At 69.9% G+C, this 56,434-nt stretch carries 50 protein-coding genes and 1 pseudogene (2 of these 51 running past the window's edge); 22 read left to right on the top strand and 29 right to left on the bottom strand.

Annotated elements, in window-relative coordinates; all coding sequences use genetic code 11:
• Together NGK70_RS13310 and NGK70_RS13305 are read right to left on the bottom strand one after the other, a co-directional pair.
• On the bottom strand, positions 1-224 hold the 5' portion of the coding sequence (locus NGK70_RS13310; RefSeq protein ID WP_251969026.1) for a type II toxin-antitoxin system VapC family toxin. The gene continues 214 nt to the left of window position 1, outside the view; 224 of the gene's 438 nt are visible here — the first part of the coding sequence; the start codon lies at positions 222-224; its stop codon lies beyond the left edge, outside the window.
• Positions 224-457: an antitoxin gene (locus NGK70_RS13305; RefSeq protein ID WP_251969025.1), complete on the bottom strand. Its 234-nt coding sequence runs from the start codon at positions 455-457 to the stop codon at positions 224-226. Before NGK70_RS13305 ends, NGK70_RS13310 begins: the two co-directional genes overlap by 1 nt.
• Before the next feature lie 405 nt (positions 458-862).
• Here NGK70_RS13305 and NGK70_RS13300 point away from each other — a divergent pair, with 405 nt between their 5' ends.
• Together NGK70_RS13300 and NGK70_RS13295 are read left to right on the top strand one after the other, a co-directional pair.
• Positions 863-1,060, top strand: coding sequence for a hypothetical protein (locus NGK70_RS13300; protein WP_251969024.1), 198 nt, complete (start codon positions 863-865; stop codon positions 1,058-1,060).
• Between the two features lie 10 nt (positions 1,061-1,070).
• Positions 1,071-2,150: a ComEC/Rec2 family competence protein gene (locus NGK70_RS13295; protein WP_251969023.1), complete on the top strand. Its 1,080-nt coding sequence runs from the start codon at positions 1,071-1,073 to the stop codon at positions 2,148-2,150.
• 657 nt (positions 2,151-2,807) lie between these two features.
• Here NGK70_RS13295 and exaC read toward each other — a convergent pair.
• On the bottom strand, positions 2,808-4,328 hold the full coding sequence (gene exaC / locus NGK70_RS13290) for an acetaldehyde dehydrogenase ExaC (RefSeq protein ID WP_251969022.1): 1,521 nt from the start codon (positions 4,326-4,328) through the stop codon (positions 2,808-2,810).
• Positions 4,329-4,663: 335 nt separating this feature from the next.
• Here exaC and NGK70_RS13285 point away from each other — a divergent pair, with 335 nt between their 5' ends.
• A complete protein-coding gene (locus tag NGK70_RS13285) occupies positions 4,664-6,763 on the top strand; it encodes a sigma-54-dependent Fis family transcriptional regulator (protein ID WP_251969021.1) in 2,100 nt (699 codons plus the stop codon).
• On the opposite strand, the gene NGK70_RS13280 is transcribed toward NGK70_RS13285, so the two are convergent.
• The 4 genes from NGK70_RS13280 to purL all read right to left on the bottom strand — a co-directional run bounded on the left by NGK70_RS13280 (position 6,757) and on the right by purL (position 14,022).
• Positions 6,757-7,431, bottom strand: coding sequence for a hypothetical protein (locus tag NGK70_RS13280; protein WP_251969020.1), 675 nt, complete (start codon positions 7,429-7,431; stop codon positions 6,757-6,759). The two genes, NGK70_RS13285 and NGK70_RS13280, sit on opposite strands and share 7 nt — an antisense overlap.
• Before the next feature lie 129 nt (positions 7,432-7,560).
• The gene (chrA, locus tag NGK70_RS13275) at positions 7,561-8,964 is read right to left on the bottom strand and encodes a chromate efflux transporter (RefSeq protein ID WP_428985516.1); all 1,404 of its coding nucleotides are present in this window, start codon (positions 8,962-8,964) and stop codon (positions 7,561-7,563) included.
• Positions 8,961-9,905: a chromate resistance protein ChrB domain-containing protein gene (locus NGK70_RS13270; protein ID WP_251969019.1), complete on the bottom strand. Its 945-nt coding sequence runs from the start codon at positions 9,903-9,905 to the stop codon at positions 8,961-8,963. The genes chrA and NGK70_RS13270 overlap by 4 nt, the downstream gene beginning before the upstream one ends.
• 94 nt (positions 9,906-9,999) lie before the next feature.
• On the bottom strand, positions 10,000-14,022 hold the full coding sequence (gene purL / locus NGK70_RS13265; protein WP_251973774.1) for a phosphoribosylformylglycinamidine synthase: 4,023 nt from the start codon (positions 14,020-14,022) through the stop codon (positions 10,000-10,002).
• A gap of 146 nt (positions 14,023-14,168) precedes the next feature.
• Here purL and map point away from each other — a divergent pair, with 146 nt between their 5' ends.
• From map to NGK70_RS13240, 5 genes are all read left to right on the top strand, one after another.
• On the top strand, positions 14,169-14,978 hold the full coding sequence (gene map / locus NGK70_RS13260; protein WP_251969018.1) for a type I methionyl aminopeptidase: 810 nt from the start codon (positions 14,169-14,171) through the stop codon (positions 14,976-14,978).
• 51 nt (positions 14,979-15,029) lie between these two features.
• On the top strand, positions 15,030-17,648 hold the full coding sequence (locus NGK70_RS13255) for a [protein-PII] uridylyltransferase (RefSeq protein ID WP_251969017.1): 2,619 nt from the start codon (positions 15,030-15,032) through the stop codon (positions 17,646-17,648).
• Between the two features lie 81 nt (positions 17,649-17,729).
• Positions 17,730-18,641: a phosphate/phosphite/phosphonate ABC transporter substrate-binding protein gene (locus tag NGK70_RS13250; RefSeq protein WP_251969016.1), complete on the top strand. Its 912-nt coding sequence runs from the start codon at positions 17,730-17,732 to the stop codon at positions 18,639-18,641.
• A 31-nt stretch (positions 18,642-18,672) separates the two neighbouring features.
• Positions 18,673-22,164 carry a response regulator gene (locus NGK70_RS13245; RefSeq protein ID WP_251969015.1) on the top strand — a complete coding sequence of 1,164 codons (3,492 nt, stop codon included), beginning with the start codon at positions 18,673-18,675 and terminating at the stop codon, positions 22,162-22,164.
• Positions 22,161-24,356 (top strand): putative bifunctional diguanylate cyclase/phosphodiesterase, encoded by a 2,196-nt coding sequence (locus tag NGK70_RS13240; protein ID WP_251969014.1) that lies wholly within the window; start codon positions 22,161-22,163, stop codon positions 24,354-24,356. The genes NGK70_RS13245 and NGK70_RS13240 overlap by 4 nt, the downstream gene beginning before the upstream one ends.
• Before the next feature lie 18 nt (positions 24,357-24,374).
• On the opposite strand, the gene NGK70_RS13235 is transcribed toward NGK70_RS13240, so the two are convergent.
• Both NGK70_RS13235 and NGK70_RS13230 read right to left on the bottom strand, forming a co-directional pair.
• Positions 24,375-25,295, bottom strand: coding sequence for a diguanylate cyclase domain-containing protein (locus NGK70_RS13235; RefSeq protein ID WP_251969013.1), 921 nt, complete (start codon positions 25,293-25,295; stop codon positions 24,375-24,377).
• A gap of 198 nt (positions 25,296-25,493) precedes the next feature.
• The gene (locus NGK70_RS13230; protein WP_251969012.1) at positions 25,494-26,387 is read right to left on the bottom strand and encodes a LysR family transcriptional regulator; all 894 of its coding nucleotides are present in this window, start codon (positions 26,385-26,387) and stop codon (positions 25,494-25,496) included.
• A gap of 110 nt (positions 26,388-26,497) precedes the next feature.
• On the opposite strand from NGK70_RS13230, the gene NGK70_RS13225 reads away from it, so the two are divergent.
• The 4 genes and pseudogenes from NGK70_RS13225 to NGK70_RS13210 form a co-directional block, all read left to right on the top strand.
• Positions 26,498-27,556, top strand: coding sequence for an alkene reductase (locus tag NGK70_RS13225; protein WP_251969011.1), 1,059 nt, complete (start codon positions 26,498-26,500; stop codon positions 27,554-27,556).
• Between the two features lie 55 nt (positions 27,557-27,611).
• Positions 27,612-28,436: a pirin family protein gene (locus NGK70_RS13220; protein WP_251969010.1), complete on the top strand. Its 825-nt coding sequence runs from the start codon at positions 27,612-27,614 to the stop codon at positions 28,434-28,436.
• Between the two features lie 37 nt (positions 28,437-28,473).
• Positions 28,474-29,079: an isochorismatase family protein gene (locus NGK70_RS13215; protein ID WP_251969009.1), complete on the top strand. Its 606-nt coding sequence runs from the start codon at positions 28,474-28,476 to the stop codon at positions 29,077-29,079.
• Between the two features lie 22 nt (positions 29,080-29,101).
• Positions 29,102-29,356, top strand: a pseudogene (locus tag NGK70_RS13210) (TauD/TfdA dioxygenase family protein); the annotation flags it as partial.
• 115 nt (positions 29,357-29,471) lie between these two features.
• Here the strand turns inward: NGK70_RS13210 and guaA are convergent.
• The 3 genes from guaA to guaB form a co-directional block, all read right to left on the bottom strand.
• Complete coding sequence (gene guaA / locus NGK70_RS13205; RefSeq protein WP_251969008.1) at positions 29,472-31,082, bottom strand: glutamine-hydrolyzing GMP synthase; 1,611 nt, start codon at positions 31,080-31,082, stop codon at positions 29,472-29,474.
• Between the two features lie 26 nt (positions 31,083-31,108).
• Positions 31,109-32,320, bottom strand: a complete 1,212-nt coding sequence (locus tag NGK70_RS13200) for an MFS transporter (RefSeq protein WP_251969007.1) — start codon at positions 32,318-32,320, stop codon at positions 31,109-31,111.
• Positions 32,321-32,439: 119 nt separating this feature from the next.
• Positions 32,440-33,912, bottom strand: coding sequence for an IMP dehydrogenase (gene guaB, locus NGK70_RS13195; protein ID WP_251969006.1), 1,473 nt, complete (start codon positions 33,910-33,912; stop codon positions 32,440-32,442).
• A gap of 119 nt (positions 33,913-34,031) precedes the next feature.
• Between guaB and NGK70_RS13190 the strand changes: the two genes are divergently transcribed.
• A complete protein-coding gene (locus NGK70_RS13190; protein WP_251969005.1) occupies positions 34,032-34,577 on the top strand; it encodes a DUF4124 domain-containing protein in 546 nt (181 codons plus the stop codon).
• A 12-nt stretch (positions 34,578-34,589) separates the two neighbouring features.
• Here NGK70_RS13190 and NGK70_RS13185 read toward each other — a convergent pair whose 3' ends face one another.
• Positions 34,590-35,006: an RnfH family protein gene (locus NGK70_RS13185; RefSeq protein ID WP_251969004.1), complete on the bottom strand. Its 417-nt coding sequence runs from the start codon at positions 35,004-35,006 to the stop codon at positions 34,590-34,592.
• The gene (locus tag NGK70_RS13180) at positions 34,993-35,460 is read right to left on the bottom strand and encodes a type II toxin-antitoxin system RatA family toxin (protein ID WP_251969003.1); all 468 of its coding nucleotides are present in this window, start codon (positions 35,458-35,460) and stop codon (positions 34,993-34,995) included. Before NGK70_RS13180 ends, NGK70_RS13185 begins: the two co-directional genes overlap by 14 nt.
• Positions 35,461-35,516: 56 nt before the next feature.
• Here NGK70_RS13180 and smpB point away from each other — a divergent pair, with 56 nt between their 5' ends.
• Complete coding sequence (gene smpB, locus NGK70_RS13175; protein WP_251969002.1) at positions 35,517-35,984, top strand: SsrA-binding protein SmpB; 468 nt, start codon at positions 35,517-35,519, stop codon at positions 35,982-35,984.
• Positions 35,985-36,107: 123 nt separating this feature from the next.
• On the opposite strand, the gene NGK70_RS13170 is transcribed toward smpB, so the two are convergent.
• The 7 genes from NGK70_RS13170 to NGK70_RS13140 all read right to left on the bottom strand — a co-directional run bounded on the left by NGK70_RS13170 (position 36,108) and on the right by NGK70_RS13140 (position 42,218).
• Positions 36,108-37,337, bottom strand: a complete 1,230-nt coding sequence (locus NGK70_RS13170) for a PLP-dependent transferase (RefSeq protein WP_251969001.1) — start codon at positions 37,335-37,337, stop codon at positions 36,108-36,110.
• Between the two features lie 11 nt (positions 37,338-37,348).
• Positions 37,349-38,758 (bottom strand): 30S ribosomal protein S12 methylthiotransferase RimO, encoded by a 1,410-nt coding sequence (gene rimO, locus NGK70_RS13165; RefSeq protein WP_251969000.1) that lies wholly within the window; start codon positions 38,756-38,758, stop codon positions 37,349-37,351.
• Positions 38,759-38,913: 155 nt separating this feature from the next.
• Complete coding sequence (locus tag NGK70_RS13160) at positions 38,914-39,777, bottom strand: EamA family transporter (protein ID WP_251973772.1); 864 nt, start codon at positions 39,775-39,777, stop codon at positions 38,914-38,916.
• A gap of 54 nt (positions 39,778-39,831) precedes the next feature.
• Positions 39,832-40,332 (bottom strand): RES family NAD+ phosphorylase, encoded by a 501-nt coding sequence (locus NGK70_RS13155; RefSeq protein WP_251968999.1) that lies wholly within the window; start codon positions 40,330-40,332, stop codon positions 39,832-39,834.
• Entirely contained in the window at positions 40,329-40,790 is a 462-nt protein-coding gene (parS, locus tag NGK70_RS13150) for a type II RES/Xre toxin-antitoxin system antitoxin (protein WP_251968998.1), read from the bottom strand. Before parS ends, NGK70_RS13155 begins: the two co-directional genes overlap by 4 nt.
• 91 nt (positions 40,791-40,881) lie before the next feature.
• Positions 40,882-41,361 (bottom strand): PaaI family thioesterase, encoded by a 480-nt coding sequence (locus tag NGK70_RS13145; RefSeq protein ID WP_251968997.1) that lies wholly within the window; start codon positions 41,359-41,361, stop codon positions 40,882-40,884.
• A 101-nt stretch (positions 41,362-41,462) separates the two neighbouring features.
• On the bottom strand, positions 41,463-42,218 hold the full coding sequence (locus NGK70_RS13140) for an IclR family transcriptional regulator (protein ID WP_251968996.1): 756 nt from the start codon (positions 42,216-42,218) through the stop codon (positions 41,463-41,465).
• Positions 42,219-42,379: 161 nt separating this feature from the next.
• On the opposite strand from NGK70_RS13140, the gene NGK70_RS13135 reads away from it, so the two are divergent.
• Entirely contained in the window at positions 42,380-43,234 is an 855-nt protein-coding gene (locus NGK70_RS13135; RefSeq protein ID WP_251968995.1) for a fumarylacetoacetate hydrolase family protein, read from the top strand.
• Positions 43,235-43,263: 29 nt separating this feature from the next.
• Here NGK70_RS13135 and NGK70_RS13130 read toward each other — a convergent pair whose 3' ends face one another.
• Entirely contained in the window at positions 43,264-43,992 is a 729-nt protein-coding gene (locus NGK70_RS13130; RefSeq protein WP_251968994.1) for an aspartate/glutamate racemase family protein, read from the bottom strand.
• 52 nt (positions 43,993-44,044) lie between these two features.
• Here NGK70_RS13130 and mhpA point away from each other — a divergent pair, with 52 nt between their 5' ends.
• Positions 44,045-45,613 (top strand): bifunctional 3-(3-hydroxy-phenyl)propionate/3-hydroxycinnamic acid hydroxylase MhpA, encoded by a 1,569-nt coding sequence (gene mhpA, locus NGK70_RS13125; protein ID WP_251968993.1) that lies wholly within the window; start codon positions 44,045-44,047, stop codon positions 45,611-45,613.
• A 39-nt stretch (positions 45,614-45,652) separates the two neighbouring features.
• On the opposite strand, the gene NGK70_RS13120 is transcribed toward mhpA, so the two are convergent.
• The 6 genes from NGK70_RS13120 to NGK70_RS13095 all read right to left on the bottom strand — a co-directional run bounded on the left by NGK70_RS13120 (position 45,653) and on the right by NGK70_RS13095 (position 50,652).
• Positions 45,653-46,642, bottom strand: coding sequence for a Bug family tripartite tricarboxylate transporter substrate binding protein (locus NGK70_RS13120; RefSeq protein WP_251968992.1), 990 nt, complete (start codon positions 46,640-46,642; stop codon positions 45,653-45,655).
• A gap of 146 nt (positions 46,643-46,788) precedes the next feature.
• Positions 46,789-47,808 (bottom strand): DODA-type extradiol aromatic ring-opening family dioxygenase, encoded by a 1,020-nt coding sequence (locus NGK70_RS13115; protein WP_251968991.1) that lies wholly within the window; start codon positions 47,806-47,808, stop codon positions 46,789-46,791.
• Positions 47,809-47,824: 16 nt separating this feature from the next.
• A complete protein-coding gene (locus NGK70_RS13110; RefSeq protein WP_251968990.1) occupies positions 47,825-48,313 on the bottom strand; it encodes a nuclear transport factor 2 family protein in 489 nt (162 codons plus the stop codon).
• The gene (locus NGK70_RS13105) at positions 48,310-49,161 is read right to left on the bottom strand and encodes a cupin domain-containing protein (protein WP_251968989.1); all 852 of its coding nucleotides are present in this window, start codon (positions 49,159-49,161) and stop codon (positions 48,310-48,312) included. The genes NGK70_RS13110 and NGK70_RS13105 overlap by 4 nt, the downstream gene beginning before the upstream one ends.
• 32 nt (positions 49,162-49,193) lie before the next feature.
• Positions 49,194-49,955 carry an HpcH/HpaI aldolase family protein gene (locus NGK70_RS13100; RefSeq protein WP_251968988.1) on the bottom strand — a complete coding sequence of 254 codons (762 nt, stop codon included), beginning with the start codon at positions 49,953-49,955 and terminating at the stop codon, positions 49,194-49,196.
• Positions 49,956-50,058: 103 nt separating this feature from the next.
• On the bottom strand, positions 50,059-50,652 hold the full coding sequence (locus NGK70_RS13095) for a helix-turn-helix domain-containing protein (RefSeq protein WP_251968987.1): 594 nt from the start codon (positions 50,650-50,652) through the stop codon (positions 50,059-50,061).
• A 318-nt stretch (positions 50,653-50,970) separates the two neighbouring features.
• Between NGK70_RS13095 and NGK70_RS13090 the strand changes: the two genes are divergently transcribed.
• The gene (locus tag NGK70_RS13090; protein WP_251968986.1) at positions 50,971-51,198 is read left to right on the top strand and encodes a hypothetical protein; all 228 of its coding nucleotides are present in this window, start codon (positions 50,971-50,973) and stop codon (positions 51,196-51,198) included.
• A 248-nt stretch (positions 51,199-51,446) separates the two neighbouring features.
• Positions 51,447-52,088, top strand: coding sequence for a c-type cytochrome (locus NGK70_RS13085; protein WP_251973628.1), 642 nt, complete (start codon positions 51,447-51,449; stop codon positions 52,086-52,088).
• On the opposite strand, the gene NGK70_RS13080 is transcribed toward NGK70_RS13085, so the two are convergent.
• Positions 52,070-52,621 carry an IclR family transcriptional regulator domain-containing protein gene (locus tag NGK70_RS13080; RefSeq protein ID WP_251973627.1) on the bottom strand — a complete coding sequence of 184 codons (552 nt, stop codon included), beginning with the start codon at positions 52,619-52,621 and terminating at the stop codon, positions 52,070-52,072. The genes NGK70_RS13085 and NGK70_RS13080 overlap by 19 nt on opposite strands.
• Before the next feature lie 455 nt (positions 52,622-53,076).
• On the opposite strand from NGK70_RS13080, the gene NGK70_RS13075 reads away from it, so the two are divergent.
• The 4 genes from NGK70_RS13075 to NGK70_RS13060 form a co-directional block, all read left to right on the top strand.
• Complete coding sequence (locus NGK70_RS13075) at positions 53,077-53,661, top strand: TRAP transporter small permease (protein ID WP_251973626.1); 585 nt, start codon at positions 53,077-53,079, stop codon at positions 53,659-53,661.
• Between the two features lie 19 nt (positions 53,662-53,680).
• Positions 53,681-54,961 (top strand): TRAP transporter large permease subunit, encoded by a 1,281-nt coding sequence (locus NGK70_RS13070; protein WP_251973625.1) that lies wholly within the window; start codon positions 53,681-53,683, stop codon positions 54,959-54,961.
• Between the two features lie 173 nt (positions 54,962-55,134).
• Positions 55,135-56,130 carry a TRAP transporter substrate-binding protein gene (locus tag NGK70_RS13065; RefSeq protein WP_251973624.1) on the top strand — a complete coding sequence of 332 codons (996 nt, stop codon included), beginning with the start codon at positions 55,135-55,137 and terminating at the stop codon, positions 56,128-56,130.
• Between the two features lie 114 nt (positions 56,131-56,244).
• Positions 56,245-56,434: the 5' end (the start) of a shikimate dehydrogenase gene (locus NGK70_RS13060; RefSeq protein WP_251973623.1), read on the top strand. Its footprint extends 716 nt past the window's final position; the window shows 190 of its 906 coding nt (coding positions 1-190); it begins with the start codon at positions 56,245-56,247; the stop codon falls past the right edge of the window.

The following is a 56,434-nucleotide window of genomic DNA, read 5'->3' as shown; positions in this document are numbered from 1 at the left end:
GCCCGCAACAACTGATCCACCCGCTGCGTGAGCGGTGCCGAGGCCTTGCGCTCTGCGCCAAAGCGAAGTTCACACGCCGCGACGATGCTGGTGCAAACAGTATCGGGCTCAAGCGTGTTCAGTTTCTGGGCCAGGGGGCCGTGAGGGTTGCGAACTAGCTCGTAGAGCGCATTCGTATCGAGCATGTAGAGCCGCGCGCGCGGCTGCGGTTGAGTAGCAGCCATCACAGGCCCCCCCTGGACTGTGGCGGTAGGTCTTCCAGCTCGGGCAGAGCGCCATCCATCGGGGTCCACGACGCAAGCAGGTCGCGCAGCTTGTGCTTGCGGATGGGGGTCAGGATAAGGCTGTCGCCCTCCTTGCGAATCAGCACCTCGGAACCTTCCATCTCCAGTTCTCGCGGAATCCGGACCGCCTGGTTGCGGCCGTTGCGAAACAACGCGGCGTGGCGCTCGGTCACTTGGGCCTCCGAGAATTGGATTGGCATATGTTAAAACATATGTCGAACTGCACGTTACCGCGAAGCAGTCGGGGCATGGCTGCGTCGCTTACGTGTCGGTCCAAAGGCGAAGAGGTCCGTCCGGACGTGGCCGACCCTTGCAAGAGTCCGCGAGCATGAACGCCAGCTTGCGGCTCACGCCGGCGCTCGACGAGCTGTCACAGAGCGACAGCGCCCAGTCTGGAGCGACTCTTCCCCCAGCGCCTGCGCGCAGCCGCTCGTAGCCGGGTGATGTGTGTCGAAATCCGCTCCTCAACAACAGACAGCCCAGCGCCGCCGACGTCATGGCGCATGCGCAGTGGCCGCTGCTCCTCCGACAGGTCAGACCCAGTCTGCTCGAAGATCTCCAGCTGTACACGCTCGTGCGTGCAGGCCGCTGCCGACGCTGCGCAGGGCTGTTGGCTGCCGGAACAGCCACAGCCAACGCGCAGCGAACTGCGCATCACGCCCTGCGGACACCGGCCGGTGGTCTGGCCGGACGGCGTCACGGCCGCGATGAACCGGGCCGAAGGGTACGAGGTGGTGGCCTGCCCCGCTGCCCGTGCGAGCATCGGCACCACGTAGCATCGCCAGAATGAGCCAGACGACCCCCCGCCGACTGCCCGCGATCACACTGGAAGCCCTGCCGGCGAGCTACGGTGACGCGCTGTTGGTGACCTGCCGCACCGGCCGCAAGGCCTGGCGGATGCTGATCGACACCGGCCCGGACGAGGTCTACCCGCAGTTGCGCCAGCGCCTGCTGGCCCTGCCGATGGGGCGCGATGGGCGGCGCTGGCTGGACCTGTTGGTGATCTCGCACATCGACCACGACCACATCGGCGGCGCCCGGCAGCTGCTCGCCGACGAGGCGCTGAAGCTGGACTTTGGCGATGTGTGGTTCAACGCGCCGCGGCCCGCAGCGCGCGGCGTGGCCGAAGGGCAGGACATGGCCGACGTGCTGGGCAGTGGCCGTCCGGGGCTGCCGTGGAACCGCTCGATGGGCGGCCAGCACCTGGTGACGCCGGCCACGGGTGGTGGTGTGCAGCTGGGTGCGAGCGGTGCGCCCACGCTGACCCTGCTGTCACCGGATCCGGCGCGGCTGAAGGCGCTGTGGAAGGTCTGGGACCGCACGCTCGCGCAGTTGCAGGCGCCGGCCGTGCCGAAGGGCGGGCGTCTCCAGCCCAAGGCGCTGCCGGCGGATCTGGCCAGCGTGGCCGGGCGCAGCATGCCGGACCGGGCGGTGGCCAATGCGTCGAGCATCGCCTTCTTGCTGGAGCACGGGGGCGCGTCGGTGCTGCTGTGTGCCGACGCGGTGCCGGGCGTGCTGCTGCCCGCGCTCAAGGGGCTGGCCGCCCGGCGGGGCGTGCAGCGCCTGGCCGTGGATGCGATCAAGCTCGCCCACCACGGCAGCAGCGGGAAAGTGACCGGGGAGCTGCTCGACCTGGTCGATGCCCGGCAGGTCATCGTCAGCACCGACGGGAAGATCTTCGGGCATCCGGATGACGAGGCGCTGGCCCGGGTGGTGCGGGCGCGGCAGGGCCGCGGGCTGACGCTGTGCTTCAACCACGACAACGCGCGCAACCGGCGCTGGGATGAGGCGGGGTTGAAGGGGCGGTATGGCTACGAGGTGCGGTTTCCGGCGGCCGAGGGGCAAGGGTTGCTTGTCACGCTGTGACGGCCTGGGAGACGAGACCCGCCCCACTGCCGGGGGCAGGTACGGGCTGGGGCCTCAGGCCTGAACTGCAGCCTTGCTGGACGGCGCTGCAGCAGCCCGGCAGCGCCGCCCGCCCTGCCTAGCGCAGCCAGCTGCCGGAACAGATACCGCCGACGGGCTGCAGGCTGGGCGTCACACCCTGCAGACGCCGGCCGACGGCCTGCCAGGACGTCGTCACGGCCTCGCAGGACCGGCCTGATGGGCGCGCGGCAGCGGCATGCTGCGGTGCAGGTCGGGCTTGTGTGGCCCGCGGAGGGGTCATGCAGCGCTGCAGGCCGCTGCCTGCAGGGTGTGGACGCGGGCCTGCAAGCATGCGGGGAGCTGCCAGCTGGCTTGCGGGGAGGTCTTGTTGAGCTGCGGACCGGTCTTGTTGCGCCGTCGGGCCGGCCTGATGAGCTGCAGGAAGGGGCCTGTGGCGGGTGGTGGCACCTCATTTGGCACCGCGGAACCTGCCGCGCCCGGTGCGGCCGCTGTCGGGCGGCCCGTTGCTAGTGGTGACGAGCTGCGGGCCCCTGCAGCGCGGCCCGGGGCAGCCCGTGGCAACGTCGACTCCTTTCCAACACGACAAGAGGGGCGGTTGCCCGCCCCTTGTGGTGACTCCGACAGACCGAGGGTCGATCAGAAGAAGCCCAGCTTGTTCTCGCTGTAGCTGACCAGCAGGTTCTTGGTCTGCTGGTAGTGGTCGAGCATGACCTTGTGGGTTTCGCGGCCGATGCCCGATTCCTTGTAGCCACCGAAGGCGGCGTGCGCCGGGTAGGCGTGGTAGCAGTTGGTCCACACGCGGCCGGCCTTGATCGCGCGGCCCATGCGGTAGGCCACGTTGCCGTTGCGGCTCCACACGCCGGCGCCGAGGCCATAGGGCGTGTCGTTGGCGATTTCCAGCGCCTCGGCCTCGTCCTTGAAGGTGGTCACGGCCAGCACCGGGCCGAAGATTTCTTCCTGGAAGATGCGCATCTTGTTGTGACCCTTGAACAGCGTGGGCTGCACGTAGTAGCCGCCGGCCAGGTCACCGCCGAGGTGGGCGCGCTCGCCACCGATCAGCACCTGCGCACCTTCCTGCTTGCCCAGTTCCAGGTAGGCGCTGATCTTGTCGATCTGCATCTGCGAGGCCTGTGCGCCGATCATGGTGTCGGTATCGAGCGGGCTGCCCTGCGCGATGGCGGCCACGCGCTTCAGCGCCCGCGCCATGAAGCGGTCGTAGATCGATTCCTGGATCAGCGCCCGGCTCGGGCAGGTGCAGACCTCGCCCTGGTTGAAGGCGAACAGCACCAGGCCTTCGATCGCCTTGTCCAGGAAGCTGTCGTCGGCGGCCATCACATCCTCGAAGAAGATGTTGGGCGACTTGCCGCCGAGTTCCAGCGTGGCCGGGATCAGGTTGTTGGCCGCGGCCTGGGCAATGACCCGGCCGGTGGCGGTGGAGCCGGTGAAGGCGATCTTGGCGATGCGCTTGCTGGTGGCCAGCGGCATGCCGGCTTCGCGGCCGAAACCGTTGACGATGTTCAGCACGCCCGGGGGCAGGATGTCGGCGATCAGCTCGGCCAGGATCAGGATGCTGATCGGGGTCGACTCGGCCGGCTTCAGGACCACGCAGTTGCCGGCGCCCAGGGCGGGTGCCAGCTTCCAGGCGGCCATCAGGATCGGGAAGTTCCAGGGAATGATCTGACCCACCACGCCCAGCGGCTCGTGGATGTGGTACGCCATCGTGTTCTCGTCGATTTCCGAGATGCCGCCTTCCTGCGAGCGCAGGCAGCCGGCGAAGTATCTGAAATGGTCGACGGCCAGCGGGATGTCGGCGTTCAGCGTTTCGCGGATCGGCTTGCCGTTGTCCACCGTTTCGGCGTAGGCCAGCAGCTCCAGGTTCTGCTCCAGGCGATCGGCGATCTTCAGCAGGATGTTGGAGCGCGTGGCGGCATCGGTGCGGCCCCACTTGTCGGCCGCGGCGTGGGCCGCGTCCAGCGCCAGCTCGATGTCCTCGGCGGTGGAGCGGGCGCACAGGGTGTAGGCCTGGCCCGTGATCGGGGTGATCACGTTGAAGTACTCGCCCTTGACCGGGGGCACGAACTGGCCGTTGATGAAGTTGTCGTACTGGGCCTTGTAGGCGACCTTGGCGCCGGCGGTATTGGGCAGTGCGTACAGCATGGGATGTCTCCTTCGGGGTCAAACAAAAGCGGCTGACGAGGGGGTCGACAGGGCCGGCTGCGGCTTGCGCCGTGGCGGACCTGCTTGGGTCGATGCATTGCAGCGGGCGTGCCAGCCCCCCGGTTCGAGCGGGAAAGGGCCGAAATCCGCACAAAGCTGGCCCGGAACCTGCGCACCCACTTCCTCGAAAGCGCCCTGCCCCGGTTCAGCTGTCACGCAGCGTGACAACCGCTCCGGCCAAGGGGGTCATCACCCGGAAACGGGACCTCGCTCCGACCATTAGGAATGACTGTGCATAGGTGTGCCAGCCTGGAGCGTGCACCGCAGGAGGACACATGGGAGCCCCGATCGACACTCGTTCTTCCCTGGCACCGCGTGGCCGGCCAACCTCGGCCCAGCTGCGCGAGGCACGCCGCACCGTGCTCGACTCGGGTGGCCGCGTCGATGTGCCGCTGCAGCAGCTCGATCCGCGCCTGGCGCGCTCCTGGCTGCGCAGCAGCCGCAGCGGGCTCACGCCCGAGGGGCGCAGCAGCGGCACCCCGCATGCGTCGGCGACCCAGCTCGCACGGGCGCTGGACCTGCACCGCGAGTTCGTGGCTCATGCAGGGCCGGTGATGGAATATCTGTTTGAACAGACGCGCGACAGCGGCTCGATGGTGATCCTGGCCGATGCGCGCGGCATGCTGCTGCACGCGCTGGGGGACCTGCCCTTCATGGACCGCGCCGAGCGGGTGGCGTTGCGACCCGGTGCGAACTGGCATGAGCAGGTGCGCGGCACCAACGCCATCGGCACCGCGCTGGCCGACCGCAGCGCCACCGTGGTCCGCGGTGCAGAGCACTATCTGGAGCGCAATGCCTTCCTGGCCTGTGCGGCGGCCCCCATCCTCGACCCGGCAGGCCAGCTGCTGGGCGTGCTGGACATCTCCGGCGAGCACCGCAGCGCCCACCCACACACGCTCGGGCTCGCCCGTGCGGGCGCCCGGATGATCGAGCAGCGCCTGTTCGACAACCGCCACCACGCCGCGCTGCGCCTACGCTTCCACCGCCACGCCGAGGGCATCGCCACGCTGACCGAAGGCCAGTTGGCCGTGTCCACCGACGGCTGGGTGATGGGGGCCAACGCGGTGGCGCTCGACTGGCTGGGCCTGCGCTGCGACCAGATCAACGGCGTGCAGCTGGACGCGGTGTTCGACCTGGGCCGCGCCGAGTGGACCCAGTGGCTGCACAGCGGCGAGCGCGAACCGCGCCGCCTGGCCAGCCGCCACCACGGCTTCGTCTGGGCCCGGGTGGACAGCGCGCCACAGGCGGTGGAGAGCGAGGCGACCCGGTTGCACCCGCTGTCGCCGCTGGCAGCGCTGTCGACAACGGCCCCGGTGGTGCCGCGCCCAGCAGGTCCGGGCGATCAGGCTGCCCCGACCGGCCCCCTGGCAACCCCGCCTGACGCCACCCAGCCGCACGACGCCCTCGCCACCCTCGACCTTGGCGACGCGGCCATGCAGCGGGCCGTCGAGCGGGCCCGCCGCCTGCGCGACAGCGGCATCCCGCTGCTGCTGCAGGGGGAGAGCGGTGCGGGCAAGGAGACGTTCGCGCGGGCCTGGCACGCCAGTGGCGAACGCCGCGCCGCCCGTTTCGTGGTGCAACGCTGCGCCGGCCACGTGCCAGGCAGCTTCGCTGCGGCCCTCCGGGCGGCCCTGGCGCTGGCAGAGGGTGGCACGCTCTTCCTGGACGAGGTGGGCGAGCTCGATGCGGCCGACCAGTGGCTGCTACAGCGCTGCCTGACGGAGGACGGGTCGGCGAACGGGTCCGCCCACGAATCCGCCCACTCGCCGGGCGACGCCCTGCCTGCGGGGACCGCGCTGGTCTGCAGCACGCGGCGGCGCCTGGCCGCCGAGGTGAGCGCCGGGCGCTTCCGCGAGGATCTCTACTACCGCCTCAACGGCCTGCTGCTGCAACTGCCGCCCCTGCGCGAGCGCCAGGACCTGCCCGCGCTGGCCCGGCACCTGCTGCGGGAGCTGGCGCCGCAGCGCTCCCTGCAGCTGGTCGCCGAGGTACTGGCCGCGCTGCCGCAGGGCCGCTGGGTGGGCAACCTGCGCCAGCTCGCCAACGCGCTACGCACCGCGGTGCACCTGCTGGAGGGCCACGAGACGCTGATCGGCTGGCAGCACCTGCCCGACGACCTGGTCGAGGAGCTGCAACCGCCCTGTGGCGGCGGCGCGGCAACCGCCCGCAATGCCTCACCCGCTGCCCGGGTGGACGCCCCTGGCGCTGGCGGGAACGGACTGGACGCGCTTGACGCGGTCGCAGCCCAGACCATCGAGCGGGTGATCGCGCAGACCGGCGGAAACCTCTCCGAGGCGGCACGGCGCCTGGGTATCAGCCGCAACACGCTGTACCGCCACCTGCGGCTGCTGCGCGGCGGTCAGCAGGGTCAGTAGCCGATGCCGTACCAACCCATGCCCACCGTCCAGACGGTCGAGCCCGGTGCGCCGGCGGTGCGCCCGCCGGTCACGTCCAGCCCCAGCGTGTCGGCCAGCAGCCAGTGACGCAGGCCGAGGGTCTGCTGCGCGCCGCCCGTGCCACGCACCGCCTGGGCCTCGCCGAACAGCAGCCAGGCGGGCGCGGGCTGCCAGGCCAGCGCCGCCTGCGCCACAGCGCGGTGGCGGCGCGCGTCACGGTCGTACTCGTCACCCAGGTTGACGTGCAGCGTGAACTGCTGCGGCAGGCCGATGCTCGCCAGACCCAGCAGCCCGCGCCCGCCTGCCGCCCAGCCTCCGGCCAGCTGGCGCGCCGTACCGCCGTGGGCCTTGAGGCCGAACTGGACCTCGCCGAGCTTCCACCCGGGGTCGACCCACTTGAGCGCCACCCCCAGGCTGTGACGTTCGCCCGCCACGACGCCAGGGCTGGGTCGGCTGAACTCCAGGCCCAGTTCCACGGCGTCCCCCAACCCGCAGGCGGGTGACACGGTCCATGCCCGCAGGTCCTGGCTGCTCTCGAACCAGGTTTCCACCTGGCAAGTCCGGGCTCCGGCCGTACCGGCATCGTCGGTGCCCAGGGGCCGACCAGCCTGGACGGGCAGGGCCCACAGGACGCTCGGCAGGAGCACGAGGCAGAGCCGGGACAACCGTGAAGAATCCGGGAGGGAACAGCGCATGGTGACTTCGTCCGATGACGGGATAAGGCAGGGGCGGCGAGGTTACCTTGCCCACGCCGCCCACCCGAGGCGGCGCCCGCCTCAGGTCCACCAGGACGTGAACAAAGGCGTGATCGACTTCACCGCCCACCCGATCAACGCGCAGGCGCCCAGCAGCGGCATCACGCCGACCTTGAAGCGGAACAGCGCCAGCGTCGCGGCCAGCGTGATCGCGGCGGCCACCGCGTCAAAGGCACCGCCGAAGCCCTTCGGCCACCACACATGCCAGGCAAAGAACAGCGCCAGGTTCAGGATCACCCCGACCACCGCCGCGGTGATGGCCGACAGCGGCGCCGTGAAGCCGAGCTTGCCGTGCGTGGCCTCGACCAACGGCCCGCCGGCCAGGATGAAGACGAAGCTCGGCAGGAAGGTGAAGAAGGTCACCACGCTGGCAGCCAGCGCGCCGCCGAGGAAGAGCGCGTCCGGCCCCAGCACCGCCTTCAGCCGGCCGCCAACGAAGCCGACGAAGGCCACCACCATGATCAGCGGCCCGGGCGTGGTCTCGCCCAGCGCCAGGCCGTCGATCATCTGCGCGCCGCTGAGCCACTGGTGGGTCTCGACCGCGCCCTGGTAGACGTAGGGCAGCACCGCGTAGGCGCCGCCAAAGGTGAGCAGCGCCGCCTTGGTGAAGAACCAGCCCATCTGCGTCAGGCTGCCGTGCAGGCCGCTGGTCGCGGCCAGCGCCGCCATGGCCAGCCCCCACAGGCCGATGCCAGCCCCCAGCACCCCGGCCAAGTGCCGGCGCGAGAAGCGCGCGTGTGCGGGCGTCGGTGTGTGGTCGTCGATCAGCGCCGGGCCGTAGCCGGCCTTGGCCGCGCCATGGCCCCCACCCAGCGCGAACACCGCCGGCCAGCGCCGCGAGCCCCACCAGCCGATCAATCCGGCCGCGGCGACGATGGCGGGGAACGGGGTATCGAAGGCAAAGATGGCGATGAAGGACGCCGCCGCGATACCCCACATCCAGCGGTTTTTCAACGCCCGGCTGCCGATGCGCTGCGCCGCATGCAACACCAACGCCGTCACCGCCGGCTTGATGCCGTAAAACAGGCCCGCCACCACCGGCACATCGCCAAAGCGCAGGTAGATCCACGACAGCGCGATCAGGATCGCCAGCGACGGCAGCACGAACAGCGCGCCGGCCACGATGCCACCCCAGGTCCGGTGCATCAGCCAGCCGATGTAGGTGGCCAGCTGCTGCGCCTCCGGGCCGGGCAGCAGCATGCAGTAGTTCAGTGCATGCAGGAAGCGGTTCTCGCTGATCCAGCGGCGCTCCTCCACCAGCTCGCGGTGCATCAGGGCGATCTGCCCGGCCGGCCCGCCGAAGCTGATGAAGCCGAGCTTGAGCCAGAAGCGCAGGGCTTCGGCAAAGCCGACGGCAGCGGGGGCTGTGACGGGAGTGTCCAGGATCTCGGCTGGTGAGGGCGTCGGGGGTACGGGGGGCGTCACGCGAGGGCTCCAGGTGCGGCGTGGAGTGCGTCGAACACCGCCGCCGCTGCCATCACCAGTGAATCGTCGTCGGTGTGGACCACCCGCAGCCCGGCCAGCACCGCTTCCAGCCCCGGCGCCTCGGGCATTGGGATGCCACCGACGTCGAGCAGGTGCACGGCGCGGGCGATGCGCTGCAACGCCGGGTCTGCCTCCAGGCCGAAGCGGATCGCCAGGACCTCGAAGGTCACCAAAGGCCCGACGTGGGTGAACTCCGCGCCGTCGTAGTCGTAGCCCAGCGCGCCGGCAGGGGGCGGCGTCCGCTCGGCCGGGTCGTCGAGCCACAGCAGGCGGGCCTGCGGGTCGATGAAGCGGCGGATCAGCCAGGCGCAGGCCAGCCGGTCCACCCAGGGCCGGGTACGGGTGACCCAGGTCCGCCCGAGAAAATCACTCGCATGCAACCGCGCCAGCCCGACCAGCGGTGCCGCGCGGGGCTCACCGCGGCTGTGGCAGGCGTCCACCGCCTCACGCACGCCCTGCAGCTCGGCCTCGGCCTGCTCGGCCGCAGGACCGGGGAAGTAGTCGATGTCGCGCAGCGCCTGCAGCGCCTGCGCCAGTGTCCGCAGCCGGCGGCGGGCGTCCGTCTCGCCCAGCACCTCCAGCTCCACCACCAACGCCTGATGTTGCTCGCGCCAGGCGGCATAGGCCTCGCCGCGGTCGAACAGCGCCAGCAATTCGGCCTGCTGTGCGTCGCTGCGCGCAGTGACATGCCACAGGCTGGCGGAACCCCCGTGAGCACGAACTTCTTCGGCCGGGGCCTCGAACCGCGCCACCTGCGCCGAGGGCAGCAGGTAGACGCCGTCACGCAGAGCCGCGCTGCCCAGGGCCTTCAGGGCACGCCACACCCGAAGGCGCACAGCATTCGGTTGGGTCGGCAGGGTGAGCAGCAGCATCGTCCACATGGACGAATAATATGCTGCAATTCAAGAAATACCTATTTCAATTGGTCAATGTCATGGACCCATTGCCAGCACTGCAAGCCCGCAGCGCCACGCCTCACCCCACCCAGCGCCGCGCGTTGCGGAACATGCGCTGCCAGGGGCTGGCAGCTGCGATGTCACCGTTCGTCCAGCTCATCTGCACATTGCGGAACACCCGCTCCGGGTGCGGCATCAGCACGGTGAAGCGGCCGTCCGCGGTGGTCACCGAGGTCAGGCCGTCGGGGCTGCCGTTCGGGTTGAAGGGGTAGACCTCGGTGGGCTGGCCATGGTGGTCGATGAAGCGCATCGCACGCTGCACCTTCGCGGCATCACCGCGCTGCGAGAAGTCCGCAAAGCCCTCGCCGTGCGCCACGGCGATCGGCGCTCGGCTGCCGGCCATGCCGGTGAAGAAGATCGACGGGCTGTCCAGCACCTCGACCAGGCTCAGGCGGGCCTCGAACTGCTCGCTCTTGTTGCGGGTGAACTTCGGCCAGGCCTCGGCACCCGGGATGATCGGCGCCAGCGCCGCCATCATCTGGCAGCCGTTGCACACGCCCAGCGCGAAGGTGTCCGGCCGCGCGAAGAAGGCCTGAAACTGATCGGCCAGCTTCGGATTGAACATCACCGAGCGGGCCCAGCCCTCGCCAGCACCCAGCGTGTCGCCGTAGCTGAAGCCGCCGCAGGCGACGAAGCCCTGGAACTGCGACAGGTCGGCACGGCCGCTCTGCAGGTCGGTCATGTGCACATCGTGCGCCTCGAAGCCGGCCTGGGCCATCGCGTAGCTCATCTCGACGTGCGAGTTCACGCCCTGCTCGCGCAGGATGGCCATCTTCGGGCGAGCCTTGCCGATGAAAGGCGCGCAGATGTCCTCGGCGGGATCAAAGGACAGGCTGACTTGCAGGCCCGGATCGTCCTGGACGCCCGCCGCGGCGTGCTCGCTGTCGGCGCAGGCGGGGTTGTCGCGCAGCGCGGCGATGCGCCAGCTCACCTCGTCCCAGGCCTGGTGCAGCTCGCGCAGCGGTGCGGCGAACACGCTCCTGGCGTCGCGCCAGACTTCCATCGCGGCGCGGTCGTTGGTCTTGCCGACCACGTGGCTGTGCTTGGACAGGCCATGCGCGCGCAGCGTGGCCATCACGTCGTTGCGGTCGGCGGTGGCGACTTGGATCAGCACGCCCAGCTCCTCGCTGAACAGCGCACGGAGCGTCAGCTCGTTGCGACGGGTGCTGACCTGGGTGGCCCAGTTCTTCGAGTCGCCGTACTCGGCGCGGCTGTCAGTGATGCCGTCGCCCTCGGTGACCAGCAGGTCCACGTTCAGGCTGACGCCCACATGCCCGGCAAAGGCCATCTCGCAGGCCGCCGCCCAGAGGCCGCCATCGCTGCGGTCGTGGTAGGCCAGCAGCTTGCCCTGGCCGCGCAGCTCGTTGACCGCGGCCACCAGCGCCTTGAGGCGGGCCGGGTCGTCCACGTCGGGCACCCCATCCTTCACATGACAACCGAACTGGCCGACCACCTGCGCCAGGATCGAGCCGGCCATGCGGTTGCGGCCTTGGCCGAGGTCGACCAGGATCAGCGTGGTGTCGAGCTTGGCCGCGGTGTCCGTGCGCAGCTGCGGGGTGAGGGTGCCGCGCACGTCGTCCAGCGTCGCAAACGCCGTGACGATCAGCGAGACCGGCGCGACCACCTGCTTGGCGCCGTCCGAGTCGCTCCACTTGGTGCGCATCGACAGGCTGTCCTTGCCCACCGGGATGCCCACGCCGAGTGCCGGGCAGAGTTCCATGCCGACGGCCTTGACGGTGTCGTACAGCGCGGCGTCCTCGCCGGCCTCGCCGCAGGCGGCCATCCAGTTGGCGCTGAGCTTGACACGGCTGAGCTCGATCGGCGCGGCCAGCAGGTTGGTGATGGCTTCGGCCACCGCCATGCGGCCCGACGCCGGTGCGTCCAGCGCGGCCAGCGGGCTGCGCTCGCCCATCGCCATCGCCTCGCCGCGCAGGCCGGCGTAGTCGGCCAGCGTGACTGCGCAGTCCGCCACCGGCACCTGCCAGGGGCCGACCATCTGGTCGCGGTGATTCAGGCCACCCACGGTGCGGTCACCAATGGTGATCAGGAAGCGCTTGGAGGCCACCGTCGGGTGGCGCAGCACGGCCAGCGCCACCTCGTCGAGCTTCACGTCACTGAGGTCGAGCGGCTGCTCGCTGCGCACCACGCGCTGCACCTGGCGGTGCATCTTGGGCGGCTTGCCCAGCAGCACGTCCATCGGCATGTCGATGGGGCGCTGTCTTTTCCCATCAGCGCCCGGGCCCTCCTCCAGGACCAGCTCGCGCTCGTCCGTGGCGACACCGATCACCGCGTAGGGCGCTCGCTCACGGCGGGCCATCTCGTCGAACAGGGCCAGGCTGTCCGGCGCGATCGCCAGCACGTAGCGCTCCTGGCTCTCGTTGCACCAGATCTCCTTGGGCGCCAGGCCGGTCTCTTCCAGCGGCACCTTGCGGATGTCGAAGGTCGCGCCGCGCCCGGCCCCGTCCACCAGCTCCGGGAAGGCGTTGGAAATGCCGCCCGCGCCCACGTCGTGGATCGCCAGGATGGGGTTGTCCGCGCCCATCGCCCAGCAGTGGTTGATGACCTCCTGCGCGCGGCGCTGGATCTCCGGGTTGCCGCGCTGCACGCTGTCGAAGTCCAGCGCGGCGGTGTTGCTGCCAGCCGCCATCGAGCTGGCGGCGCCGCCGCCCATGCCGATGCGCATGCCCGGGCCGCCCAACTGGATCAGCAGCGTGCCGGCCCCGAAGGGCAGCTTGGCGGTCTGGCTGTCACTGATCGTGCCCAGGCCGCCCGCGATCATGATGGGCTTGTGGTAACCGCGCTGCACGCCCGCCACGTCCTGTTCGAAGACGCGGAAGTAGCCCGCGAGGTTGGGTCGGCCGAATTCGTTGTTGAAGGCCGCGCCCCCCAGCGGGCCGTCGATCATGATCTGCAGCGCGCTGGCGATGTGCTCGGGACGGCCGATGTGCTCGCGCTCCCAGGGCTCCTTCGTGCCCGGCAGGCGCAGGTTGGAGACGGTGAAGCCGGTCAGGCCCGCCTTGGGCTTGGAGCCGCGGCCGGTGGCACCCTCGTCGCGGATCTCGCCGCCCGAGCCGGTGGAGGCGCCGGGGAAGGGCGAGATCGCCGTCGGGTGGTTGTGCGTTTCCACCTTCATCAGCACGTGGGCGGTCTCGGCGCGGGCGGCGTAGGCCGACGCGGCGGTCTGGCTCTGCGGCATCCAGCGCTCGATCGGGCCGCCTTCCATCACCGCCGAGTTGTCGCTGTAGGCGATCACCGAGTGTTGGCCATTGAGCTTCTCGGTGTTGCGGATCATGCCGAACATGGACAGCGGCTGGCGCTCACCGTCGATGGTGAAGTCGGCGTTGAAGATCTTGTGCCGGCAGTGCTCCGAGTTGGCCTGCGCGAACATCATCAGCTCGACGTCGCTGGGGTTGCGCTTCAGGTCGGTGAAGGCGGCCACCAGGTAATCGATCTCGTCGTCCGACAGCGCCAGGCCGAACTCCTTGTTGGCCGCTTCCAGCGCCGGCCGGCCGGCGCCGAGCACGTCCACGTGCGCCAGCGGCTCGGCCGGCTGCGCGTCGAACAGGTGGCGCGCCGCCTCACGCTCCCAGGCCACCGATTCGGTCATGCGGTCGTGCAGCAGCAGGGCGCAGGCCTGCCGCTCGGCCTCGCTCAGGCCCTTGTTCGACTTGAAGGCGTCCAGCAGGCCGCTCTTGAGCTGCAGGCGGAACTCGGTGACGCGCTCGACGCGGTGCACCGCCGCGTTGCCCAGGCCGCAGTTGTGGGCGATGTCGGTGGCCTTGGAGGCCCAGGGCGAGACCGTGCCCAGGCGCGGCATCACCACGACCAGCTCGGCCTCGCCTTGCGGCGCGGCATAGGGCTCGCCGTAGGTCAGCAGCGCGGCGAGCTTGGCCTGGACGGCCTCGTCCAGCGCGGCATCGCTCCAGACCCAGTGCACGTGCCGCGCACTGACACCGGTGATGCGGGCGTTGACGGCCTGCAGGCGCGGCAGCAGCGCCTGGGCGCGGAAGGCGGAAAGGGCGTTGCCGCCCTCGAAGTGCATCAGGTGCTTGGAGGGCTGGGCAGAGGTGGAAGACACGCGTGGGGTTCCCGTGAGCCGGCGGCAGGCAAAACGGTAATTTTAGGCGAGCGGCCCCAGGCAGGCCCCAGACCGGCTCTGAATAGGGGTGGGTGTGATAATCCGACCCCATGTCGATCACGATCAAAACCGAAGCGGACATCGCCGCGATGCGCGTGGCCTGCCGCCTGGCGGCCGAGGTGCTGGACGTCCTGGCTGCCCATGTCAAGCCTGGCGTCACCACCAATGAACTGGACCGCATTGCCCACGATCACATGGTGAACGTGCAGGGCTGCATCCCTGCTCCGCTCGACTACGCACCGCCGGGCTACCAGCCCTACCCGAAGTCGATCTGCACCTCGATCAACCACCAGGTCTGCCACGGCATCCCGAACGACAAGCCGCTCAAGAACGGCGACATCGTCAACTGCGACATCACCACCATCAAGGACGGCTGGCACGGCGACACCAGCCGCATGTTCGTGGTTGGCGAGGGCTCGATCGCCGCCAAGCGGCTGTGCCAGCTCACCTACGACGCCATGTGGAAGGGCATCGTGAAGGTGCGCCCGGGCGCGCGCCTGGGCGACATCGGCCATGCGATCCAGACCTTCGCGGAGAACCAGGGCCTGTCGGTGGTGCGCGAGTTCTGCGGCCACGGCATCGGCCGCAAGTTCCACGAGGAACCGCAGGTGCTGCACTACGGCCGCCCAGGCACGCTGGACGTGCTGCAGCCGGGCATGGTCTTCACGATCGAGCCAATGATCAACGCCGGCCGGCGCGAGATCAAGGAAGCCGGTGACGGCTGGACCATCGTCACCAAGGACCGCTCGCTGTCGGCGCAGTGGGAGCACACCGTGCTGGTCACCGCGACGGGCTACGAGGTGCTGACGGTGTCGCCCGGCATGCCGCCGATCCCGGCCTTTGTCAACGCGGGCGCCTGAGCGTGCCGGCGGGCGCGCACGGCCACCGTCCTGGTCACGGGGAAGGTCCTGATGCTTGATCTCACGGCACTGCGCAACGAGTTGCGCGAGCACCGCCGGGCGCTGATCGAGGGCTTCAGCAGCGCGCGCCCGACGGTGGAGGCCGCCGTGCGGCTGATCCGCCAGCTCAGCCGCGAGGTGGACGGCACGCTCCATCGGCTCTGGGAGGGCTCGACCCTGCCGCGTGGCGCGGCCCTGGTGGCGGTGGGCGGCTACGGGCGCGGTGAGCTGTTCCCCTATTCCGACGTCGATGTGCTGCTGCTGCTGCCGGGCGAATTGGAGACGGCTGCGGGCGCCAACGCAGGCGCAGCCGCGGCCGCGGCCGACGAGGCCCAGCGCGAATCTCAGCGCGAGTCGATCTCCGCCTTCATCACCGCCTGCTGGGACATCGGCCTGGAGATCGGCTCCAGCGTGCGCAGCGTGGCCGACTGCGTGCGCGAGGCGCGCAGCGACGTCACCGTGCAGACGGCGATGATGGAGGCGCGCTTCCTGGCCGGCTCACGCCGCCTGTACGACGAGTTCCGCCGTGCCACGCAGGCCGTGCTGGAGCCGGCGGTGTTCCTGCGCGCCAAGGCGCTGGAGATGGAGCAACGCCACGTCAAATATGAAAACACGCCCTACGCGCTGGAGCCCAACTGCAAGGAAAGCCCCGGCGGGCTGCGCGACCTGCAGGTGCTGCGCTGGGTGGCGCTGGCCGCCGGGCTGGGGCACTCCTGGCGTGACATGGCCACCAAGGGGCTGATCACGCCCTTCGAGGTGCGCCAGCTGCAGCGCAACGAGGGCTTCCTGAAGCTGGTCCGTACCCGGCTGCACGTGGTGGCGGGACGGCGCGAGGACCGCCTGATCTTCGACCTGCAGACCGCCGTGGCGGAGAGCTTCGGCCACACCCACACCGCCGAGCGGCGCGCCAGCGAGGCGCTGATGCGCCGCTACTACTGGGCGGCCAAGGCAGTGGCGCAGCTCAACCAGATCCTGATGCTCAACATCGAGGAGCGCGTCAACGGCTCGCAGGACGCGCCGATGCGGCCGATCAACGAGCGCTTCTTCGACCGCGGCGGCATGCTGGAAGTGGCCAGCGACGACCTGTACCAGCGCGACCCGCACGCCATCCTCGACACCTTCCTGACCTACCAGCAGGCGCCGGGCATCCAGGGCCTGTCGGTGCGCACACTGCGCGCGCTCTACAACGCCCGCGAGTACATGGACGCTGCCTTCCGGGCCGACCCGGAGAACCGCCGGCTGTTCCTGGAGATCCTCAAGCAGCCACACGGCCAGACCCACGTGCTGCGGCTGATGAACAGCAGCTCGGTGCTGGGGCGCTATCTCTGGGTGTTCCGCCGCATCGTCGGGCAGATGCAGCACGACCTGTTCCACGTGTACACCGTGGACCAGCACATCCTGATGGTCGTGCGCAACATGCGCCGCTTCTTCATACCGGAGCACACGCACGAGTACCCCTTCTGCTCGCAGCTGGCCGCGCACTGGGACAAGCCCTGGGTGCTGTACGTGGCCGCGCTCTTCCACGACGTGGCCAAGGGCCGGGGCGGCGACCATTCCGAGCTCGGCGCCGTCGAGGTGCGGCGCTTCTGCCGCGACCACGGCATCGAGCGCGAGGACGCCCGGCTGATCGAGTTTGTGGTCAAGGAGCACCTGACCATGTCGCGGGTGGCGCAGAAGGAGGACCTGTCGGACCCCGACGTCATCGAGGCCTTTGCCCGCCACGTCAGGGACCCGCGCCGGCTGACCGCGCTGTACCTGCTCACCGTGGCCGACATCCGCGGCACCAGCCCCAAGGTCTGGAACGCCTGGAAGGGCAAGCTGCTGGAGGATCTGTTCCGCGCCACGCTGCGCGCCCTTGGCGGTGCCAAGCCCAACATGGACGCCGAGATCGACCAGCGCCAGCAGGAGGCGCGCCAGATGCTCGCGCTGCACTCCATGCTGCCCGGTGCGGAGGAGGCGCTGTGGAAGACGCTGGACCTGAACTACTTCGCCCGCCACGACAGCGGCGAGATCGCCTGGCACGCCCGCGCCCTGAACCGCCGGGTCGACACCCCGACGCCGCTCGTCAGCGCCCGCCTCTCTCCGGTGGGCGAAGGGCTGCAGGTGCTGGTCTACGCGCCGGACCGGGCCGATCTGTTCGCCCGCATCTGCGGCTACTTCGATGCCGCGCGCTTCAGCATCCTGGATGCGCGCATCCACACCACCCGGGCCGGCTACGCGCTCGACACCTTCCAGGTCATCACCCCGGAGAGCAGCCAGGCCTACCGCGACCTGATCGCGCTGGTCGAGAACCAGCTCGCGGCCGCGCTGGTCAACGAAGGGCCGCTGCCCGAGCCGAGCCGCGGCCGGCTGTCGCGGCGCGTCAAGTCCTTCCCCGTCACCCCGCGGGTGCAGCTGCGCCCGGACGAGCGCGCCCAGCGCTGGCTGCTGTCGGTGTCCGCCAGCGACCGCTCCGGCCTGCTTTACAGCGTCGCGCGGGTGATCGCGCAGCACCACCTCAACCTGCAACTGGCCAAGATCAGCACGCTGGGCGAGCGGGTGGAAGACACCTTCCTGATCGACGGCCCGGCGCTGCAGCACAACCGCGGCCAGCTCGAGTTCGAGACCGAGCTGCTTGACGCGCTGGCCTGATCCGAGCGCCATCAGATCGCGTGTAGGAGCCACGCCACGCCCCCGAAGGAACGCACCGCAAATGGGCGTCCAATGGAGCCCATGCAAAATCAGCTAACCCGCGAGAACGTGATGCGACGCAACTTCCTGAATCGCCTGGGTGCGTGGGGTGCCCTGGGTCTGACTGGCCTGGGCCTGCTGGCTCCCGCCGCCGCGCGGGCACAGGACGCACCACCGTCCACCGGTGCCAGGTCGCGCACGCTGAGCTTCGGCATCGTGCCGCAGCAGTCGGCCAGCGAACTGGCGAGGCTGTGGATCCCGGTGATCGCCGGGCTGGCCGAGCGCTCGGGCGTGCCGCTGCGCTTTGCCACTGCCCCCGACATCCCGACCTTCGAGAAGCGCCTGGCCGCCGGGGCGTATGACCTCGCGTACATGAATCCGTACCACTACAGCGTCTTCGCCCGCCGGCCCGGCTACGTGGCCTTCGCCAAGGAGAAGGGCCGCCGGCTGCGCGGCATCGTGGTGGTGCGGCGCGACTCGCCGATCAAGGACATGACCGAGCTGGCCGGCAAGGCCGTGGCCTTCCCCGCACCCGCCGCGTTCGCGGCCACCGTGCTGGTGCGCGCCGAGTTCGAGCGCACCCATGTGCCGATCCGGCCGGTGTTCGTCAACTCGCACGAGTCGGTCTACCTGAACGTGACTCAACGCCAGTTCGAAGCGGGCGGCGGCATCCAGCGCACCCTGCAGACCCAGGACGCCGCCGTGCGCGACGAGTTGCGCGTGCTGTGGCAGACCAAGGACTACACGCCGCACGCCTTCGCGGCGCACCCGCGTGTGCCGGCCGCCACGCTGCAGTCCCTTCGCCAGGCCATGCTCGCGGCCGACACCGATCCGCGCAGCCGGTCGGCCCTGGATGGCATCGGCTTCAAGGGCTTCGAGGCCGCACAGGATGCCGACTGGAACGACGTCCGGGCCCTGGGCATCCAGACCCTGGCCGCGCTGCTGGCCGAATGAGCCGCTGACGATCCGCGGGTAGGCACACAACATGAGGCTGTCGTTCCGTCTCAAGACCATCCTCGGCGTGGCGGCCATCGAGGCGGTGCTGCTCACGGCGCTGGTGGTCAGCGGCGTGGGGTTCCTGTCGTCCTCGGCGGAGGCGGAGTTCGAGCGGCGCACCCAGGCCACCGTGAAGGCCTTCTCGGTGGTCGCCAAGGAGGCCCTGATCTCCAGCGACCTGGCGGCGCTCAACGCCTTGGCACGCGAGATGCTCACCTATCCCGGCGTGGTCTACGCCCGGGTGCGTGATGCCGACCACCAAGTCATCGCGCGGGCCGGCGACGCGGCCCAGCTCGACAAGTCGGTTGCCGAGAACCCGACGCTGGCCAGCGTGACCGATGGGGTGCTGCGCACCGGGGTCGACATCCAAGTGGGGTCGCAGCGGTTCGGGCGGGTCGAGATCGGCGTATCTGCCGGCGAGGTGCAGAGTGTGCAGGCCACCGCCCAGCGCTATGGCCTGGGCCTGGCTGCGCTGGAGATGCTGCTGGTGGCACTGTTCTCCTGGGCGCTGGGCGCCTACCTGACGCGCCAGCTGGCGCGCCTGTCCCAGGCGGCCAAGCGCATCGCCGGCGGCGAACTCGGCTACCAGATGCCGGTGCAGGGCGGCGACGAACTGGCCGAGACGGCCACCGCCTTCAACCGCATGTCGCTGCAGCTGGCCGACAGCTACGCCGCGCTGCACCACAACGAACAGGACCTGCGCCTGCGAGGCCACATCCTGGGCGCCATCGGCGTGGGCATCGTCATCGCCGACGCCCGCACGCCCGACCAGTCGGTGGTCTACGTCAACCAGGCCTTCGAGCGCATCACCGGTTGGTTGAGCCAGGACGTGCTGGGGCGCAACTGTCGCTTCCTGCAGGGGCCGCACACCGACCCCGCCGAACTCGGACGTCTGCGCGACGCGATCGCCGAGGGCCGTGACGTCGACGTGCTGCTGCTCAACTACACCCGCCAGGGTCGCCCGTTCTGGAACGAGTTGCACGTCATGCCGGTGCGCAACCACGCTGGCGAATTGACCCATTTCGTGGCCCTGCAGACCGACGTGTCCAGCCGCATCGAGGCCCAGCAGGCCATCACCCGCAGTGAAGAACAGCTGCGTCGGGTGCTCAACGCCACCCACGACGGCATCATCGTGATCGACGACCGGGGCGCGATCGTCTCCTTCAACGCCGGTGCCGAACGCCTGTTCGGCTACACCGTGGAGGAGGTACACGGGCGCAACATTTCCATGATCGTGCCCGAGCCGCACAGGGCGCATCATGACGCCTACCTGCAGCGCTACCTGGCCACCGGAGAGAGCCGCATCATGGGGTTGGAGCGTGAGTTCGAAGCCCAGCGCAAGGACGGCGTCTCGATCTGGATCGCGCTGCGCGTGGGCGTGCTCGAGGGTGAACCTGGCACTCCCGCCTCCCGCGATGGCCGGCGGCGCTTCATCGGCGTGGTGCACGACATCACCGAGCGCAAGCGCGGCGAGGTCGAGTTGCGCCATGCCAAGGAAGCGGCGGAAGACGCGGCGATCGCCAAGTCGGAGTTCCTGGCCAGCATGAGCCACGAGATCCGCACGCCCATGCACGGCGTGCTCGGCTCGATAGAGATGCTGCAGGACACCGCCCTGACGGGCCAGCAGCAGCGCTACCTGGAGACGGCCCGCACCTCGGCGGGCATGCTGCTGGGCGTGATCGACGAGATCCTCGACTTCTCGCGCCTGGAGGCGGGCAAGCTGCGCATCGAGGCGCTGGACTTCGACCCGCGCCGCACGGTGGAGGATGTGACCGCGATGCTCGCGCAGCGCGCCCACAGCAAGAAGCTGGAGCTGGCCTGCTACATCGCGCCCGAGGTGCCCGAGCTGATGCGCGGCGACCCGATCCGGCTGCGCCAGGTGCTGGTCAACCTGGTGGGCAACGCCATCAAGTTCACCGAACGTGGCGAGGTGGTGGTGAGCGTCAGCGCCGTGCCCGGGCTTGGCTCGGAGCGGGTGCTGCGCATCGAGGTGCGCGACACCGGCATCGGCATCGCGCGCGACAAGCAGGCCACGCTGTTCCAGCCCTTCACCCAGGCGGACAGCTCGATGAGCCGGCGCTTCGGCGGCAGCGGCCTGGGCCTGAGCATCGCCAAGCGACTGGTGGAGTTGATGCAGGGCTCGATCGGCTTCGAGAGCGTGGCCGAGCAGGGCTCGCGCTTCTGGTTCACCCTGCCGCTGCAGAGGGCCACAGCGGGCTCGCGCGACGCACGCAGCCGGGTCTTTGCCGGCACGCGGGTGCTGGTGGTGGACGACAACGCCACCAACCGCATCATCCTGCACCGCTACCTCACCGCCTGGGGCAGCCAGTCGAGCAGTGCGGCCAACGGCGAGGAGGCATTGGCCAAACTGCAGGACGCGGCCACCTCGGGCCGGCCCTACGAGATCGCCCTGCTCGACCTGAACATGCCCGGCATGGACGGTTACACCCTGGTGCAGCAGATCCGGCAGGATCCGGCGCTGGCGGCCATGCCGCTGATCATGCTGAGCTCGTCGGTGCAGGACACCGAGCGCATCGAGGGCCTGGGCGTGGACGTGTGGCTGGACAAACCGCTGCGCCAGTCCGACCTGCACGATGCCATCGCCACCGTGCTGCACCAACGCGCGCCGGTACCCGCGCCGCTGGCCGTGCCCAATGGCACCACACTGCAGTTCGCGGGCGAGCGCGTCCTGCTGGTCGAGGACAACCCGGTCACGCAGGACGTGGGCATGCAGATGCTGCGCAAGCGCGGCCTGGACGTCGAAGTGGCCGACGATGGCCGGCAAGCGGTGGACCGAGTCCGGCAACAGGACTTCGACCTGGTGTTGATGGACATCCAGATGCCCGGCATGGACGGCTATGCGGCCACCCGCGCGATCCGCGCCTGGGAGGCCGAGAACGGGCGACCGCGCATGCCCATCGTCGCCCTGACCGCGCATGCACTGCCCGCCGACCGCGACCGCTGCCTGGCCGCCGGCATGGACGACTACATCGTCAAGCCCTACAGCGCCCAGGCGCTGGCCACCATGGTGGCCCGTTGGCTGATGCCGCCAGGCGTCGTCGCAGCGGCCCATGTCGATACGGCCCCGGCCCCCCTGGGTCCGCTCGCCGATCCGGTGATCGACACCGCCCGTTACGCCCAGGTGTTGGCCGTGATGGGCGCGGCCATGGGCCCGCTGCTCGACAAGGTGATCGAGACCATGGACAGTGAGATCCGGCAGATCCTTGCGGCTGCCGGTGCTGCCGAAATGGGCACGTTGCGCGAGCTGATGCACCGACTCAAGAACACCGCCGGCGACATCGGTGCGACCCAGGTCTACGCCCTGGCCGCCACGACCGAGCGCCGGCTCATCGACGCCCCGGCCGCAACGCCCGATCTCGGCGCGCTGGACGCGGCCTGCCGCGCTGCGCTGGAGGCCATCCAGCGTCTGCGCGCCGACCTGCCCCCTGTCAACAGCCCGAACGGTCCGGACGGTCCATGACATCCTCCCCGCCCCCCGCTCCCCCGGCCCCTGTGCAGACGCTGGCACCGCCACAGGTCGCCCCTGACCGGGCCCCGCTGGCCAACCGCGACGCGGGCCTGACCGACCTCGGCGGCACGCCAGGCGGCCCCACAGCGGCCAAGATCCTGATCGTCGATGACGAAACGGTCACCCGCATGATGATCCGCCGGGTGCTGGAGGACACCGGCTACAGCGTCATCGAGGCCGAGGACGGCCAGGCGGCCCTGCTGCAGGCGGAGCAGGAACAGCCCGACCTGGTGCTGATGGACGTGCGCATGCCGGTGATGAATGGCTTCGACGCCTGCCGCGCGATCCGCCGCTCGGTGACCGGCCGGCACACCCCGGTCCTGATGCTCACCGCGCTCGACGACGTGATGGCGGTCACGCTGGCCTTCGAGGCCGGCGCGACAGACTTCATCACCAAGCCGATCAACTGGGCCCTGCTGGGACAGCGTGTGCGCTATGCGCTGCGCACCAGCACCACCGAGCGCGAGCTGCGCGAGAGCCAGCTCGCCCTTGCGCGTGCGCAGAAGATCGCCCGCCTCGGCCAGTGGCGACTGGACTTCGGCACCGGTCTGCTGCACTGCTCGCGCGAACTGCGCGACCTGCTCGGACTGGCAAGCTGCGACGGCATGCCGGTGCGCGACGTACTCGCCATGGTGGTGCCCGACGACCGCGTCCGGCTGCGCCGCTTCGTGCGCGACCTGCGCCACCATCAACGCGAACGCGAGCTGGAGATCCGTCTTGCCCCGCAGGAACTGGCCGCGCGCTACCTCTTCCTCTCCGGTGACGTGGTGCTCGACGACCAGGGCCGGCCGCGCGTGATCTTCGGCGTGGCGCAGGACGTCTCCGAGCGCCGCCTCGCCGAGGCCCGCCTGAGCTACTACGCCCATTTCGACGAGCTCACCGGCCTGCCCAACCGGGTGCTGTTCCGCGATCGGGTGCACACGGCGATCACCGCGGCCGAGCGCGGCGGACGGCCGTTCGCGGTGCTCGACATCGACGTCGATGCCCTGCAACGCGCCCAGGCCACGGTGACCCAGGCCGCGGGCGATCGCATCATCAAGGCGGTCGCCGAGCGCCTGGCCACACACCTGCGCGAGCGCGACTCGCTGTGCCGGCTGGAGGGCGACCGCTTCGCGATGCTGGTGACCGACGTCGGCCACGAGCTGGCGGTGGCCAGCCGGGCCCAGCGCCTGGTGGATACCTTTGCGGCACCGCTGGCGGTGGGCGATTGGGAGCTGCTCGCGGCCCTCAACGTGGGCGTGGCGATCTACCCGTCGGACGGGCGTGACGTCGACATGCTCCTGCAGCATGCGGGTGCCGCACGCGCCCGGGCGCGTGAGTCGAGCGGGTCGAGCTACCACTTCTTCACCGCGGACATGCACGATCGGGTGGTGGACCGCCTCACCACCGAAGTGGCCCTGTTCCGCGGCCTGGAGCGCGGCGAGTTCGAGCTGCACTACCAGCCCAAGCTGGACCTGCGCACGGGGCGGGTCACGGGTGTCGAGGCCCTGCTGCGCTGGAACCGCCCCGGCATGGGGCTGCAGATGCCCGACAAGTTCATCGACATCCTGGAGCAGACCGGGCTGATCATGGAAGCCGGCGAGTGGGTCCTGCGCGAGGCCTGCGCTGCGATGCGCCACCTGCCGCTGTCGGTTGCCGTGAACGTATCGCCGCGCCAGTTCCTGCACCCGCACCTGGGCGCACGGGTGATGCGCACACTCGAGGAGATCAACTTCCCGGCCGACCGGCTGGAGCTGGAGATCACCGAGCAGATCGTGGTCGAGGACGAAGAAGGCGCCATCGAAACGCTGCACGACCTGGCCCGCCGGGGCATCCGCGTGGCGCTGGACGACTACGGCACCGGCTTCTCCTCGCTGCAGCGCCTCAAGCGGCTGCCGCTGCACACGCTGAAGATCGACAAGTACTTCGTGATGTCGCTGGTGACCGACAAGGCCGACGCGGCGATCGTGCACTCCACCATCGACCTGTGCCACCAGCTCGGCATCCAGGTGGTTGCGGAGGGCGTGGAGGACGACGGCGCGATGCGCATGTTGCAGACCTTCGGCTGTGACGTCGGCCAGGGCTACGGCATCTGCCGCCCGCTTGCCCTGCCGGCACTCGACGCCTGGATGGCGGCGGTGCCAGTCGGTCCGAAGCCGGCCTGAGCCGGCTCAGTCAACACCTCAACCGTCGTTCGCCGCCTCCCCGCGGGGGCCCAGGCGGGCACCGTCGGCAGCCCTGCGCTCCCCCGCTGCAGCCAGGGCGAGATCCAGCAACTCGGCGGGCTGGCGCGCGTGCAGCGGGTGCAGCGCCACGCCGGTGGATACGCCCACCAGCACCGGCTGCCCGGCAAAGCTCAGCGGAGCCTGGAGCGAACGGGTGAGCTTATCCACCACCTTCTGGGCGTCCTGCGGCGCGTCGAGCCGGGTCAGCAGCACCGCGAAGCTGTCCGCGTCGAGCGCGGCCACCACGTCGCTCGACCGCAGGCCAGCGCGCAGGCGCACCGCCAGCTTGCGCCGCAGCGTCGGTGCTGCCGCCGCGCCCAGGCTGGCGTCGCAGCCGGCCACGTTGCCGAGCCGGAACACGGCCAGCGCCATCGGTGCAGGCTCGCGCTCGCGCAGCGCACAGAGCTGGTGCAGCAACTCCATCAGCTGGGTGCGGTTGGGCAGGCCCGTGTCCAGGTCGATCGACCAGGCCCGCCGTACATCCTCCTGCTGCTGCCAGCGCCGCACCGCCAGCGCCACCGCGCGGGACAGCTCGGCCGCATCGACGCGTTCGCGCGACAGCACGTCCTGCACCCCTGCGCGCAGCCAGGACCAGCACTCGGCGCGGCCAGGCGCCGACGCGATGACGAGCACCGCGCAGCGGCGTGCCGCAGTGGACAGCCCCGCCCAGTGCGGCGGCACCTGCGCCAGCAGGCTCGCATCGATCACCATGGCGTGGGGAGCCGCATCGCCCTCCAGCGCGCGCTCGGCCGCGTCCAGGGTGGCGCCATGGCGCCAATGCAGTGGGCCGAAGGCGGCATCGGCAGCCGTGGGCGTTGGCCAGCCGATGCAGAGCACCTGCAGTGGTGAAACGTCTGCGATGTCAGTGAAGGAAGCCATGGCGGAACGGACGCGACCCTGGCGCGGTCCGATGCGGTCTGTAACGGGGGCGATCATGCGCCAAGGCGGCTTCCCCGCCTAGAAAGCCCCCACACGGCCGCGAGCGACCGCGCCGGGAGTGTGACTTGCGTCGCGCCAGCGTGGAATCGCCACACAGGCGCTGAGTCGCCTTCGAGCGGACAGGCAGCCCGCCCCACCTCACCCTTGCCAGGCGCCGATCGGCTGCGTCAATCGCTCCTGCAGGAACTCGACGAAGCGCTGCGTCTTTGCAGGCAGCAGGCGTGTCTCGGTGAGCGCATAGACCGGCGTTGATTTGCCCTGCCAGTCCGGCAGGATGCGGCGCAGCCGCCCCGCGGCCAGGTCGTCGGCCACGATCTCCTCGGGCAGCAGGATCACCCCCATGTCCAGCGTCGCCAGGCGGCGGAGCATGCCCACGCTGTTGGCCAGAACCCGCCCGCCGACCTCGACCTCGGCCACCTCTGCACCCCGGTACAAGGTCCACGGGCCGGCTTTGGGAAAGGCCAGGCATTCGTGCTGCGCCAGGTCTGCGGCGTGCGCCGGCTCGCCCCGGGCCTGCAGGTAGCGCGCAGAGGCATAGAGCCCGGCCGGCAGGCGGGCCAGCAGCCGGGCGATCAGGTTCGAGTCGCTGAGTTCGCCCATGCGGATGGCCACATCGAAGGGCTCGCTGACCAGGTCGACCCGCCGCGGCGTCAGGTCGAAATCGAAGGTGATGCCGGGATGGCGCCGCGCGAATTCCGCGATCAGCGGCGCCATGTAGATGGTGGCGAAGTCCACCGGCAGCGACGCACGCAGCACGCCGCTGGGCTGCGCCAGCAACTCGCCCAGCTGCTCATGGGCCAGCCGAGCCTCGTCGACGATGCGCCGGCAGCGTTCGTAGTAAATCTGCCCGGCCTCGGTCAATTCCACCCTGCGTGTGGTGCGGTGCAGCAGCCGCAGGCCGATGGCCTTTTCCAACGCGCTGATGCGCCGCGACAGGGTGGAGTTCGGCACCCCGGTGGCGTCGGCCGCTCGCTTGAAGCTCAGGGTGCTGGCGACCTCCACAAACAAGGCCATGTCGTTCAGCAGCTGCATGCGGATTGCGCCATTTTTGGATCAATGACTTCCATCGTACCCACTTTATCCCCAGGGCAGAACAACAGAAGATCCGTCCATCGCCACCCCTCCTGTCCAAGGAACCGACCATGAGCCAACTCCTCACCCCCGTCCGCATCGGCCGCGCGCTGGCACCCAACCGCCTGGTGATGGCGCCGATGACCCGCTCTCGCGCCGATGCCGATGGCGTGCCCAGTGACCTGACGGTCACCTACTACGCCCAGCGTGCCAGTGCGGGCCTCATCATCACCGAGGGCGTGTTCCCGTCCGCGATGGGCAAGGGCTACGTGCACACACCCGGCATCGAGACTTCCGTCCAGGTCGCCGCCTGGAAGCAGGTGACCGAGGCGGTGCACGCCCAGGGGGGCCGCATCTTCATGCAGCTGATGCACTGCGGCCGGGTGTCGCACCCGTCGCTGCTGGGCGGCGCCACGCCGGTGGCCCCTTCAGCCATCCGGCCCGAAGGCCAGGCCTGGACGCCGGTCGGCCAGGTCGACTTCGTCACGCCGCGCGAACTCAGCGTCGCCGAGATCGCCGGTGTCGTCGACGAATACCGCCAGGCCACCCGCCGTGCCATCGAAGCGGGCTTCGACGGCGTGGAACTGCACGGTGCCTCGGGCTACCTGCCCGAGCAGTTCCTGTCCTCGGGCAGCAACCAGCGCCAGGACGCCTACGGCGGCTCGGTCGCGAACCGCGCCCGCTTCCTGCTGGAAGTGCTCGCCGCGATGGTGGCCGAGGCTGGCGCCGACCGCGTGGGCATCAAGCTGTCGCCGGAGATGAACTACAACAGCATCACCGATGCCGCTCCGCAGGAGACCTACGCCTACTTGGTCGACCAGCTGCGCGGCAAGGGCCTGGCCTACCTGCACGTGGCGCTGTTCGGCGCGGCCTTCGACTACCACGCGCTGCTGCGCCCACGCTTCGACGGTGCCTACCTGGTCGGTGGCGGGCTCACGCAGGACAGCGCCGAGAAGCTGCTGGCCGAGGGCCGTGCCGATGCCGTGGTGTTCGGCAGCGCCTTCCTGGCCAACCCGGACCTGCCGGAGCGCTTCCGCGTCGGCGCGGCGTTGAACACGCCCGATCGCAACACCTTCTTCGCACCGCCTACCGCGCAGGGCTACATCGACTACCCGGCGCTGGCGGCTTGACCGGAACGGGCCACACCAGCGAGTCACCCCAGCGAGCCACGAAAGGCGAATCGCCATGACCACCATCGCCCGCATGCAGCGCGCCAACCGCGGGCAGCAGTTCCGCGCCTACCGCCTGCATGCATCCGACCCCGCATTGCTCGATCCCTTCATCGGCATCGACCACGCCTGGATGAGTGCACCGACCTTCCCGCCGCATCCGCACGCGGGCTTCTCGGCGGTGACCTACCTGTTCCTGGATTCGGAAACCGGCATGGCCAACCGCGATTCACTGGGCACGCGCAACCTGATCGAGCCGGGTGGCCTGCACTGGACCGCTGCCGGCCGCGGTGTGGTCCATGAGGAGTACCCGGCCGTGACGGGCGACACCACGCACCTGCTGCAGATCTTTGTCAACCTGCCGCGGGACCGCCAGGGCAACGCGCCGTTCGCGCTGACCCTGGCGCCCCAAGACGTGCCCGTGGTGGAGCGGCCCGGATCACGGGTCCGCGTCCCGCTGGGCCGCTTTGGCGGTGTCCATTCGCCGCTGACGCCACCGACCGACGTCACCTTGCTGGACGTCACGCTGGAAGCCGGTGGCGAACTGGACATTCGCATCCCCGCGGGTCAGCGCGCCTTCTTCATGCCGATCCATGGGAGCGCAGAACTCGACGGCCTGAGCGTCGGTCTCGACGACCTCGGCGCGCCGATCCTCCCGGTCGACGATGAGGTGACGACGCACAAGCTCGTCGCCAAGGCGGGCGCGGCCCAGGTCGCCGTATTCATCGGCAGCCCGCTGCGCCAGCCCTTGTTTTCAAACGGGCCCATGGCCTTTGCAAGCCAGGAGAGCCTGATCGCGGCCACTGCCGCTTACCAACGGGGCGAGATGGGCCACCTCTGAAGGCATCCGCCCGCCCCAACCCACCAGGAACCACACCATGAAAATCGAACGATTCACCGCCGAGAACTCCGCCCTGCTGCTGATCGACCATCAGGTCGGCACGATGAAGCTGATCAAGAACATCGACCGCGAGCAGGCTGCGAAGCAGTCCATCGCGCTGGCCAAGATGGCAAAGATCCTGAACCTCCCCGTCGTGATCACCTCCAGCCAGGAAGAGCGCGCGCAGGGCCCGATCCTGCCGGAGATCGCTGAAGTCCTGCCCGAAGCGAATGCAGCGCGCATCAAGCGCCCCGGCGTCGTCAACGCGTGGGCCTACGCGGACTTCCGCGACGCGGTGCTGGCCACCGGCCGCAAGAACCTGATCATGGCCGGCGTCACCACCGACGTCTGCCTCATCTTCCCGGCCATCGACGCGGCGCAGGAAGGCTTCAACGTCCAGGCGGTGATGGACGCGTCGGGCTCGCCCAGCCTGCTGTCCGAAGAGTTCTCGCGCCAGCGCATGCACGACGCGGGTGTGGTGCTGACCGCCACCAACACGCTGATCGCCGAAATCGCCCAGGACTGGTCCACGCCGGCCGGCCAGCAGTTGATCACCCTGCTGTTCACCGACGTCTTCCCGGCTCTGGGCGCGAGCATCGCGTAAGCCAGGGGCCCATCCGGATACCGGCGCCAAGGCGATCTTCCTGGACGAAGAGACCGAGGTCGAGCTGGTCGGCGTCGACCCGGCGCGCGGCCAAGCGTTGATGGTGCGCCTGCGCGCGCACATCCTGCAGCCTCGCTTCGCCTACACCCACCACTGGCAGGTCGGCGACGTCGTCTACTGGGACAACCAGGTCACGCTGCACGCGCGCACGCCCTTCGACGCCAGCGAGCGCCGCGTGCTCAAGCGCATCAGCCTGGCGGGCAGACGGCCGTTCTGAACGCCCTGCGGCCGGCCCTCAGTCACGACCCGCGGCCGACCAACCACCCGCTGAGCAGGTGAGTGGTTCTGGGTCGCTCCAGACGCGCCGCAGGTCATCGCCCGTGACCCGACAACTACTCCCACTCGATCGTCGCGGGCGGCTTGCTGCTGACGTCGTAGGTGACCCGGTTGATGCCGCGCACCTCGTTGATGATGCGGCTGCTAACCCGCTTCAGCAGGCTGTAGGGCAGCTCGGCCCAGTCGGCGGTCATGAAGTCGCTGGTCTGCACGGCGCGCAGTGCGACGACGTAGTCGTAGGTGCGGCCATCGCCCATCACGCCGACGCTCTTGACCGGCAGGAAGACGGCGAAGGCCTGGCTGGTGAGGTCGTACCAGGTCTTGCTGGTGTGCTCGTCCACCGTCTTGCGCAGTTCTTCGATGAAGATGTGGTCGGCGCGCTGCAGCAGCGTGGCGTACTCGGCCTTGACCTCGCCGAGGATGCGCACGCCCAGGCCGGGGCCCGGGAAGGGGTGGCGGTAGACCATGTCGTGCGGCAGCCCCAGGGCCACGCCCAGCTCGCGCACCTCGTCCTTGAACAGTTCGCGCAGCGGCTCCAGCAGCTTCAGGCCCAGCGTCTCGGGCAGGCCGCCGACGTTGTGGTGGCTCTTGATGGTGGCCTTCTTGGTCTTGGTGCCACCGCTCTCCACCACGTCCGGGTAGATGGTGCCCTGGGCCAGCCACTTGGCTCCCTTGTTGGTACCGCTGGCCGTGTCCTGGCCCTTGAGCTTGGCCGCCTCGGCCTGGAAGACCTCGACGAACTCGCGGCCGATGATCTTGCGCTTCTGCTCGGGGTCGGTCACACCCTTCAGGTGGCCCATGAACTGGTCCTGGGCCTGCACGTGCACCACCTTGGCATGCAGGCGGCCGGCGAACATCTCCATGACCATCGCGCCTTCGTTCAGGCGCAACAGGCCGTGGTCGACGAAGACGCAGGTGAGCTGGTCGCCGATGGCGCGGTGGATCAGCGCCGCCGCGACGGAGGAATCGACCCCGCCGGACAGGCCGAGGATCACCTCCTCGTCGCCCACCTGCTCGCGGATGCGGGCCACCGCCTCCTCGATGTAGTTGCCCATGATCCAGTCACCGCGGCAGCCAGCGATCTCGCGCACGAAGCGCGTGAGCAGCGCGGTGCCCTGCAGGGTGTGCGTCACCTCGGGGTGGAACTGGACAGCGTAGAAGCCCTTGTCCTCGTTGGCCATGCCGGCGATCGGGCAGCTGGGCGTGCTGGCCATCAGCTTGAAGCCGGGCGGCAGCTCGGTGACCTTGTCACCGTGGCTCATCCAGACCTTGAGCATGCCGTGACCTTCGACGGTGCGGAAGTCCTCGATGCCGTCCAGCAGCTTCGTGTGGCCGCGCGCGCGCACCTCGGCGTAGCCGAACTCGCGGTGGTCGCTCCACTCGACCCTGCCGCCCAGCTGGGCGGCCATGGTCTGCATGCCGTAGCAGATGCCCAGCACCGGCACGCCCAGGTCCCACACGATCTGCGGCGCACGCAGTTGGTGGTCCTCGTAGGTGCTGGCGTGGCTGCCGCTCAGGATGATGCCCTTGGGCGCGAAGGCGCGGATGGTCTCCTCCGAGACGTCGTTCGGGTGGATCTCGCAGTACACGTGGGCCTCGCGCACGCGCCGGGCGATCAGCTGGGTGACCTGGGAGCCGAAGTCAAGGATGAGGATCTTGTCGTGCATCGTGGGATCGCTGAAAGCGGAGGTTGTCAGGCCACGGCCTGCGCCGCGGACAGGCGCTGGCGGCGGAAGTGGGCCAGGGCCAGCAAAGCGCCCAGGGCTTGCAGCCCGGCGCAGAAGAAGAACGGCAGGCCGATCCAGGGATCGCCCGGCGGCCGGTGGGACACCAGACCCAGCAACGCGGCGCTGACCACCGGCGCAGCCACCGCGGTGAGGCTGTTGAGCGAGGCCATCGAGCCCATCGTCTGGCCCTGCTCATGCGCCTGTGCGGCATTGGAAAGCAGGCTGGTGATGGAGGCCTGGGCGCCACCGCCGATGACCGCGCCGATGATGATCACCACGAACATCATCCAGCCCTCGCTGGCCAGGCCAAAGCCCAGGTAGGTGATCGACGAGCCGAGCAGGCCGAAGGCAGCCAGCTTCTTGGGTGAGAAGCGCTTGAGCATGTGCTTGAGCAGGAAGCCCTGCACCAGCACCGCCATCACGCCCACCGCGAAGAGCGACTTGCCGTTCTCCGCCGGACCCCAGCCGAACTTGAAGGTGGTGTAGAGCACCCAGGCGTTGTGCAGCGTGAACTGCGCCAGCGAGGCCAGCGCCGCCACCGCCACCAGCGGGCCGACACCGCGCAACTGCGACAGCCCCTTGAGCGCAGCCACCGGGTTGGCGCGTTTCCAGTCGAAGGGACGGCGGCGCTCGGCCGGCAGCGACTCGGGCAGGACGAAGAAGCCGTACAGCCAGTTCAGCAATGCCATGCCGCCAGCCACGAAGAAGGGCAGATGGACGTTCATCGAGCCCAACCAACCACCCAGCGCCGGCCCGAGCGTGAAGCCCAGGCCGAACATCGCGCCGATCAGGCCGAAACGGCGGGCCCGCTGCTCAGGCGGCGTGATGTCGGCCACGTAGGCGTTGGCCACCGCGGCGTTGGCCTGCATCGCCCCGGAGAACAGCCGCACCGCGATGATCATCCACAGCGCCGTGGCCAGACCGGTGACGATGAAGCTCAGCGCCAGCCCGGCAAAGCCGATGAGCAGTACCGGTCGGCGGCCATGCTGATCGGACAGCGCCCCCAGGATCGGCGAACCGAAGAAATTCGCCACCCCGAAAGTGAAGGCCACCACGCCGAACCAGAAGGTCTGCTCGGTCGGGTTGGCCGTGAAGGTGCCGACGATCACGGGCAGCACCGGCACGATCAGCCCGATGGCGATCATGTCGATCAGCACCGTGATCAGGATGAAGGGCATCGCCGCCGTCCTGGACGCCCCCCGTCCGGCGGGTACGCCGGCCGACCCCCCGGGGGGGTGCGGGCCGGCTTGGGGCGGCCCGGCGCTCGCCCCGCTTTTGTCTTGAGTCATTCGCCCGCCTATTCCATGCGGTAGTTGGGCGCTTCCTTGGTGATCTGCACGTCGTGGACGTGGCTTTCGCGGATGCCGGCCGCGGTGATCTCGACGAACTCGGCCTGATCGCGCATCTGCTCGATCGTGGCCGCACCACAGTAGCCCATCGACGCGCGCAGGCCGCCGGCCATCTGGAAGATGATCGAGACCATCGAGCCCTTGTAGGGCACGCGGCCTTCGATGCCCTCGGGCACCAGCTTGTCGGCGTTGGGGTTGCTGGTCTCGTCGGCTTCCTGGAAGTAGCGATCGGCCGAGCCGGCCTTCATCGCGCCGATCGAGCCCATGCCACGGTAGGCCTTATAGCTGCGGCCCTGGTAGAGGATGACCTCGCCCGGGGCTTCTTCGGTGCCGGCGAACATGCCGCCCATCATCACGGTGTGCGCGCCTGCGGCGATCGCCTTGGCGATGTCGCCGGAGTAGCGGATGCCGCCGTCGGCGATCAGCGGCACGCCGGTGCCACGCAGCGCCGTGGCCACATTGTCGATCGCGGTGATCTGCGGCACGCCCACACCCGCGACGATGCGGGTGGTGCAGATCGAACCCGGGCCGATGCCGACCTTGACGCCATCCGCCCCGGCTTCCACCAGCGCCAACGCGGCTGCACCGGTGGCGATGTTGCCGCCGATCACTTCCACCTGCGGGAAGTTCTGCTTCACCCAGCGCACCCGCTCGATCACCCCGTGGCTGTGGCCGTGCGCGGTGTCGACGATCAGCGCGTCCACGCCGGCCTTGACCAGCAGCTCGACGCGTTCCTCGGTGCCCTCGCCCACACCCACCGCCGCGCCGACGCGCAGCTTGCCATGGGCGTCACGCGCCGCGTTCGGGAAGGTGGTCTGCTTGGTGATGTCCTTGACGGTGAACAGGCCGCGCAGCTGGTCGCTGTCGTTGAGCACCAGCACCCGCTCCAGCTTGTGCTGGTGCATCAGCGCCTTGGCCTCGGCGAGCGACGCGCCCTCCTTCACCGTGACCAGGCGCCCGCGCGGCGTCATAATCTCGCGCACCGGGGCATCCAGCCGGGTCTCGAACCGCAGGTCACGGCCCGTGACGATGCCCACCACGCGGCCCTCGTCCACCACCGGGAAGCCGGAGATGCCGTGCGCTCGCGACAACTCGATGACGTCACGCACGCGGGCGCCGGGCGCGATGGTGATCGGGTCCTTCAACAGGCCCGATTCATAGCGCTTGACCCGCGCCACTTCGGCCGCCTGGGCCTTGGGTGGCAGGTTCTTGTGCACGATGCCGATCCCGCCTTCCTGGGCGATCGCGATCGCCAGGCGGGCCTCGGTGACCGTGTCCATCGCCGCGGAGACGATGGGCAGGTTCAACTCGATGTTGCGGGTGAAACGGGTGGCCAGCGACGTGTCGCGCGGCAGCACCTGGGAGTACGCGGGGACCAACAACACATCGTCGAAGGTCAGCGCTTTGCCGAGAAGGCGCATGGGAGAGGCTCCAGACGCAAAAGGAGATTATACGGAGTCGTTACAGCCCGCGCCCTGCCTGAAGCATCCGGCAACCTGCAGGCGGCCCACCGCCGGGGCCTCGCCGCTACACTCATTGCATGACCCCGCGAGCCTCGCCCCCTCCCCTCCGGCACCTCGCGCCGCGCATCGCCATCGGCGCACTCTGCCTGCTCTGTGCCGGCCTGGCCGGTGCGCAGACCCAGTGGAAGTGGCGCGATGCGGCCGGACGCATCCAGTACAGCGACCGCCCGCCGCCAGCCTCGGTACCTGACAAGGCCATCCTGGCGCGCCCTCTCGCGACGCCCGCCAACACCAGCCCGACACCTGCGGCGGCCTCGGCGCCAACCTCGGCAGTGGCGCCAGCCAGCGCAGCACCGGGGAACAAGGCGGTCGAACCTGTGCTGGAAGAGAAACGCCGCCAGGCCGCCGCGGCCGAAGCCGCCAAGCGCCAGGCCGAGGAGGACAAGCTCGCCCGCCAACGCCAGGAGAACTGCCTGCGCGCCCGCGACTACGCCCGCAGCCTCGAATCGGGACAGCGCATCACCCGTACCAATACCCAGGGCGAGCGCGAGTTCCTTGACGACGCCCAGCGGGCGCGAGAGCTGAACCGTGCCCGCGAAGTCATCGGCAGCGAGTGCCGCTGACGCCGCCCGGGCTCAGGCTCCTTCAGGCTCCTGGCCTGCCGAAGCGGAAGTGGAAGAAGAAGAAGAAGAAGAAGGCGCGCTGACACCGCGCACGCGCTGGCGCGGTTGCCGCTTGCGCTGCCCCTGGGCGCGGTAGCGCAGGCGGCGGGCCTCCTTGGGGTCGACCTGCAGGCTGCGGCACAGCGCGATGCGGTCGCCGTCGTGCAGCGGTGCATCGCCCGCTGCGGATTTCCCCCACACGGCGCACACCAGACCGGCATCGGCCGCCAGCGCCGGGTAACGCTGCAGCAGGCCGCTGCGCTCGACCGCCTGCCCCACCGTGCTGCCGGCCGGCAGCCTCAGCGGCACCGCATCGATGTGGCGAGGGCCGGTGCTGCACACCACCTCGACGCACAGCAGGCCGTCTCCCGCCGATTCAGCGCCGCCCATAGACCTGCTCGGCTCGGGCGACGAAGGCATCGACGAAGGTGTTGGCGATCTTGTCGAACACGGGGCTCACCACCGCCTCCAGCGGGCGGCTGGAAAAGGCATAGCTCAGGTCGAACTCGATGCGGCAGGCCTGCGGCCCGGCGTCAGGCGTACAGGCCGCGGCCGGGCCGATGGGCAGGAAGCGCCACTCGCCCTGCAGGTGCGAGAACGGCCCATCCACCAGCGCCATCGTCAGGCTGCGCTCGGGCACCATGCGGTTGCGGGTCGTGAAGGCATGCCTCACCCCGGCATAGGCCAGGTGCAGGCGCGCGGTCAGCCCGCCCTCCTCCTGCGCGAGGACCTCACCCTTCTGGCACCAGGGCAGGAACTTCGGATAGGACGGCGCGTCGACCACCAGGTCGTACATCTCCCGGGGGGAGTACCAGATCAGGACGGACTTCTTGACGTGCTTCATACAATCCCCGGATTGTATTGAGCCGGCCCGACCGGCCTGCCCGAGAAGCCCCCGCCATGAGCGCCATCGCCGAAAACAAGAAAGCCCTGTTCAACTACCAGATCGAGGAGCGCTACGAGGCGGGCATCGTGCTGCTGGGCTGGGAGATCAAGGCCATCCGCAGCGGCCAGGTGCAGCTCACCGACGGCTACGTGGTCATCAAGGACGGCGAGCTGAGCCTCATCGGCCTGCGCATCAACCCGCTGCGCAGCGCATCCACCCACGTCAACCCGATCGCCGACCGCATCCGCAAGCTGCTGATGCACCGGGCCGAGATCCGCCGCCTGATCGGCAAGGTCGAGCAAAAGGGCTTTACCCTGGTGCCGCTGAAGCTGTACTACAAGGGCGGGCGGGTCAAGGTGGAACTCGCACTGGCCAAGGGCAAGGCCGAGCACGACAAGCGCAACACGATCAAGGACCGCGAGTGGGAGCGGGAAAAGGGCCGCCTGATGAGATCGAAGATCTCATCAGGTCCGAAGGAGTAGCGGCGCGAGCCGCGACGGCCCTTTCGGCGCAGCCAAAAGGGCCGTCTGATGCGGCACAAGGTGTCGAGCGGCGGCAAGGAGTGACCCCGGGGTGCCGCTCCGGTGCCCCTGCCGATCGACCCGTCAGGCGGGCAGCACGGCCAGCGCCCGCTCCAGATCCCGGATCAGATCCCCCACGTCCTCCAGCCCGATGCACAGCCGCACCAGCGTGCCCTGGTAGGGCGTGGGCAGCTGGCGCATGCGCCGGGCCTCATAGGGCGCCACCAGGCTGACCGGGCCGGCCCAGGACCAGCCGATGCGGAACAGCCGCAGCGCGTCGATGAAGGCGTCCACCTGCGCGCTGCCGTAGCGCGGCTGCATCTCCAGCGTCAGCAGGCCGGCGGCCAGCTCGCAGTGGGCGGCCCAGTGCTCGTGGCCGGGCGAACCCGGCAGCGCCGGGTGCAGCACGCGGGAGAACTCACCGCGTGTGAGCGCCCAGGCAGCGATGCGGCGGGCGGCCTGGTCCTGCGTGCGGTAGCGCAGCTCCATCGTCGGCAGCCCGCGCAGGATGGCCGCGGCATCGTCGGCGCCGACGCCGAAGCCCAGGCGGCTGTGCGTCCAGCAGAGCCGCTCGTGCAGCGCGCGGTCGCGGCAGGCCACCGAGCCCATCAGCACGTCACCGCCGCCGGAGGGGAACTTGGTCAGCGCGTGCACTGCGATGTCCACCGCCTGCCCCTCCCCCGTCCCGTTCCCCAGATCAAAGGGCTTGAAGGCCAGCCCCGCGCCCCAGGTGTGGTCGATGGCGATCAGCGCCTGCGGGGCCCGCTCGCGCACGCAGCGCACCAGGCCGCGCAGGTCCGGGAACTCCATCGTCACCGAGCCGGCCGCCTCCAGCCAGACCAGCTTGGTGGCCGGCGTCAGCGCCTGGGCCAGCGAGGCGACGTCCAGCGGGTCGTACATCTGGTGGCCGATGCCCCAGCCGCGCAGCTCGTGCTGGGCCAGCGCGAGATTGGGGCCGTAGACGTTGTCCGGCAGCGCCACCTCGTCGCCGGCTTTCAGCAGCGCCAGATCCACCAACGTGATCGCCGCCAGCCCGCTGGGCAGCAGCATCACATGCTCGGCCCCCTCCAGTTCGGCCAGGCGGGCCTCCAGCGTGTAGGTGGTGGGCGTGCCCTTCAGGCCGTAGGTGTAGGCACTCTTGTCGATCCAGCGCCGCTCGCGCAGCGCCTGCACGTTCGGGAAGAAGACGGTGGAGGCCTTGAACACTCCGGGCGGGATGGCGTCCCAGTCCGCCGGGGCGCGGTAGGCGTGGTGGATGAGGCGGGTGGCGAGGGCATCGCCCTCGGCCGGTTCGGAAACGTCATGGTCGGCCATGGCCCTCTCCTTCAGACCAGCTCGCCGACCAGGTCGTGCCCCGCCGTGCCGATGATGCGCACGCGGGCGAAGTCGCCGACCTTCATCGTCTTCGACGCCTTGGTGGGCGGCAGGATCTTCACGGTGCCGTCGATCTCCGGCGCGTCCGCATAGGTGCGCGCCACGCCGCCCTTGCGGCCCAGCGCCGGAGCGCTGTCGACCAGCACCTGCATCGTGGCACCCACGCGCTGCGCCAGCTTGGCGGTGGACACCGCCTCGGCCACCGCCATGAAGCGCGCGCGGCGCTCCTCGCGCAGCGCGTCGGGCAGCGCGCCGGGCAGGTCGTTGGCGGCCGCGCCGTTGACCGGCGAGTAGGCAAAGCAGCCGGCGCGGTCGATCTGCGCTTCCTTGAGGAAGTCCAGCAGGTAGGCGAACTCCGCTTCGGTCTCGCCCGGGAAGCCGGCGATGAAGGTCGAACGGACCACGATCTGCGGGCAGGCGGCGCGCCAGGCCTGGATGCGCTCGAGGTTGCGCTCGCCGCTGGCGGGGCGCTTCATGCGCTTGAGCACGTCGGGGTGGGCATGCTGGAAGGGCACGTCCAGGTAGGGCAGCACCAGGCCCTGCGCCATCAGCGGGATCACCTCGTCCACGTGCGGGTAGGGGTAGACGTAATGCAGCCGCACCCAGGCGCCGTAGGGCTTGGCCAGCTCGCCCAGGCGGGCGACCAGGTCGAGCATGCGGGTCTTGACCGGCTTGCCGTCCCAGAAGCCGGTGCGGTACTTGACGTCCACGCCATAGGCCGAGGTGTCCTGGCTGATGACCAGCAGCTCCTTGACGCCGGACTCGAACAGCCGCTGCGCCTCGCCCAGCACGTCTCCCACCGGGCGCGAGACCAGGTCGCCGCGCAGGCTGGGGATGATGCAGAAGCTGCAGCGATGGTTGCAGCCCTCGCTGATCTTCAGATAGGCATAGTGCTTGGGCGTGAGCTTGATGCCCACCCCTGGTACATGTGTCGCGGGCACCAGATCGACGAAGGGGTCGTGCGGCTTGGGCACGTGGGCGTGCACCGCGTCCATCACCTCCTGCGTCGCGTGCGGGCCGGTGACGGCCAGCACGCTGGGGTGCACGCCCTGCACCAGGTTGCCACCGTCCGCGCCGGAGCGGGCGCCCAGGCAGCCGGTGACGATGACCTTGCCGTTCTTGGCCAGCGCCTCGCCGATGGTGTCCAGGCTTTCCTTGACCGCATCGTCGATGAAGCCGCAGGTGTTGACGATCACCAGGTCGGCGCCCTGAAAGGTCTTGCTGGTCGCATAGCCCTCGGCACTGAGCTGGGTGAGGATCAGCTCGGAATCGGTCAACGCCTTCGGGCAGCCCAGGGAAACGAAGCCGATGCGGGGGGCGGCGGCGCCGGCAGCGGCCGCGTTGGAAACTTGTTCGCTCATGGGCAGGATTGTCTCAGGTGAGGCGATCGGGTCGCGCCGGAAGGTCACCTCGGGTGGTCAGGATCGCGGCCCAACTGGTTCGGGACCTCCCGGGCCGTCCTGGGGCAGAAGCGGGCACGGCGGGAGTGCCCGTGGCCCTGCCCCGCCGCGCGTGTTCAGGCCCGGCGCCGCGCCGCCAGCAGGTTCAGGCCCAGCCCGGCGATCACCAGCCCCGCAGCGGCCAGCTTCCAGGCCGGCAACGGCTCACCCAGCCACCAGGCGGAACTGCTCATGCCCACCACCGGCACCAGCAGGGCCAGCGGGGAGATGGTGGCCGCCGGGTGACGTGCCAACAGCCAGGCCCAGGCGGTGTAGCCGATCAGGGTGTTGCCCCAGGACTGCCAGAGCACCGCGGCCCAGACCTCCGGCCCGGCCACCGCCAGGCTGGCTCGGATCGCCGGCCAACCTTCCACCGCCAGCGACAGCGCCAGCAGCGGCCCGATCGCCCAGGCGCTGGCCCAAACCACGTAGGCGAGCGTGTTCACGCCCTTGGCCCGGGTGGCGACGATGTTGCCTGCCGCCCAGCTCAGGGCCGCGCAGAGCACCAGCGCCAGGCCGGTGACGCGCGTCTCGCCGCCGGTGTTCAGCGCGATCAGCCCGATGCCGCCGCCCGCCAGCAGCAGCGCCAGCCCCTGCACCCCGCGGGGACGCTCGCCGGAGAACCACATGGCCAGCGCGATGGTGAAGAACACCTGCGTCTGGATCACCAGCGAGGCCAGCCCCGGCGTGATGTGCCCGGTCAGCGCGATGTACAGCAGGCCGAACTGCCCGGCGCCGATCAGCAGGCCGTAGGCAGCCAGCTGGGTCCAGGGCACCTTCGGCCGCGGTAGGAACCACATCGCCGGCAGCAGCGCGAAGGTGAAGCGCAGCGCCGCGAACAGCAGCGGCGGCAGCTTGGTCAAGGCGAGCTTGATGATGACGAAATTGCTGCCCCAGATCGTGACGACGGCAAGGGCGAGCAGCAGGTGCAGGGGCGGCAGGGGGCGATTCACCGGGGCGAGGCTAACACCCCGGGGTCATCCGCCATCCGCCCTTCACGCCGGACGCAGCCGGGGGTCCAGGTTGAACGGCTCCAGTGCTTGGACGGCGTACGGCGGCACCACCGCCGCATCGATCAGCAGGTTCCAGGCATGCCGGCTGACCACGCTCGGCAGCGCGACCATCGGGTGCGCATCCAGCAGCGCATCGCCAAAGCGCTGTTGTGCTGCGCTCACGCTGCCCGGCCGCAGCCAGGCGGGTTCCGGCACACCGGCCGGCGGCAGGACGTGGACCGCTGCGGGGTCGGTGATCGACAGTTGCAGCAGGCTGTGCGCCAGCACGTCCAACGCCGCAAAGCCCTTGTGCACGGCCACCTCCAGGATCGCGGTGGAGGGGTCCAGCGCGGTGTAGATCACCCGCCGCCCGGGGCTGGACCAGCGTCCACCGACCAGGAAGGCCCCTTCGGCCCGCGGCCAACTGGTGAGGAACTTGTCGCGCTCCAGCCGCCACGCCACCACCGCACCGCTGCCACCCAGGGCAGCGGGCAGCGGCGTCACGTGTAGACCCCGTGGTCCATGCGCACCAGCAGCGCCTTCACCAGTTCGCTGCCTTCGCTGCTCTGCAACAGGTCGATCGGGCGGCGCTGGTCCAGCGCCAGGGCCGGTGCGGCCAGCCAGCGCTCGGCTTCGTCCTGGTTGCCCAGCACCTCGCTGGCCAGTTCGGTGATGGCGGCCAGGCGCAGCGTGCGGTCGCTGGCGTTGCTGTCCAGCGGCTTGTTGCCTGCCAGCGCGCGCTGCAGGGTGCGTTCGCTGACGCCCACGGCGCGCAGCAGGGCGTCGCGGTCGATCTGCCGAAACGACGCCAGCAACTCGCGCGCCGTGCTGGCCGGCAGCCCTTGGGTGACCAGGTCGTGGGTTTGCAGTGGCGTGAGCTGACGCGCGAACTGCAGCGCCGTCGCGCCCGACGGATTCCAGCTGCGCGGCACCGCCTCGGCAACGTGAAGAATGGCAGACATCGAGCCCCCTTGCGACAAGTGTCAAATGATCTTACGCCACCTGTCGTCAGAAGGCCAGAACAGGCCAGCGATCCCCTCCCCCTCGGCCGGGTCAGGGCGCCCGCAGCTTGATGATCGAGCACACCGCCACCGCACTGGCCACCACCTTGCCGTCCTGCAGCAGCTCGCCGCTGACGTGGCAGACGTCGCGCCCACGGCGCATCAGGCGCGCGCGGCCCTGCATCGGGGTGATGCGGGCCGGGCGCAGGTAGCTGAGGTTCAGGCTCACGGTGGCAGGCGCCTCGCCGGCGGCCAGCGTCGAGTCGACCAGGCTGGCGGTGAGGTCGTCCAGCATCGCGCCCAGCATGCCGCCCTGCATACCGCCGGCCGGGTTGGCGAAATCGGCGCGGGGGGCGTAGTCCACATCCAGCTCGCCGGCCTCGCGGTCGACGCGCACGATCGTGGCGCCCAGCAGGCGGGCCACCGGCGGCGGGGGCAGCTCACCGCGCTGCATGCGGTGCCACCAGTGTTCGGCGGGCGCCTTGGGGTCGGAGTCGGGGGAGGCAGCGGTTGGGGCGGCGGCGGTCGTCATGCAGATTGGAATCTCAAATAATGAGATCAGATCCTATCCGCTGCATCGCCGCACGGGCGTCCGGCTGGTGACATTCCGGTGCGTGGAACGCCGCCCGCTGCTCAAACCCGCGGTGCGGCGGCCAGCGCCGCGCGGATGCAGCAGGCCGCGTCGTCCAGCCAGGCGCGCAGCTGGGGGTTGCCGATCTCGCGCAGGCGCTGCACGGTGCCCACCAGGGCCAGTGCGCCGACCACCTCGTCCTCGCCGTTGAAGATCGGCACCGCCGCGGCCCCGACGCCGGGGTCGAGTTCGCCCAGCGACAGCGCCATGCCTTCGGCGCGCAGCGCGGCCATGCGGGTGCGGAACTCCGCCCAGGTGGCGCCGTGGCCCAGTTCGGCGATCTCGGCGGCATGCGCCTCGTAGAGCCGCAGCAGCGCGGCCCGCGGCAGGTGCGCCACCAGCACGCGCGGTGACGCCCCGCGCAGCAGTGGGCGGGGGCGCCCGCGACCGTACTGCAGCTCCAGCCCGCCGGCGGCGCGCTCGCGGTGGGTGTCGATGATGCGGTTGGGGCCGAACATGGCCGACAGCACCGCGTCCAGCCCGGTGGTGGCCACCAGCGCCGGCATCAGCGGGGCGGCGGCCAGCAGCACCGGGTCGCTCTGGCGCAGCTGGTAGTCCAGCTCAATGATGCGTGCGCCCAGGCCGTAGCGGCCGGCGGTGACCTTCTGCAGGAAGCCGGCATCGACCAGCTCGCGTACATAGCGGTAGCCGGTGGCGCGCGAGTAGCCCAGCGCGTCGTTGATCTCGTCGGCGTGCCAGGTGGGGCGCTCCCGGGTGAACAGATCCAGGATGGCGAAGACCCGGGCCGGGCTGGTCATGGAACGTGGCTCCTGGCGCGACGGCGCGTGGCGGTGGACGGAAGGGGCCGCCATTGTCCCAGAGGCGCTGCCGCGGGTCTGGTCGGGTTGACAAGGGTCAGAAGAAGTCATTTAATCTCATATATTGAGATTTATGTAATTTCATTCAACAAGGACACAGCATGAAACTGGTGAGCTACGAGCGCAATGGACAGGCAAGCTTCGGCGCGGTGGTGGGTGAGGACGGCGTCGTCGACCTGCGCGAGGCGCTCGGCGGGCGCTACGCGGATCTGCAGGCCCTGCTGGCGGCCGATGCGTTGGGGGAGGCCGCGGCTGCCGTTCAGGGCCGGGCCGCAGAGTTCCACCTCGGCGACGTCACGCTGCTGCCCGTGATCCCCCGACCCGGAAAGATCTGGTGCTGCGGCCTGAACTACGGCGAACACGTGCGCGAGACCAACCGCGAGGTGACCGAGCAGCCCACCTTCTTCCTGCGCGTGGCGGATTCGCAGGTCGGCCATGACCAGGCCATCATCGCCCCGCCGGAGTCCACCCAGGTGGACTACGAGGCCGAGATCGCGGTGGTGATCGGCAAGGCCGGCCGCCGGATCCAGGAAGCCGACGTGGCCGGGTACATCGCCGGCTACGCCTGCTACAACGACGGCTCGATCCGCGACTGGCAGAAGCACACCTCGCAGTGGGTGCCGGGCAAGAACTTCTGGCGCACCGGCGGTTTCGGCCCCTGGATGGTGACGGCCGACGAGATCCCCTTCGGCACCGTGATGCGCCTGCAGACCGTGCTCAACGGCCAGGTGCTGCAGGACGCCACCACCGAGATGATGATCCACTCGATCGCCAGGCAGATCGCCTACGTCTCGACCATCGCCCCGCTGCAGCCGGGTGACGTGATCGTCACCGGCACGCCCGGTGGCGTGGGTGCGCGCCGCAGCCCGCCGGTGTGGATGAAGCCGGGCGACGTCTGCGAGATCGTGGTCGACAAGATCGGCACGCTGCGCAACCCGATCGCCGCTGAAGGCTGAAGCCCCCGTCGCGGCGCCCGGCCGGCCGCTCAACCGCCTGCCAGGCGCCGTTTCAGCGCGGCCACCGCGCTGTCCGGCGTGGTCAACACCGGCAGGCCCAGCGCCGCCTCGATGGCCGCTGCAGCGCGCGCCAGGCTGAACTGGGCCAGGGCGATCACCCCGCAGCCGCGCGCGGCGAGCCGGTGGGCGGCCTCGACGGCGATGCGGTCGTGCCCCGCCGCGTCACCGGCCTGCAGGGCCGCCAGGGCGCCGTCGGCCAGCTCGGTGTCAAGGACGACCGCGGGCGGGAACTCCAGCGGCATGCTGGCCAGCGTCGGCGCAAAGGTGGCAAGCAGCCCGACTTTCGACCCCGCGCCGGCCTCGGCAGCCCAGGCCGCGGCGGCGTCGACCATCGCCTCGTTCGGCTTGTGCACCGGCAGGCCGGAGTGGCGGGCCTTGACGGCGTCGATGCAGGGACCGAAGGCCGAGCAGGTGAAGAGGATGGCGTTCGCGCCGGTGCCCACCGCGTAGTCGGCCAGCGCCAGGAAGCGCGCGGTCATCGCCGCATCCAGCCCACCCGGTGAAGCGGCAAGGTCGGCGGACAGGCTGTCGTCCAGCAGGTTCATCCGCCGCGCTTCAGGCCACCGGGCCTGCAGCGCCTGGTTGATCGGCTCGACCGAGGCAGCCAGGGCGTGGATCAGGGCGATGCGGGGCGTATCGGCAGCGGCCACCGCGACCGCTGGGGCGCAAGGGGACGATGCGGGCAGGTCAGAGGTCATCCTGGCATTTTCGTTGATTCTCATTGGTTGAGATATCCATCAAGGAGCATTCATGAGCCACTCATCCCTCCCCGCCGCCAGCGCGCCGCGCCGCTCGCCGCCCGATGACCGCCGGGGTGGCGTCTGGGACGTCCTGATCGTCGGCGCCGGTCCGTCCGGGGTCGGGCTGGCCAACCTGCTGGGCAAGGCGGGCCTGTCGGTGCTGCTGATCGACCGCCACCCGGGCGTGCTGCAGATCCCGCGGGCGGTGCACCTGGACGGTGAGACGATGCGGGTGATCCAGTCGATGGGCCTCGCGCAAGCGGCCATGCCCGTCCTGCGCCCGGGCCACAGCATGCACTGGGTCAACGCCGTGGGCGAAACCCTGCTGGTGCGCCTGGGCCAGGTCGGCCTGGGCTCGCAGGGCTGGCACAACGACTACTACTTCCACCAGCCCGACCTGGAGGCGGTGCTGCGGCAGGGCCTGGCGCGCTACCCGACCGTGCGCCTGCGCGAACGGCTGGAGCTGCGGGGCCTGTCGCAGGACGTCGAGGGGGTCGAGGCCGAGGCCTGGGACCTGGATCTGGGCGCCCCGCTGCGCCTGCGCGCGCGCTGGCTGGTGGGCTGCGACGGCGCTCGCTCCACCGTGCGGCGGCTGATCGACGCGGAGGACTTCGAGGAGCTCGGTGACGCTCACACCTGGCTGGTGGTGGACGGCGTATTGAACCACCCACTGGACCTGCCCGAGCACACCGTGCAGCACTGCGACCCGACCCGCCCGGCCACCTCCATCTACGTGCACCCGCTGCGCCGCCGCTGGGAGATCATGCTGCGCCCCGGCGAGGACGCGCAGGCCATGACGGAGCCGGAGCGGATCTGGCCGCTGCTGGCACGCTGGGTGCAACCCAGCCAGGCGCGGCTGGAGCGGGCGTCTGCCTACGTCTTCCACGCCCGCGTGGCGCGCCGCTGGCAGGACCACCGGGTGCTGCTGGCCGGCGACGCGGCGCACCAGACGCCGCCCTTCCTCGGCCAGGGGCTGTGCGCGGCGCTGCGCGACATCGCCAACCTGGCCTGGAAGCTGGCGCAGGCCATTCAGCAACCGGCCACTGGCGAGGCGCTGCTGGCCACCTACGCGCCCGAACGCATCCCGCACGTGCGCGAGTTCATCGCGCTGGCGGTGCAGGTGGGCGAGGTGATCCAGGAGCTGGACCCGGCCCGTGCCGCCGAGCGCGACCACCGCCTGAAGGCCGAGGGCCTGCAGTTCCCCTTCCCCACCCCGGCGCTGGGCGCCGGCCTGCACCTTGCGGGAGAACCTGATGCCGCCGCCTGCGTCGGCAAGGTCGCCCCGCAACACACCCTGCCCGATGGGCGCTGGCTGGACGACGTGATCGGCGCGCGCTGGGCGCTGCTGCTGCGCCGGGGCGAGGCGCTGCCGCCCGCTGCCGAACGCGCCGCCCAGGCGCTGGGCGCTGCCGTGCTGGCCGACGGCGGCGACCGCATCGACACCTGGCTGGCCGATCAGCGCCTGGCCGCCGTCATCCTGCGGCCGGACCGCTACGTCTGCGACGCTTGCAGCGACCTCGCCGCCCTGCCGGCACGGCTGGAGCAGCTGCTCGTCAAACTGGGCAGCGTGGCCGACTGATCCCGGCCGGGGCGCCGCCCGCGGCCGAGGCCGCCCCGATCAATCCAGCTTGATGCCCGCGCGGCTGATGGCCTGGCCCCAGAGCGCGTTGTCTTCCTTCAGGAAGGCGGCGAAGGCCTCGGGGGTCATCGCCTTGAGCTCGCCGCCGTAGGACTGCCACTTCTCGATCAGCGCCGGGTTCTGGCTGGCGGCCTTCTGCATCGCGTCGGCCAGCTTGTCGACCACCGGCTTGGGTGTGCCGGCCGGGGCGAACAGGCCGATCCAGGCGGTGGGGCTGTAGTTCGTGATGCCGGCCTCGGCGAAGGTGGGCACGTCCGGGAACTTCGGGTGCCGTGCCTTGCCGGTCAGCGCCAGGATCTTGAGCTTGCCGGCGCGCACGTTGCCGATGGCCGCCGGCAGCGCGTCGAAGATCACCTGCACCTGCCCGCCGATCAGGTCGGTGTACGGGCTGGTGGTGGCATAGGGGATGAAACGCATCTTCAGCCCGGCCCCGGCGGCAAACCACTCGCCCGCCAGATGCGAGTAGCTGCCCACGCCCTGCGTGCCGGCCACCACCGCGTCAGGGTTGGTCTTGAGGCGGGCGATCAGCTCCTTGGCGGTGTTTTCCTTGACGCCGACATTGGCGGTCAGCGCCGTGTTGAGCAGGCCGACGACGCTGATGGGCACGAAGTCCTTGTCATGCCGGTACGGCACCTTGTTGTACAGGTGCGGCACCACCGACATCGAAGTGGTGGAGCCCATCACCAGCGTGTAGCCATCCGGTGCGGCGGCGGCCCCGGCGGCCATGCCGATGGTGGTCGACGCGCCCGGCTTGTTCTCCACCACCACCGATTGGCCCAGCACCTTGGCCAGTTCGGCCGCGATCTCACGCGTGTTCGCGTCCGGCCCGGTGCCGGCGGGGAACGGCGCGATGATCTTCAGCGGCTTGCTGGGGTACTCCTGCGCGGCAGCGGGGCCGGTCGTGGCGGCACCAGCGGCCGCCATCAGCGCCAGCAGCGCGGTACGGCGGTTGGGTCGAAGGGTCTTCATGGGGCGGTCTCCTCGTTCGGGTGTGGGAAATAAAGAAGGGGGGGTGTGCAGGTCGGACACAGTGGCGGCGGCATCGGATGCACGGACGGTCAGTCGGACAAACCGACACTACGCAGGCCACGGCGCAGCTTGCACCATCTTCGGCATCAGGTCATCAGGCCATACACCATGCCGTAGGCGGTGCCGTACTCCGGCGTCGCGGCGTAGTAGCGCACCAGGGACGATTCGGCCGCTTCGCTGCCCGTGGCGCCAGCCACCGTGCGATAAGCGGCCATCGCGGCGATCCACAGGTGCAGTTCCAGGGCACCGACGCCGGCCTTCGCCACCAGCTCGGCCGGGTCCCAGTCGTCCATGCTGGCGAGGTCGCCCGCGCATAGGCGATCCAGGAAGTCGCGGTCGAAGGCCTCGTTGAAGCGCATGTCCTTGGCGGTGCGCCGCCCGTCCAGCACCATCTCGGCGCCTTCGATGTGCATGTCGGCAAAGCGGGTGAACCACTGCTCGTCGGTCATCGTGCCGCCGCGCTCGCCCTCCAGCTGGTAGCCGTGCACGCGCGGCTCGGCGGTGCCCATGAGCGGGAAGTAGCGCACCGGGTGGTGCGAGATGCCGCCCGAGCCCATGATGAGCGTGCGCGTACCGGCAGCGGCACCGGCGGCGATCCAGCGGCCCACCGCCTCGCCGATCAGCCGGCTGCGCCTGAAGCGCATCAGCGGCGGCGTGAAAACGCTGATGAACACGGGGATCAGCGGGTAGCGGTCGATCGCGCCGATCAGCCGCAACAGCGGCTGGGACACCGCATGGTCCACGCTCATCTTGTAGGAAATGCCGGGGTCGAAGCCCTCACGGCGCAGGTGCTCGATCAGCGCGATGGCGTCGGCCGAGGGCACCGGGATCTCGCCGGCTGCGCCGCCCAGGTCGGGCACCGCCTGCGCGGCCGTGCCCACGCAGTAGGCCGGCATGTTGGCGTAGTGGAAGCCGGCAAAGTGGTTGTTGGTGAAGAAGAGGAGGCGGTCGGGCCGGAAAGCCTCCACCTGCGCGCGGAAGGCCTCGCAGTGCGCCAGGATCTCCGGCTCCTGCGGGGGGGCCTTCGGGCGGATGGCGATCAGCGGCGAGTGCGAGACGCAGCCGAACATCGCCGGTGCGGCGGTGGTGGGGGTGTTCGTTGTCATGAGGATTCCAATCGGGTCAAGCTTGGCCCAGCGGCAGCACGATGGGCTTGTTGCCCGGGTGCTTGAACTGGTGCGTCACGGTGCGCGAGGCATAGCGCCAGCGGTCGTCGTCGCCCAGGCGGTAGACGTCCCGGTAGTCGGACACCAGGTTGGCCTCGGCCGGGTGCGGTGGCGGGCCGTCCTCCGCGTAGAGCAGCAGGATGGTGTGGCCGTGCACCTCGCGCTCGCTGACGAACTCCAGCCGCAGGTTGGTGAACAGGTGCCGCGCGGTGCGCATCCCGCGGGCCGCACGCATCGCATAGACCGTGCGCAACGCATCCCGGCCGGTGCTGCGTCCTCCCCCCTCACGGCCGTAGCTGCCGTCCTCGGTGAAGAGCTCGGGCACCTCGTCCGAGCGGTCGTGGTCGATCAGGAAGGCGAATTCGGCGTTCAGCGTCTCGATCTCGCTGCGGATCAGCGCCCGCTGAAGACGATCGTCCAGACTCAGGTTCAGATCCAGGCTCATGCGGCACTCCCCGGCATCGGGTACTCGTCGGCATTGCGCACCATGCCCGCTCGCAGCGAGAAGTCCAGCCGCGGCGGGGCGAACAGGTCGATCAGCAGCGCCGGGCCGGCGCCCAGGTTGCGGGTGGTGTGCACCACGGTCGGCGGAATCACGGTCACCGAGGGCGCGCCCACCTGCAGCGCCGTGTCGTCTCGCCAGGTGGTCATGTCCGGCGTCCAGGGCCAGCGCAGGTGGTGCAGGTGCACGCCGCGCAGCGTCACCGAGGCCTGCTCGAAGTCGCTGTGCGAGTGCGGTGACAGCGCCCGCACGTCGCGCGCTTCCTGCCGTTCACGCAGGATGTTGATCATCAGGTTGGCGCTTCGGAACACCCGCGTCTTCTCGCCATCCGCCAGCGCAGCGTCCAGGTCGTAGACACGCAGCTTCCAGCCATCCACCGGCACCGGCCAGTCCCGCAGCGGCGCCACATCGGCGTGCGGCTCGGCGAAGTCCGCTGCGTTCACCGCCTGCGCCGCCAGCGCTCGCTGCCGCGTCGTGAAGGCGCGCAGCACCCAGCCGGGGCCGAGCAGCTCCAGCGTGCTGTCGCCCGGCGGCAGGATCAGCAGGCGGTTGGCCGGCACGGTCTGGCTGCCGGCGGCGGTGGTGACCCGCGCGCCGCAGTCCGGCAGGAGCACCAGGGACTCGTCCGGGTTGGCCTCCACGACCAGCCGGGTGCCGGCCGCAGCCTGGGTGATGGCCGTCACCAGGTGGCTGGCGCGGGTCACCCAGGTGGGCGCGCCATCGGCCTCGCGCAGGGTGGGCGGATCGACCGAGTGATCGGCAACGGAGACGTTGCGGGCAGGGGCGTTCATGGTGGTCTGAAGGGATGGCCAAGAATCGGAACTCAGCCGGGCAACAGCCCGGGCAGCCGGCTCGCGGCTTGGCGCAGCAGCGACTGGTCCGAGCCGACGATGAAGGACTGCGCCCCGAGGGCGGCGAACTCGGCCACCTCCGCATCGGCTCCCACGGCCATCACGACGGGCAGGCGCTGGGCCCGGGCCACCGCGAGCACCCGATCCACGGCGGCCAGCACCTGCGGGTGGCGCGGGCCGTCCACACCCATCGACATCGCCAGGTCGGCCCGGCCGATGAGCAGGCCACCGATGCCCGGCACAGCGGCGATCTCGGCCACCACCTCCACCGCGGCAGCGCTCTCGATCTGGCAGACGATGAGCGTGCGGTCGGCCTCGGCCACCGCCTCGGCCCGGCTGCGGGTGCCGTAGCCGCCAAAGCGCGCCGACAGCGACATGCCGCGCCGCCCGCCGATGAAGCGAGTGGCGCTGACCACATTGACTGCGTCAGCCGCCGAGTCCACGTGCGGCACGACGATGCCGTGCGCGCCCAGGTCCAGCACCGACAGGATCGTCGCGTCGCGGTGGTCGGGCACGCGCACCAGCATCGGCATCCCCACCGCGCGGGCGGCGAAGACCATGCGGTCCATCGTCTGGCGGTCGAAGGGCGCGTGCTCCGCGTCCAGCACCACGTAGTCCAGGCCGCACAGGCCCAGCACCTCGACCACCTGCGGGCTGTCGGTCTTGACGAAGGTGGCGACCGTGCGCCGGTCCAAGGGGAGTTGGAACGGCGTGAATGGGGTGAAAGGCGTCATCACTGGGGCGTCGAAGGGTGACGGCCCAGTGTCCGACCGTCAGTCCGTGGCGACCAGCGCAGCGGCGCCGGATTCCGGCTGGCGGAATGCGCTGCTGCGCGATTCAGCTCCCGTCCGCGCTGAATGCCGCCGCGATTGCCTGGGCTGTCTCGGCCAGGATCGGCCGGTGCCGCTCCACCACCGCGGCGGTCATCGAGCGGCCGAAAGTGGTCATCGACAGCGCCGCCACCGCCTCCCCGGCCACGCACACCGGCACCGCCAGCGTGGTGGTGTGCACCGCCAGCGGGCTGTAGGGCATCGACGAGAAACGCACCACCATTGCGTCCACGTCCAGCGTTGCCAGCGCCAGCGGCCACTTGATCTCCCGCGTGACCTGCAGCAGGATCGGTCGCCCCGCGTCCACCAGCCGACTGCCCTCGGTGTAGCCGCCATCCAGCTCGCGCACCTTGCCGGCCAGCCGGTACAGCCCTGGCGTGGCCTCCGCCGCCACGTAGCCCTCCAGCCGCAGCGTGGCCAGCAGGCGCGACAGCGTCGCCTTGGGCAGGGTGCTCGCCTGGTGCAGTTCGTGCAGCGTCCACACCGGCCGCTCGTTCATCAACCGCAGCAGGCGCAGTGCACGCACGACGGCGCGGATGGCGTCTGCCGCTCCTGGACGGGTCGTTTCGGCAGAACTCGGCAGGCTCGGGGTGGCAGGCATGCGGGCGCACTCATCAGCGGGACGGCAGGGATTCTGCCGGCGGTTCCTGCCTCGCGACCGTCCCGGACGGGGGAGCAGGCGAGCCGACGGGCCGGGGGTCTGGAGGTCGGTAAGTCGGTAGGTGGGTATCGCACGCGCCAAGCCGGTCCAGCCCACCGCCTCTCCCGTGAGAGGCAGCGGGTTGATAGCTGTCAACGGGCCATTCGTTCCCTGGCGTAGAGTCAATTTCAGTCGTGGCTGGATGGCAAGTTCAGCTACGCCGGTGTGCACAAGGCCAGTCAATGCACCCTCCTGAACGCCGCGCAGGGTACAGGGCGCGTGCTTTTCATTCGCTGCCCCAACGGCTGGGCGGAGAAGCTGGCCGGGACCGCGCGGGTGGTTGGCGATTCCTACTGCACGAGCTTTCCGATCCCCAACACCACCCCGGGTGAGGATTGCGTGACCTGGCACAGCACGGGTCAGTGGCGGTTTGAGCAGCGCAAGGGCGACGTCCTTGACACCACGGTGATCCTGTTGCCGCAGGGCCTGTCCAGCACGCAGCGGTGAACGGGCCGGGGTGCCGGCCTGCATGGCCTACCGGCAGGTGACTTGTTGGCCGCCGGGGAAAGACCGGGCGTCCCCGACCCGCGTGACAGCCTGTTGCGCCGCCGGCACAGGCTGGCCCGCTGCTGGCCGGCCTGACTTGATATCCATCGGTTTTCCTCCCTGACTGCCCCGTCGTTGGCGGCGGCCCCGGTCTTGCTTGTCGCTGCCGTTGTCCGGCGCCTGTGCGCTGGCAAGGCTTTGGAGGAGACATGACGAGATCAACCGTTCCATCCCTGGCTGCCCGCGCCGCGCTCGCGTTGGCCGCCGTCTTGACGCTGGCCGGCACCGCCCGCGCCCAGGACATGCCCGATGGCAGCGACCTGGCGCGCCGCGCGGTGCACGTCTGCGCCGCCTGCCACGGCGAAGGCGGGCGCAGCACGACGGGCGCCTACCCCTCGCTGGCCGGCCAGCCGGCGCAGTACACCGCGCGCCAGCTGATGGACTTCCGCGCCCAGCAGCGCGCCGAGACCGACAGCAAGGCCTACATGTGGGGCGTCTCCGCATTGCTGGACGACGCCACGATCCAGTCGCTGGCTGGCTACTACGCGGCGCAGACACCGCCCGCCGGGCGCAGCAAGGCCCCACCCGCGGTGCTGCGCACCGGCCAGCGGCTGTTTGAAGAGGGAATGCCCGCGCGTGGCGTGCGCGCCTGCGCCAGCTGCCACGGCGACAAGGCCGAGGGCGCGGCCGGCTTCCCGCGCCTGGCCGGGCAGCACGCCGGCTACCTGCTGCGGCAGATGCAGGTGTTCAGCACCAGCCTGCGTCCTCACGGGGTGCTGATGAAGGCCGAAGTGGCCGGCCTGACGCCGGGCCAGATGCGGGCCGTGGCGGCCTATCTGCAGTCACTCTGACCGCCCCTCCTGCGGCCGGGATCGACTTGGTCGGCCTCGATCAGTGGCCGCAGGGTCTGCGTGGTGTCGTGCAGGGCTGGCACCAGCCTCGCGACGATTTGCCCCAGGCTCCAGGCCTGGCTCTGGACCGTCATGCCCACCGTCGCCCTGGCCTCGCCAAAGCGGTCGCGCAACACCACCGACACCCCTGACCGGCCCACGTCCAACCCGCCGCGCAGGACGCAGGGGGCTTGGCCGCGCACTGCCCGCACCTGCGTCAGGAGGGCGGGCGGATCCACCAGCGTGTTCGACGTGAAGCCGGCGAACTCGCGTGAGGCCACCCAGGCGAGCAGGTCCTCGTCGGCCCGGGTGCGCTGCAGCAAGGTTCCCGGGCTCGCCACAGGGGCGGGGATGCGCACCCCGGCATGGAAGCCGACGCACCCCACCCGCAGCCTGTTGCTGCGCGCCACGTAGACCACCTCGTGGCCGTCGAGCACGCTGACGTTGACCGTCTCCCCTTGGGCGCCGGGAGTCCGTCCCGTCCGTGCCGGCATGACCGAAGTGGCACAGGCTGAGCAGGTGCCGCCGCGCCGCCATGCGCGGGATGCCGGTGCGCACCGAGCGCAAGATCCTGCAGGACGACACCACCGAGACCGCCAACTACCAACCCAAGGTGGCCCGCGACGCGGCAGGCAGTCCTGGCCGATCGGACGATCGGACGATCGGAGGATGCGCCTGCTCGGCAGATTCACCCTTGAACGGGGGGAACCGCTGGTCAGGGAGGTCTGCACCGCCGTCGACAAGGCCCGCGGCGGCCAGTGAGCCGGCGCCCCGCTTGACAGCGAATGACGCCGTTCGCCGGGGCCGCGCCTTGATCCGGGTTAATCCCTAATTAAAAACTAACCAGTTCGTACAAAATTCGCCGGGCGGATCGATGCATCCTGACGGCCCCTTCCGACCGGCCTGCCCCCTCCGGCGGTCAAGGCCCTCCTGCTCCTTGGAGACCGGTATGAACAAATTGATCAATGGTTACTGCAAAGCGCTGGAGTGGTGCATCACGTTGCTGCTGGCGCTGATGGTGGTGCTCGTCTTCGGCAACGTGGTGATGCGCTACGCCTTCAACTCCGGCATCACCGTGTCGGAGGAGGTCTCGCGCTGGCTGTTCGTGTGGATGACCTTCCTGGGCGCCATCATCGCGCTCAAGGAGCATGGCCACCTGGGCACCGACATGCTGACTTCGCGTGTGCCGCTGGCGGCCAAGCGCGTCCTGGCCGCGCTGTCGCAGGCGCTGATGCTGTACGCCACCTGGCTGCTGTTCTCTGGCAGCCTGGCACAGGCCAGGATCAACTGGGAGGTCGAGGCCCCTGTCACCGGCGCGTCGGTGGCGATCTTCTATGCCTCGGGCGTCGTGTTCGCCGTCTCCAGCGCCGTGCTGCTGCTGCTGCAACTGTGGCGCACCGTCAGCGGCCAGGCCACCGAAGCCGAGCTGACCATGAGCCAGGAGTCCGAGGACCTGGCGCAGGTCGAGGCGCTGCACCTGCAGGACACCCCCAAGCTGGGCCAAGGCCCGCACTCCATGACTTTCCCCAAGTGAGCAGCGCTGGATCACCGCGATGACCATCTTCATCTTCCTGGGCTCGCTGCTGGCGGCCATGGCGCTAGGCGTGCCGATCGCCTACTCGTTGCTGCTGTCGGGCGTGGCACTGATGTGGCACCTGGACATGTTCGATGCGCAGATCCTGGCGCAGAACGTGATCAACGGGGCCGACTCCTTTCCGCTGCTGGCGGTGCCCTTCTTCATGCTGGCCGGCGAGATCATGAACGTGGGCGGCCTGAGCCGGCGCATCGTCAAGCTGGCGCTCACCCTGGTGGGCCACAAGCGCGGCGGCCTGGGCTTCGTGGCCATCCTGGCAGCCTGCATGCTCGCAGCGCTGTCGGGCTCCGCAGTGGCTGACACCGCCGCGCTGGCCGCCCTGCTGCTGCCGATGATGGTGGCCGCGGGCCACGACAAGGCCAAGTCGGGCGGCCTGATCGCCTCGGCCGGCATCATCGCTCCGGTGATTCCTCCGTCGATCGGCTTCGTGATCTTCGGCGTCGCGGCCAACGTGTCCATCTCCAAGCTCTTCCTGGCCGGCATCGTGCCGGGCCTGTTGATGGGCCTGTCGATTGCGATCGCCTGGTGGTGGGTGGCCAAGAAGGAGAACATCCAGCCGCCCAAGAAGGCCACGGCTGCCGAACGCTGGCAGGCGCTGCGGGAATCGACCTGGGCGATGGTGCTGCCGGTGATCGTGATCGTGGGCCTGAAGATGGGCGTGTTCACGCCCACCGAGGCCGCCGTGGTTGCCGCCGTCTATGCCCTGCTGGTGTCCACGCTGGTGTACCGTGAGTTGAACTGGCGGCAACTGCACGAGGTGTTCGTGGCCGCGGCCAAGACCACTGCGGTGATCATGTTCCTGGTGGCTGCGGCGATGGTCAGCGCCTGGCTCATCACGGTGGCCGACATCCCGAGCAAGATGATCGCCCTGCTGCAGCCGTTCATGGGCAACCAGACGCTGCTGCTGATCGCCATCATGGTGCTGGTGATGGCCGTGGGCACGGCGATGGACATGACGCCCACCATCCTGATCATGACCCCGGTGCTGATGCCGGTGGTCAAGGCCGCGGGGATCGATCCGGTCTACTTCGGCGTGCTGTTCATCATCAACAACGCCATCGGCCTGATCACCCCGCCCGTGGGCACCGTGCTCAACGTGGTGGCCGGCGTCGGGCGCATGAAGATGGACGAGGTCACCCGGGGCGTCATCCCCTTCATGACCGCGCAGTTCATCGTCATGTTCCTGATGGTGTTCTTCCCCTGGCTGGTCACCGGCCCCGCCAAGTGGTTTGCGAACTGAGGCCCACCCCCGTGGCGGCGGACGCCGGTCCAGCCGTTCGGCCTGCAAGCCGACCCGCGGAGCCGGATCCGCTGCGCCCGCTGGACAAGACCTTTCTCTTGCCGGGTGACCCTGGTACGCCCCACCCGGCACGCCATGCCCTGCGTACGTTCCATCCTGAATTGGAGACATCCATGAAGCGTCTGTTCATCAAGACCGTGCTGGCCACTGTCGCCCTGGCCGCCTGCGGCCTGGCTGCTGCCCAGGAGCGCACTTTCAAGTTCGCCCTGCAAAACCCCAAGGGCCACCCGCTGGAGATCGGTGCCCAGAAGTTCGCCGAGCTGGTCGCTGCCAAGTCGGGCGGCAAGATGAAGGTCAACGTCTTCCCCGGCGGCACGCTGGGCGGCGATGCGGCCAACGTGTCGGCGCTGCAGGGCGGCACGATCGAGTTCGTGCAGCTGAACTCGGGCATCCTGGCCTCGCAGGTCAAGGCCTTCGAGGTGTTCGACTTCCCCTTCATGTTCGCCAACGCCAAGGAAGCGGACGCGGTGGTGGACGGCCCCTTCGGCCAGAAGCTGCACGCCCTGCTGGCCGACAAGGGCATCATCGGCCTCGCCTATGTGGAGCTGGGCTTTCGCAACATCACCAACAGCAAGCGCGCCATCAAGACGGTGGAGGACCTGGCCGGCCTGAAGCTGCGCGTGATCCCCAATGCGATCAACGTCGACTGGGTCAAGGCCCTGGGCGCCAACCCCACGCCGATGGCCTTCCCCGAGGTCTACGCCGGTCTGGAACAGAAGGCCATCGACGGGCAGGAGAACCCGCTGTCGGTGATCCTGGCCAACAAGTTCTATGAAGTGCAGAAGCACATCACGGTCACCAACCACCAGTACAACCCGCAGTCGATCATCTTCAGCAAGAAGATCTGGGACGGCCTGTCCGAAGCCGACCGCAAGGTGCTGAAGGACGCCGCCGTCGAGGCCTCCGCCTACCAGCGCAAGGTCAACCGGGACAAGTCCGCCGATGACCTGCAGGAACTGCAGAAGGCCGGCATGCAGGTCAGCGAGTTCTCCGCCGCCGAACAGGCCAAGCTGCGCGACAAGCTCAAGCCGGTGGTCGAGAAGCACGGTGCGGCCATCGCTGCCACGGTGACCGAGCTGCAGGCCGAGCTGGCCAAGCTGCGCAAATAAGCCGGCGCGGTGGCGCCACCGCGCCGCCGCCCGCTCGCCTTTCTCCACATCCCTGCCCCAGTCCAGGTCCGGGTCGCCCAGACGGCCCGGGCGGGACGTTGTCGTTCCTACGCCATGACTCCCACGCCTGACGCCGTCGCCTTCGAGCCGGCCCGCCCCCAGGTGCTGCTCGGCCTGATCGGCGCGGGCATCCAGCAGTCGCTCACCCCGGCGATGCACCAGGAAGAGGCCCGCCACCACGGCCTGCGCCTGCACTACCAGCTGATCGACCTGGAGAAATTCCACGGCTCGGCGGTCGACCTGC

It is taken from the genome of Sphaerotilus microaerophilus, assembly GCF_023734135.1.
GTDB lineage: Bacteria > Pseudomonadota > Gammaproteobacteria > Burkholderiales > Burkholderiaceae_C > Sphaerotilus > Sphaerotilus microaerophilus.
This window is presented reverse-complemented; position numbering and strand designations above follow the sequence as displayed.

Coding starts and splice junctions, on each gene's coding strand:
- NGK70_RS13295 (WP_251969023.1), top strand. CDS start 1,071: ATGAGCCAGACGACCCCCCGCCGACTGCCCGCGATCACACTGGAAGCC.
- exaC (WP_251969022.1), bottom strand. CDS start 4,328: ATGCTGTACGCACTGCCCAATACCGCCGGCGCCAAGGTCGCCTACAAG.
- NGK70_RS13285 (WP_251969021.1), top strand. CDS start 4,664: ATGGGAGCCCCGATCGACACTCGTTCTTCCCTGGCACCGCGTGGCCGG.
- NGK70_RS13270 (WP_251969019.1), bottom strand. CDS start 9,905: ATGTGGACGATGCTGCTGCTCACCCTGCCGACCCAACCGAATGCTGTG.
- purL (WP_251973774.1), bottom strand. CDS start 14,022: ATGCACTTCGAGGGCGGCAACGCCCTTTCCGCCTTCCGCGCCCAGGCG.
- map (WP_251969018.1), top strand. CDS start 14,169: ATGTCGATCACGATCAAAACCGAAGCGGACATCGCCGCGATGCGCGTG.
- NGK70_RS13255 (WP_251969017.1), top strand. CDS start 15,030: ATGCTTGATCTCACGGCACTGCGCAACGAGTTGCGCGAGCACCGCCGG.
- NGK70_RS13250 (WP_251969016.1), top strand. CDS start 17,730: ATGCAAAATCAGCTAACCCGCGAGAACGTGATGCGACGCAACTTCCTG.
- NGK70_RS13245 (WP_251969015.1), top strand. CDS start 18,673: ATGAGGCTGTCGTTCCGTCTCAAGACCATCCTCGGCGTGGCGGCCATC.
- NGK70_RS13240 (WP_251969014.1), top strand. CDS start 22,161: ATGACATCCTCCCCGCCCCCCGCTCCCCCGGCCCCTGTGCAGACGCTG.
- NGK70_RS13235 (WP_251969013.1), bottom strand. CDS start 25,295: ATGGCTTCCTTCACTGACATCGCAGACGTTTCACCACTGCAGGTGCTC.
- NGK70_RS13230 (WP_251969012.1), bottom strand. CDS start 26,387: ATGCAGCTGCTGAACGACATGGCCTTGTTTGTGGAGGTCGCCAGCACC.
- NGK70_RS13225 (WP_251969011.1), top strand. CDS start 26,498: ATGAGCCAACTCCTCACCCCCGTCCGCATCGGCCGCGCGCTGGCACCC.
- NGK70_RS13220 (WP_251969010.1), top strand. CDS start 27,612: ATGACCACCATCGCCCGCATGCAGCGCGCCAACCGCGGGCAGCAGTTC.
- NGK70_RS13215 (WP_251969009.1), top strand. CDS start 28,474: ATGAAAATCGAACGATTCACCGCCGAGAACTCCGCCCTGCTGCTGATC.
- guaA (WP_251969008.1), bottom strand. CDS start 31,082: ATGCACGACAAGATCCTCATCCTTGACTTCGGCTCCCAGGTCACCCAG.
- NGK70_RS13200 (WP_251969007.1), bottom strand. CDS start 32,320: ATGCCCTTCATCCTGATCACGGTGCTGATCGACATGATCGCCATCGGG.
- guaB (WP_251969006.1), bottom strand. CDS start 33,912: ATGCGCCTTCTCGGCAAAGCGCTGACCTTCGACGATGTGTTGTTGGTC.
- NGK70_RS13190 (WP_251969005.1), top strand. CDS start 34,032: ATGACCCCGCGAGCCTCGCCCCCTCCCCTCCGGCACCTCGCGCCGCGC.
- NGK70_RS13185 (WP_251969004.1), bottom strand. CDS start 35,006: ATGGGCGGCGCTGAATCGGCGGGAGACGGCCTGCTGTGCGTCGAGGTG.
- NGK70_RS13180 (WP_251969003.1), bottom strand. CDS start 35,460: ATGAAGCACGTCAAGAAGTCCGTCCTGATCTGGTACTCCCCCCGGGAG.
- smpB (WP_251969002.1), top strand. CDS start 35,517: ATGAGCGCCATCGCCGAAAACAAGAAAGCCCTGTTCAACTACCAGATC.
- NGK70_RS13170 (WP_251969001.1), bottom strand. CDS start 37,337: ATGGCCGACCATGACGTTTCCGAACCGGCCGAGGGCGATGCCCTCGCC.
- rimO (WP_251969000.1), bottom strand. CDS start 38,758: ATGAGCGAACAAGTTTCCAACGCGGCCGCTGCCGGCGCCGCCGCCCCC.
- parS (WP_251968998.1), bottom strand. CDS start 40,790: ATGTCTGCCATTCTTCACGTTGCCGAGGCGGTGCCGCGCAGCTGGAAT.
- NGK70_RS13145 (WP_251968997.1), bottom strand. CDS start 41,361: ATGACGACCGCCGCCGCCCCAACCGCTGCCTCCCCCGACTCCGACCCC.
- NGK70_RS13140 (WP_251968996.1), bottom strand. CDS start 42,218: ATGACCAGCCCGGCCCGGGTCTTCGCCATCCTGGATCTGTTCACCCGG.
- NGK70_RS13135 (WP_251968995.1), top strand. CDS start 42,380: ATGAAACTGGTGAGCTACGAGCGCAATGGACAGGCAAGCTTCGGCGCG.
- NGK70_RS13130 (WP_251968994.1), bottom strand. CDS start 43,992: ATGACCTCTGACCTGCCCGCATCGTCCCCTTGCGCCCCAGCGGTCGCG.
- mhpA (WP_251968993.1), top strand. CDS start 44,045: ATGAGCCACTCATCCCTCCCCGCCGCCAGCGCGCCGCGCCGCTCGCCG.
- NGK70_RS13120 (WP_251968992.1), bottom strand. CDS start 46,642: ATGAAGACCCTTCGACCCAACCGCCGTACCGCGCTGCTGGCGCTGATG.
- NGK70_RS13115 (WP_251968991.1), bottom strand. CDS start 47,808: ATGACAACGAACACCCCCACCACCGCCGCACCGGCGATGTTCGGCTGC.
- NGK70_RS13110 (WP_251968990.1), bottom strand. CDS start 48,313: ATGAGCCTGGATCTGAACCTGAGTCTGGACGATCGTCTTCAGCGGGCG.
- NGK70_RS13105 (WP_251968989.1), bottom strand. CDS start 49,161: ATGAACGCCCCTGCCCGCAACGTCTCCGTTGCCGATCACTCGGTCGAT.
- NGK70_RS13100 (WP_251968988.1), bottom strand. CDS start 49,955: ATGACGCCTTTCACCCCATTCACGCCGTTCCAACTCCCCTTGGACCGG.
- NGK70_RS13095 (WP_251968987.1), bottom strand. CDS start 50,652: ATGCCTGCCACCCCGAGCCTGCCGAGTTCTGCCGAAACGACCCGTCCA.
- NGK70_RS13085 (WP_251973628.1), top strand. CDS start 51,447: ATGACGAGATCAACCGTTCCATCCCTGGCTGCCCGCGCCGCGCTCGCG.
- NGK70_RS13080 (WP_251973627.1), bottom strand. CDS start 52,621: ATGCCGGCACGGACGGGACGGACTCCCGGCGCCCAAGGGGAGACGGTC.
- NGK70_RS13075 (WP_251973626.1), top strand. CDS start 53,077: ATGAACAAATTGATCAATGGTTACTGCAAAGCGCTGGAGTGGTGCATC.
- NGK70_RS13070 (WP_251973625.1), top strand. CDS start 53,681: ATGACCATCTTCATCTTCCTGGGCTCGCTGCTGGCGGCCATGGCGCTA.
- NGK70_RS13065 (WP_251973624.1), top strand. CDS start 55,135: ATGAAGCGTCTGTTCATCAAGACCGTGCTGGCCACTGTCGCCCTGGCC.